Here is a 54501-nt window from a genome sequence, read left to right on the forward strand (position 1 = left end):
GCGGCGTCTTCTACGGCAACCTCCTGCCCCCGAACGGCACCGCCTACCTCAACGGCGCCGCCGCCAAGACAGAGTTCGCCGTCGTCCGCGCAGGCCTCAACTACAAGTTCGGCTCATACTGAGATCGAACGCCGGAGCCGGCTCTGCCGGCTCCGCGCACGGGAAGGGCCCGGCCGCATGGCCGGGCCCTTTCGCGTTTCGGGGCCGCGGGCCGGCCGGGCGGGTGCGACAGGGAGAGCCGGAACCGCGCGTCCCGCCCGCGATTGAGACCGCGGCGCCCCGCAGGCACCCGGGCGGGGCCTTCCACGCAGGGACCGGGCGCAGGAGCGATCAGCCATGCGAAGCCGTTTCCTTCTCCTGTCGCTGGCCGCCCTCGGCCTGGCGGGCGCGCCGGCCGCCGCGCAGGACGCCAGCGTCATCGGCAAGGACACGATCCTGCCGGGCACGGGGCCGGGCACCTCGACGGACGGCAACGGGGTGGGGCGGCTGATGGAGGCGGCGAGCGCCGAGGACGCCGCCAAGCGTCAGGGGCTCAAGCCCGTCACCTTCCTGACCACGAAGATGATCGGCGTGACGGTGCGCAACGCCGCGGGCGACAGCGTCGGCAAGATCGAGGATCTGCTGATCACCGACGGCGGGACACTCAAGGCCGTCGTGATCGACGTCGGCGGCTTCCTCGGCCTCGGCAGCAAGCTGATCGCGGTCGAGCCGGGCGCCCTGGTGCTGCGGCCCGGCGGCGACCGGTTCTCGGCGGTCCTCAACATGGGCAAGGACACGGTGGCGGCCGCCCAGCCCTTCGACCCGGCCAAGGTGATCGCGCCGCCCCGATGAGCCGCGACCGAGGCCCGTCCTCGCGAGCGGCCCCATCGACCGGCGCGGCCGCGCCGGTCGACAGGGTCAGATGTCGAGGTCGGCGCCCTCGGCGAAGGCCGCGCGCTCGCTGATGAAGGCGAAGCGCGCCTCGGGCTTGTTGCCCATCAGGCGCTCGACCGTGTCGCCGGTCGATTCCCGGGCCTCGTCCAGGACCGCGACGCGCAGGAGCGTGCGCTTCTTCGGGTCCATGGTGGTCTCCTTGAGCTGGGCCGGCATCATCTCGCCGAGGCCCTTGAACCGCCCGATCTCGACCTTGCCGCCCTTGAACACCGTCTTGACGATGCGCTCGCGATCCGCGTCGTCCCGGGCATACGCGACCTTCGAGCCCTGCTGCAGACGGTAGAGCGGCGGGATCGCGAGGTAGAGGTGGCCGCGGTCGATCAGCCTCGGCATCTGGCGGTAGAAGAACGTGATCAGCAGCGAGGCGATGTGGGCGCCGTCGACGTCGGCGTCCGTCATGATGATCACCTTCTCGTAGCGCAGGTCCGTCTCGCGGAACGCCGAGCCGGTGCCGCAGCCGAGCGCCAGGGTGAGATCCGAGATCAGCTGGTTGGCGCCGAGCTTGTCCCGGGACGCCGAGGCGACGTTGAGGATCTTGCCGCGCAGCGGCAGGATCGCCTGAGTCGCCCGGTCCCGGGCCTGCTTGGCCGAACCGCCCGCGGAATCGCCCTCGACGATGAAGATCTCGGAACCCGCGGTCCCGGCCGCCGAGCAGTCGGCGAGCTTGCCGGGCAGGCGCAGCTTGCGGGTCGCGCTCTTGCGGGCGACCTCCTTCTCTTGCCGGCGGCGCAGGCGCTCCTCGGCCCGGTCGATCACCCAGTCGAGCAGCTTGTTGGCCTGGGCCGGGGAGGCGGCCAGCCAGTGGTCGAAGGCGTCGCGCACCGCCGTCTCGACGATGCGCTGCGCCTCCACGGTGGCGAGCTTGTCCTTGGTCTGGCCCTGGAACTCGGGCTCGCGGATGAACACCGAGAGCATCGACGCGCAGGTCGCCATGACGTCGTCGGTGGTCACCGCGTTCATGCGCTTGGCTTGGTTCACCCGCTCGGCGTGCTCGCGCAGGCCCCGAAGCAGGGCGACGCGCAGGCCGGCCTCGTGGGTGCCGCCCTCGGGGGTCGGGATCGTGTTGCAGTAGGAGTGCGAGATCCCGTCCTCGGCGACCATCCAGGCCACCGCCCATTCGAGCGAGCCGTGCGAGCCCGGCTTGGTGATCTTGCCGGAGAACATCGCGTCGGTGACGAGTTCCTTGCCGTCGATGTCGCGGGCGAGATAGTCGCGCAGCCCGTCGGGGAAGCGGTGGACCGCCTCGGCCGGCACGCCCTCCAGCCCCTCGAGGAGGGCGGGGGCGCAGCGCCAGCGGATCTCGACGCCGCCGAACAGGTAGGCCTTCGAGCGCGCCATCTTGAACAGGCGGCGCGGGTCGAACTTCAGCGAACCGAAGATCTGGGCGTCCGGGTGGAACCGGACCCGGGTCCCGCGCCGGTTCTGCACCCGCCCGACCAGTTCCAGCGCGCCCTGCGCGTGACCGCGCGAGAACGTCTGCCGGTAGAGCGTCTGGTTGCGCGCCACCTCGACCTCCAGCAGGTCGGAGAGCGCGTTCACCACCGAGATGCCGACGCCGTGCAGGCCGCCCGAGGTCTCGTAGACCTTCGAGTCGAACTTACCGCCGGCGTGCAGCGTGGTCATGATGACCTCGAGCGCCGACTTGCCGGGGAATTTCGGGTGCGGGTCGACCGGGATGCCGCGGCCGTTGTCGGTGACGACGAGGGCGCCGGTCTCCTCCAGCTCCACCTCGATGAAGCTGGCATGGCCGGCGACCGCCTCGTCCATCGAGTTGTCGATCACCTCGGCGAACAGGTGGTGCAGCGCCCGCTCGTCGGTGCCGCCGATATACATGCCGGGCCGGCGCCGCACGGGCTCCAGCCCCTCCAGCACCTCGATGTCGGAGGCGGTGTAGCCGCCCTCCGGCTCGGCGGCCGCGAGCGTCGCCACGGAGGCCGAGGCGTCCAGGCGCCGCCGCGGCTCGGGTGGGCGGGCCGCGGCGCCCTTGCCGCCCGGCCCGAACAGGTCCCGCGCCGGGTCGCTCACGCGCGGCCTCCGCGCGCGCGGCGCGTCGGCCGGCTCGGGATCGCGCAGACGGGCCTTGGGACGGGTCTCGGGTCGTGGAGCATGCGCCTTCATCCCCGCATGATAGCGGAACAAAACAGAAACATCAAAGCCGTTCGCCCTGCGGCGAGGCGGCCGCATCATCGCATGCTGCGCCGCCGCGAGCGAGGGCCGCGGCCGTGCCGGGTCACGGTTCCGCGCGCCGGGCCGTCATCACGACGTTGCACAACGATGGGTTAAGGCTTTCTCGCGGCCCGCGCGCCCGGCTTCCACACGGGAGGACCGGAACAGAACGGGACGATCGACGTTGGTGGCGGAGATAAATCTTGACCGTGGTCAGGGAGCCGCAGTCCATGAGCGACGCCGCGATCGAGGCCCGCCGCCTCACGCTGATCCGATTCGAGCACGCGGCCGGCGCCGCCTTCGGCTGCGATGACGACGCGGCCGTCGTGCCGGCCGGGCGGGCGCTGGTCAATGCCACGACGATCACCTTGGCGACCTTCGCGACTGCGGTCGCGGCGACGATCACCTACCTGGTCTGATCCCGATCGCTGACCGCGCTCCGCGGTGAGAGAGTGGCGACGCCGCCTCACCCGCCCCTTCGCGAGCGGCGCGAAGCAACCCGTTAGGCGCCACGCCCGATAGCTCCGGGCTGCCGCGGATTGCCTCGCTCCGCGCGCGCGGACGGGCCGGTCCCCTAGGGGCCGCGCCCGCCGGCCCGTCAGCCCGCGCTCGACGTCTTCGCCGCCGCCTTCTTGGCCGCAGGCTTCTTCGCGGCGGTCTTCTTCGCCGCCGGCTTGTCGCCGCTCGCGGCCCGCGCCGAGCCCTTCCGGACCGCCCCGCGCTTCGCCGGCTTGCCGCCGCCCGCGGCGCGCTTGGCGTTCACCAGGGCGACCGCCTCCTCCAGCGTCAGCGCCTCGGCGCTCATCGTCTTCGGCAGCGTGGCGTTGACCTCGCCGTCGGTGACGTAGGGCCCGTACTTGCCGGCCTTGACCACGAGGTCGCGGCCGCTGGCCTCGTCCTTGCCGAGCGGCCGGCCGGGATCGGCGGCCGGGCGGCCGCGTCCGCCGCCCTGCTCCTTGGCGACGATCAGGTCGATGGCGCGGTTGGCCCCGATCTCCAGCACGTCGTCGTCCTTGCCGAGATTGGCGTAGGTCTTCCCGTGCTGCACGTAGGGCCCGAACCGGCCGAGATTGGCCAGGATCGGCTCGCCGGTCTCGGGGTGGCGGGCCACCTCGCGCGGCAGCGCCAGCAGGGCCAGCGCCTTGTTGAGATCCACGTCCGAGGGGCTCAGCCCCTTGGGCAGCGACGAGCGCTTCGGCTTCTCGGCGCCCTTCTCGGCGGAGGCCTCGCCGAGCTGCAGGAACGGACCGAAGCGGCCGTCGCGCAGCGTCACCGGCAGGCCGGTCGCGGGATCGTCGCCCAGCACCCGCACGCCCGGCTGGCCGCCCTCGGCCGAGGAGCCGTCGCCGTCGCCGTCGACGCCCGACGCCGAGAGCTGCCGGGTGTACTTGCACTCCGGGTAGTTCGAGCAGCCGATGAAGGCGCCGAACTTGCCGAGCTTCAGCGACAGCTGGCCCGAGCCGCAGGTCGGGCAGGTGCGCGGGTTCGAGCCGTCGCCCTTGTCGGGGAAGATGTGCGGCCCGAGGAGGCCGTTCAGCGCCTCCAGCACGTCGGCGACGCGCAGCTCCTTGGTCTCGCCGATCGCCGCGGAGAAGTCGCGCCAGAAGTCGCGCAGCACCGCCCGCCAGTCGATCTCGGCGTTGGAGACCCGGTCGAGCTGCTCCTCGAGGCCGGCGGTGAAATCGTACTCGACGTAGCGCCGGAAGAAGCTCTCGAGGAAGCCCGTGACGAGCCGCCCCTTGTCCTCCGGCTGCAGCCGCTTTTTCTCGATCTTGACGTATTCGCGATCCCGCAAGGTCTGGAGAACCGCGGCATAGGTCGACGGGCGGCCGATGCCGAGCTCCTCCATGCGCTTCACGAGGCTCGCCTCGGAGTAGCGCGGCGGCGGCTCGGTGAAGTGCTGGGTCGCGCTGATCCGCTCGCGGGTGAGCGGGTCACCGGCCTTCATGGGCGGCAGGCGGCGGCTCTCCTCGTCCTCCTCGTCGTCCTTGCCCTCCTGGTAGAGGGTCAGGAAGCCGTCGAACTTCACCACCTGGCCGGTGGCGCGCAGGTCGATGGTCCGCGGCCCGACCTTGGCGGTGACGTCCACGGTGGTCCGCTCAAGCTCGGCCGATTCCATCTGGCTCGCCATGGTGCGGGTCCAGATCAGCTCGTAGAGCCGGGCCTGCTCGGGCTCGAGGTGGCGCGCCACCGTCTTGGGCAGGCGGCCCATGTCGGTGGGGCGCACCGCCTCGTGGGCCTCCTGGGCGTTCTTGGCCTTGACGCTGTACTTGCGCGGCACGTCCGGCACGTAGCGGTCGCCGAACTCCTTGCCGATCACCCGGCGGGCGTCCTGGATCGCCTCCGGCGCCATGTCGACGCCGTCGGTCCGCATGTAGGTGATGATGCCGACCGTCTCGCCGCCGATGTCGACGCCCTCGTAGAGCCGCTGGGCGACCCGCATGGTCTGGGCCGGCGCCATCCCGAGCTTGCGGGACGCCTCCTGCTGGAGGGTCGAGGTCGTGAACGGCGGCTGCGGGTGGCGCTTGGCGGGCTTGGCCTCGACGCTCGCCACCTGGAAAGTCGCGAGCTCGAGGTCGCGCTTGAAGGCGGCCGCCTCGTCGCCCGTGCCGACGTCGAGGCGCTGGATGCGCTTGCCGTCGGCGCCCACGAGCCGGGCCTCGAAGGTCGCGCCGTCGGCGGTCGTCAGGGTCGCGATGAGCGTCCAGTACTCGCGCGGCTTGAACCGCTCGATCTCCATCTCGCGCTCGACGACGAGGCGGAGCGCCACGGACTGCACGCGCCCCGCCGAGCGGGCGCCCGGGAGCTTGCGCCACAGGACCGGCGAGAGGTTGAAGCCGACGAGGTAGTCGAGTGCGCGGCGCGCCAGGTAGGCGTCGACCAGCGCCTGGTCGATCTCGCGCGGCTTGCGCATCGCCTGCTCGACCGACGCCTTGGTGATGGCGTTGAAGGTCACGCGCTCGACCGGGATGCCCTTGAGCGCCTTGCGGGCGGTGAGCGCCTCCAGCACGTGCCAGGAAATCGCCTCGCCCTCGCGGTCCGGGTCGGTGGCGAGGATCAGCTTGTCGGCGCCCTTGACCGCCTTGGCGATCTCCGAGACGCGGCTCGCCCCGCGGTCGGCGAGCTCCCAGACCATGTGGAAATCCTGCTCGGGATCCACCGAGCCGTCCTTGGGCGGCAGGTCGCGGATGTGCCCGAAGGAGGCGATGACTTCATAGTCGCGGCCGAGATACTTATTGATCGTCTTGGCTTTGGCCGGCGACTCGACGACGACGACTTTCATTCAGACCTCTGCCCTGACGGGGCCTGGGCGCGACGGACGAATTCTGTTCGAGATTCGCGTGGGACGTATGCCCGCCGTCGGGCCGGGGCCGCGCGCCGGGCACAAGTGGGTCACGGGCGGCGGGTTGTCAAATGGCGCCGGCGCGGCAAGCCTTGCTCGAGGGAGCCGGCGTAAGCCGCACACGAGGCTTATCTGAGTCGTGTGCGATGGCGATCACATACGATCCCGCGAAGCGTGATCGAACCCTGGCGGAACGGGGACTCGATTTCGAGGACGCGGCTCTCGGGTTCGCTGGCCCAGTGGTCACCTTCGAGGGTGTCCGCCAGCATTACGGCGAATGCCGCATCGTCACCGCGGGCTTCCTGGCTGGCCGCATGACGATCATAATCTGGACGCCGCGCGGGCAGGACCGTCACGTTTTCTCGATGAGGAAGGCCAATGTCAGAGAGCAGAAGCGCTACGCACCGCTCATCCGCTGACGCCGCGATCAAGAGCGACTTGGCGAAGGTGGACGCGCACACGATCACGCCGGAAGAGTACGACGAGGTTCCCGAGCTGACGGACGCGATGCTCGCCCGCGCCGATTTTTATGTCGGCGACCGCTTCTTGCCGCGTGGTCCGACCGGCCGGTCCGACGAGGTGGTCGCGATCCATCTCCTGCCGGAGATCGTCTCCTATTTCCGCGCCCAGGGTCCGGGTTGGCAGGCCCGCATCAACACCGTGTTGATGGAGGCGATCGAGCGCGAGCGCGCGACGCAATCTCGCTGAGCGCTCAGATCCCCGCATACCACTCGTAGCCGCGATCCTCCCAGTAGCCGCCGCTGCCCTGGCCGATGCCTCTGAGCGACTCCACCATCTCCACCCGCATCACGTACTTGGCCTGCTTGTAGCCGAGCTGGCGCTCGACCCGCAGGCGCAGGGGCGCGCCGTTCGAGACCGGCAGCGGCTTGCCGTTGAGATCGTAGGCCAGCATCGTCTGCGGGTTGACGGCGTCGTAGAGGTCGATGCTCTCGTAGTAGCGGATCGGGATCCCCGCCGGCTCCGGCTCCGGGGCGGGGCTGCCCTGGCCCCAATCGTCCTTGGGGGCGTCGGTGGCGGTCGCCGGGCCGCCCCAATCGTCGGCGGCGGCGAGCTGGATATAGGCCTCGCGCACCGCGCCCGGATGGCTCGGGCGCCACAGGGACGCCCCCTGGGCGCGGCCCTTGCCCCCGCCCTTGGGGCCGGCCTCGAACTCCAGCGTGTCGGCGCAGTGGAACACCGCGTAGCGCGCCTGCGGCTTCAGCCCGGCCTTCTTCAGCAGCTCGGCGAGCGGCACGCCGCTCCACTGCCCGATGCAGCTCCAGCCCTCGACGCAATCGTGGCGGGTGATCTGGGTGCGCGCCGGCAGGGCGCGCAGGTCCGCGAGACTGAGCGACAGGGGCGTCTGCACGAGTCCGTCCACGGAGAGCCTGAAGTCCGAGAAATTCTGCGCCGCCAGCGCCCGGTAGGCGCGGTCCGGCGGGTCGATCGTGCCGTTCGGCTTAAACCAGGGCGAGATCATCGAGGCCGGGAATTCCCGGGCCAGGGTCGCGGGCGACATCAGCAGGCGCTGGACGTACTGGTTCGCATCCTCGCCGACCTGGAGGGTGCGCTGCCCCGTCCCGGTCCCGGCGAACCGGTCGCAGCCGCCCAGCAGCGCGGTGCCCATCAGGCCGGCACCCGCGGTGAGGAGCTTGCGGCGGTGGAGGATCATCGGGCCGGCTCCTTCTCGGGACGGCCGAGGCTGAACCAGCCGGTGATCATGCCGCGCATGTTGTTGACGAGCCCGGACACGATGACGAGCAGCACGTGGACCACCACGAACAGCACGATCAGGCCGGCGGCGATGAAGTGGACGCTGCGCGCCGATTGCCGGCCGCCGAACAGCTCGGTCAGCCACGGCCAGGCGGCATCCATCCCGGGCGACATGGCGAGGCCGGCCAGCACCATGGCGGGCAGCAGGCCGAGGATCAGGACGAGGTAGGTCAGCTTCTGGATGACGTTGTAGCGCTTGGCCTCGGTGCCCTCGGGGAAGCGCAGGAGCAGGTGCTCCTTCACGGAGCCGCCGAAGTCGCGGATCTGGTCGCCGTCGGGGATCAGGCGGCGGCGGAGCTGGCCCGAGAACAGCCCGTAGAGCAGGTAGACCGCGCCGTTGATCACCAGGAGCCACGCGAACAGGAAGTGCCAGCGCCGCCCCGTGGCGAGGTCCTGGTTGGCCGGCAGCGTCGCCCAGGCCGGGAAGGCGCGCTCCACCTCGGTACCCCCCTCCTTCGACAGGCCGAGCACCCCGGTGGTGTCGAGGGTGCGGGCGCCGACCGTCACCACGCCGCGATTCGCACCGTCGCTTCCCTGCTCGCTGGTGATGGCGAGCGCCGGGTTGTCGAAGGTCGAGACCGCGCCCCAGTAGAGGGCCGGATGGGCGTTGAAGATCTGCAGGCCGCTCATCAGCAGCACCAGCAGCACCGCGGCGTTAATCCAGTGCGCCAGCCGGATGACCAGCGGGTGGCGGTAGAACCAGCGGCGCCCCTGACGGTCGACGGTCTCGGGGGCTTCGAGGGCAGGGGAGGCGGCCAAGCGTCTGGATCCCGGGCGTGCGGCGCGGGGCCGGGAAGCGTCCGCTTTCCGACCGTTCGGCCGAATACGTGGGGCAGGGCCCCTCGGTTACCATCCGCCGGGAAAAAGGCCGCAGCCCCTGACGGAGCGACGATCATGACTGGACCGGGATGAACGCCGAACAGCCTTGCCCCCCGGGCCCGCCGCACCTACACCCGGGCCTCATCATGACGACGTCCGCGCCCCCGGCCTTCCCGCACCGGCACCTCCTCGGCATCGAGGGCCTGACCCGGCCCGACATCGAGGTTCTGCTCGACGCCGCCGAATCCGCCGTCGACATCTCGCGGCAGGTGGAGAAGAAGCGCACGACCCTGCGGGGCCGCACGCAGATCAACCTGTTCTTCGAGCCCTCGACGCGGACGCAGTCGTCCTTCGAGCTCGCCGGCAAGCGGCTCGGCGCCGACGTGATGAACATGTCGGTGGCCTCGTCCTCGGTGAAGAAGGGCGAGACCCTGATCGACACCGCCGCGACGCTCAACGCCATGCGGCCCGACATCATCGTGGTCCGCCACGAATCGGCCGGCGCCGTCCACCTCCTCGCCCGCAAGGTCGACTGCGCGGTGGTCAATGCCGGCGACGGCGCCCACGAGCACCCGACCCAGGCGCTGCTCGACGCGCTCACGATCCGCCGCAACAAGGGCCGGATCGAGGGCCTGCAGGTGGCGATCTGCGGCGACGTCCTGCACTCGCGGGTGGCGCGCTCCAACATCATCCTGCTGCAGGCGATGGGCGCGCGGGTCCGCCTGATCGCGCCCTCGACGCTGCTGCCCGCCGGCATCGAGCGCTTCGGTGTCGAGACCTTCACGGACATGCGCAAGGGCCTCGTCGGCTGCGACATCATCATGATGCTGCGCCTCCAGCGCGAGCGCATGAACGGCTCGTTCGTCCCCTCCGTGAAGGAGTATTTCCGCTATTTCGGCCTCGACGGCGAGAAGCTGGCGCTCGCCAAGCCCGACGCCCTGGTGATGCATCCGGGCCCGATGAACCGGGGCGTCGAGATCTCCTCCGAGATCGCCGACGGCGCGCAGTCGCTGATCCGCGAGCAGGTCGAGATGGGCGTGGCCGTGCGCATGGCCGTGCTCGAGGCGCTGGCGCGGCACCTGCCGAACGGGTGAGACCCGGACAAAGCCGGGCGGCCTTCACCCGCCCGGCTTGCTCGCGGGGCGGCCGTAGCGCAGTTTCCTGCCGAAATCCGGCCCTGTTCTGTATAAGGGGCCGTCGTAACATGCAGATCGCTTCATGACCGCCTACACGCTCGCCGACCTCGCCGCCCTCGTGGCGAGCCGCGCCGGGACCGATCCCGCGACCTCCTACACCGCCAAGCTCCTGTCCGAGGGTCCCGCCAAGGCGGCCAAGAAGCTCGGCGAGGAGGCGGTGGAGGCGGCGATCGCGGCCGTTCAGGGCGACAGGACCGGCCTGCGCAACGAGGCCGCGGACGTGCTCTACCACCTCGTGGTGCTGCTCCGGGCCGGCGGCGTGGATCTCGCCGACGTGATGGCCGAGCTGGAGCGCCGCACCGCCCAGAGCGGCATCGCCGAGAAGGCCGCGAGGCGCCACGCGTGAACGCGGCCGCGCTGCCGGGCTCGGTCGAGGCGATCCTCGACGCGTCGGCCGGGCTCTCGCCCTATCGCCGCTTCAGCCGCGAGGAATGGGCGCAGCTGCGCGCCGACACGCCGCTCACCCTCAACCAGGAGGATCTCGAGCGGCTGCAATCGATCAACGACCCGATCTCGGTCGAGGAGGTGGTGGCGATCTACCTGCCCCTGTCGCGCCTGCTCGCCCTCTACGTCGCGGCGACGCAGGGCCTGTTCAAGGCGACGCAGCGCTTCCTCATGGCCGAGCGCGAGACCAAGGCGCCGTACATCATCGGGCTGGCCGGATCGGTGGCGGTGGGCAAGTCGACCACCGCCCGCATCCTGACCGCCCTGCTGGCGCGCTGGCCCAACACCCCGAAGGTCGACCTCGTCACCACTGACGGCTTCCTGCTGCCGAACGCCGAACTCGCCGCCAACGGCCTGATGGAGCGGAAGGGATTCCCGGAGAGCTACGACACCGCCGCGCTGCTGCGCTTCCTCCACGACGTGAAGGCCGGCCACAAGCGCGTGACCGCGCCGCTCTACTCGCACCTCGTCTACGACCGGGTGCCCGGGGAGGAGCGGGTGGTGGAGAGCCCCGACATCCTGATCGTCGAGGGCCTCAACGTCCTCCAGCCCGCCCGCCTGCCCCGGGACGGGACCGCGATCCCGTTCGTGTCCGACTTCTTCGACTTCTCGATCTATCTCGACGGCCACGAGGACGACCTGCACCGCTGGTACGTCACGCGCTTCATGAAGCTGCGCCAGACGGCGTTCCGCGATCCGCGCTCGTACTTCCGGAAATACGCCGAGATCGCCGAGAGCGAGGCGCTCGACATCGCCGACCGGCTCTGGACCACGATCAACCTGCCGAACCTGCGCGAGAACATCCTGCCGACGCGCCAGCGGGCGAGCCTGATCCTGACCAAGGGGGCGAGCCACCGGATCGAGAGCGTGGCATTGCGGCGGCTGTAGAGCGCTGCGAGACGATCGCGTGACCGCTCGCCCGAAGACCGGACCCGCGTCATCACGGGCGAGGCGAAGTGACCCAGGGCAGCGCGACGTTCGGAGGCATGTCGCCGACCCTGGTCGCTTCGCTGCCTTCGCGAGGACGTGAACGACCGAGCCCGGGCGCCTCACGCGAACGGGAACTCCGCCTCCGCCACGTACGGCCCGCCCCCGGTCGAGTCCCGCGCCGAGAACAGCGTCACCCGGTCCGCAGTGTAGGTCAGCGGCGCGAAGACCGGCGCCTGCGAGAGATACATCGCGGCCGCCTCCGGGGTCGCGTCGCGCCGAAGCCGGGCCAGCGTGACGTGCGGCGTGAACTTCCGACGCTCCGGCTCCACCCCGGCCCGGCGAACCAGCAGCTCCTGCTCGGCCTGCAGATCCATCAGCGCCGGATCGGCCACCACCGAGGCGTAGAGCGCCCGGGGCCTGTCGCCGCCGAAGACCCCGAGGCCGTCGAGCGTCACCGTCAGGGCCGGGCGCGCCCGCATCTCGGCGAGCGCCTCCACGACGTCGTCGGCCGTCGCCGCCGCGACGTCGCCGAGGAAGCGCAGAGTCACGTGGAAGTCGCCGGGCTCGATCCAGCGGGCGCCGGGCAGCCCGCCCTGGAACGCCTTCAACGCCTCGGCGACCGCCGGCGGCACGGCGAGCCCGGTGAACAGGCGCGGCACTACCGCGACGCCCCCTGCCGGAGGCCTCCCAGGAAAGTCTCCACCGTCGGCAGCATGCGCGCCGCGATGGTCTCCACGCCCTGCCGGTTCGGGTGGATCATGTCGTCGAGGTGCTGCGCCCGGTCGCCGATGATCCCGTCGAGGAAGAACGGGTAGAGGGTCAGGCCGTAGCGCTTGGCCAGCGCCGGGTAGATCGCGTCGAACCGGGCCTTGTAGTCGGGCCCGAGATTGGGCGCGGCCTCCATGCCGGCGAGCAGGACCGGGATGCCCCGCGCCTTCAGCCGCTCGATGATCGCCGAGAGCGCGCCCTCGGTGACCTTCGGGTCGGTGCCGCGCAGCATGTCGTTGGCGCCGAGCTCGAGGATCACGCCGGCGGTCCCGTCCGGGACCGACCAGTCGACGCGGTCGAGCCCGCCCGTGGCGGTGTCGCCGGAGACGCCGGCATTGGCGACCGTCACGTCCGCGCCCCTGGCCTTGAGCAGGCGCTCCAGCACGGTGGGGAAAGCGGCGTCGGCGGGGAGGCGGTAGCCGGCGGTCAGGCTGTCGCCGAGGGCCACGAGCTTGACCGGCCCGCCCGGGGCCGCCCGCGATGCTGTCATGAAAGGGACCACCAGGAGCGCTAGCGCTGCGGCATACAGGGCCGTGCGCCGGAACACGCCGCGCCCGTCATGGCGCGGCCCCAATGCGGAACCCATATCGCGGTGCACCCGCGGCCGGTACAGCCAGGATCGACCCCACGTGAGGACCTCGCGCGCCATGCTCGTCATCGCCCACAGATCGGCCGCCCCGTGAGCCAAGGCAAGGTGTCGCGCGCGCCCGCGATCGCGCTGTCGAACATCGACCTCAGCCTCGGGCGCGGCGCCGCCCGGGTCCACGTCCTGCGCGGGATCTCGCTCACCGTCGACCGGGGCGAGGCGGTGGGGCTCGTCGGGCCGTCCGGCTCAGGCAAGTCGACGCTGCTGATGGTCATGGCCGGGCTGGAGCGGCCCGATTCCGGCGGCGTCGTGATCGAGGACACCGACCTCGTCCGCCTCGACGAGGACGCGCTCGCCCGGTTCCGCGGCCGGCGGATCGGCATCGTGTTCCAGGCCTTCCACCTCGTGCCGACCATGACGGCGCTGGAGAACGTGGCGCTGCCGCTCGAACTCGCCGACCGGCCCGGCGCCCTGGAGCGGGCCCGCGCCGAGCTGGAGGCGGTCGGCCTCGGGCACCGGCTGCACCATTACCCGGCGCAGCTCTCGGGCGGCGAGCAGCAGCGCGTCGCCATCGCCCGGGCCGTGGCGCCCGACCCGGCGATCCTGGTCGCCGACGAGCCCACCGGCAACCTCGACGAGGCCACCGGCCGCCAGATCGTCGACCTGCTGTTCCGGCTGAAGCGCGACCGCGGCGCGACGCTGGTGCTCGTCACCCACGACAACGGCCTCGCCCGCCTGTGCGACCGCACCGTGCGCCTGCGCTCGGGGCGGATCGAGGAGGCGGTGAGCGCCTGATGCACGGCACGATCACCCGCCCCGGCCCCGCGCCCCGCCGGATCCCGCTGACCCTGCGCCTCGCGCTCCGCGAGTTGCGGGCCGGGCTCGACGGCTTCGCGGTGTTCCTCGCCTGCATCGCGCTGGGGGTCATGGCCATCGCGGGCGTGGCGTCGATCTCGCGCTCGCTCTCGGACGGGCTCGGCCGGGAAGGCCGCCGGATCCTCGGGGGCGACCTCGCCTACAACCTCATCAACCGCGAGGCGACCGACGCGGAGCGGCAGGCGCTGGCGCGGGAAGGCCGACTCGACGTGGTCGCCTCCCTGCGCGCCATGGCGGTGGCGGGCAGCGGCGACGCGGCCCTGGTCGAGCTGAAGGCCGTCGATCCCGCCACCTACCCGGCCGCGGGCGACCTCGCCACCGACCCGCCGGGCCGCCTCGCCGACCTGCTGGCGGCGCGCGACGGGGTGCCGGGGGCGCTCGCCGACCCGGCCCTGCTCACCCGCCTCGACGTCAAGGTCGGCGATCGTCTCACCCTGGCCGGGCACCCGATCGCGATCCGCGGCACCATCGTGTCGGAGCCCGACAAGATCGCGGGCGGCATCGGCTTCGGGCCGCGGCTGATGGTCTCCGAGCCGACGCTGCGCGCCACCGGCCTCGTCCAGCCCGGCAGCCTCAACCGCTGGAGCTACCGCCTGATCCTGCCGCCCGGCACGCCGGACGCCGACCTCGACGCCGCGCAGGCCCGGATCCGCGCCGCGACCCCGGAGGCCGGCTGGGAGATCCGCTCGCGGACCAACGCCGACCCGCGCTTCGCCAAGAGCATCGAGCGCTTCACGCAGTTCCTGACCCTGGTGGGGCTCACCGCGCTGATCGTCGGCGGCGTCGGGGTCGGCAACGCCGTCCACGCCTTCGTCGAGCGCAAGCGCCCCTCGATCGCGACCCTCAAGAGCGTCGGCGCGCCGGGCTCGCAGGTGGTCGCCCTGTACCTGACGCAGGTGATGCTGATCGCCGGCCTCGGCACCCTCATCGGTCTCGCGGTCGGCGCGAGCCTGCCCTTCCTCCTCGATGCCCTCTTCTCCGCCGACCTGCCGCTGCCGCTGAACCCGACGCTCGCCCCGGGCGAGCTGGCGCTCGCCGCCGCCTACGGGCTGATCACCGCCTTAGCCTTCGCGATCACGCCGCTCGGCCGCGCCCACGACGTGCCGGTCTCGGGACTGTTCCGCGACACGGTCGACCCGGCCCGCGTCCGCCCGCGCTGGCGCTACCGGATCTGGCTCGCCGTCAGCCTCGCGGCCCTGGTCGGCCTGTCGGTGGCCACGGCCTTCGACCGGCGCGTGGCGCTGATCTTCATCGCCGCCGCGGCCATCGCGTTCGGCCTGCTGCATCTGGTGGCGCTCGGCCTGATGGCGCTCGCCCGCCGGCTTCCGCACCCGAGCCGGCCCGCGCCCCGGATGGCGCTCGCCAACCTGCACCGCCCGGGCGCGCTGACGCCCGCCATCGTCCTGTCGCTGGGGCTCGGCGTGACGCTCCTCGTGACGCTCAGCCTGATCGACGCCAATGTCCGCCGCACGATCAGCGCGACCCTGCCGGCCCGGGCGCCCAATCTCTTCTTCCTGGACATCCCCTCCCGGGACGCCGCCCAGTTCCGGGACTTCCTGGCCCGATCCGCACCGAACGGCAAGGTCGAGGACGTGCCGATGATGCGCGGCCGGATCGTCGCCCTGAACGGCGTGCCGGCGAGCAAGATCCGCCCCCCGGAGGACGCCGCCTGGGTGCTCGACGGCGACCGGGGCATCACCTACGCCGACACGGTGCCGGACGGCTCCAGCCTCACCGAGGGCGCGTGGTGGAGCGCCGAGCAGGGCGCCAAGCCGCTGGTCTCCTTCGAGGCCGACCTCGCCCGCCAACTCGGCTTGAAGCTCGGCGACACCGTGACGGTGAACGTCCTCGGCCGCGACCTCACCGCGACGATCTTCAACCTGCGCCGGGTGGAGTGGCGCAACCTCGGCATCAACTTCGTGATGGTGTTCTCGCCGGGCACCTTCCGGGGCGCCCCGCATTCCGACCTCGCCACCCTGACGCTGCCCGGCGGCACCGACGCGGCCGCCGAGAACCGCATCCTGCGCGACGTCGCCAAGACCTTCCCCTCGGTGAGCGCCGTCCGGGTGAAGGACGCGCTGGACGCGATCGGCGACCTCGTCGGCCGGCTGGTCCTGGCGATCCGCGGGGCGAGCGCCGTGGCGGTTCTGGCGAGCCTCTTCGTGCTGGCGGGCGCCATCGCGGCCGGGCACCGGGCGCGGCTCTACGACGCCGTCGTGCTCAAGGTGCTGGGGGCGAGCCGGGCACGGCTGCTCGCCGCCTACGCCCTCGAATACGCCGCGCTCGGCCTCGCCACGGCCGTGTTCGGCCTCCTGGCCGGGACGCTCGCCGGCTGGGTGATCGTCGCCAAGGTCATGCACCTCGACTTCCGCCTCGACCTGTCGGGGGCGCTGGTCGCGGCCGTGGCCGCGGTGGCGCTGGCGATCCTCCTCGGGCTCGCAGGCACTTGGCGGATCCTGGGACAGAAGCCAGCGCCGTACCTTCGTCAGATCTGAGTCGCGCCGGCGCGGGATCGTCGGGCCGCAGGGCCTGGATCGCGATCCGGGCCGGGGAGAGCGTCGATCGCGCGGTGACCGAGCCCCGGGCCGCGGCGCTGGCACGTTCCGGGGGAGGGGGCCCGGATGGCCACGGGCCTCGGGAACGGCTTCGCCGCACCGGGCGGGAGACGCGCGATCGGGCGATCGAGACCGCCGCGATCGGCGAACGCCGTGTCGTCCCCGACCTCGGGACGCCGGCTGCCGGCCGGCGCGGCGACCGGCAGCCGCTCGAGCGGGCCCGGGCCGGGCATAGGCGCCGCCGGTCCGAAGGAGAGGCGCCTCCGGGCGACGGTACACGCGCTCACGGATCGTCGCGGTCGGCGCGCTCCGCGCTCCGCGCGCGCGCCTGCGCCGATTCGGGGCCGACCATCGCGAGCACGGCCTCACCGAAGCGCCTCCGCGCGTCCGAATCGAGTCGGCGCAGGTGAATCCCGACCAGCGCCAGCAGCCGCTCCGTCTCCCGCTCGCTCATCCGCCGGTCGCCACATCCGCGGCTATCGGGACCGTAGAACGCCTCGATCGGCAAATCGAGGGACTGCGCAATCCTGTTGAGCGCGCGCGCGGCCGAGGATTCCACCTCCCGGTCGGCAATCATGCGCAGGAATTCGAGCCCGTTCTCATCCATGTCGGTCCCTCGAACCACTCGCGACAGAGGATAATTTCCCAACCCTGACAAGGGGTGCCCCGGTGAACGGGTATTCGCAAGTGAACTCTTTGTCATCGCGCTTGAAGATTGGTACGGAGCTAGACATTCAGACTTCGAGCGGTCGGGGGGACCACCCAGCATGCGCATCAACGTCATCGATGGCTACGGGGAGAATACCGACCGTCTCCGCGCGGCTCTCGAAGCCTCGTGCGTTGTGGGGGCGTGGGAGTGGGACCATGTCCGCGGCGTGGTCGTCTACGACGCGGGCGCGGCCCGGCTGCTGACCGGCGATCCCGACCTCGCCGACCGTCCGATCAACGGGCCGATGGCCCTGGCCGCGGTGCATCCCGAGGACATGACGTGGCTGATGGACCACATGCTCCGGGCCGTCCGGTCGAGCGGGCTGGTCCTGGCCGAGTACCGCGTGTTCAAGGCGGACGGCTCCGTGCGCTGGCTCCTGAGTCGCGGGCGGACCCATCGGAACGAGGACGGCCAGCCGGAGCGCTCCCACGGGATCCTGATGGACATCACCGAGATCCGCGACGGCGGCGACCGCTACGTGGTCGGCAAGCCCGCGGCGGACGGCGACCCGCTGGAGCGGGCGGCCGAACTCGCCGTCGCGCTCAAGAAGACGCTCACCGACGACATGCCCGCGGAGGTGCGGGCCGCCGCGGAGCTGATGCTGCTGGGTCTCGGCCGCGCCCTCGCACGCCGCATGACGCACTGAGCCACCGCTCCGGACGGCCCGGATCCCGCGCGCCGGAGACCGGATCTCGCGGGCCGCGGAGAGGTCGCGCAGGCTCGAACTCACCGCCGCGGTGGTCCCCTCCGGAAAAATCGGGGCGCGCGCGGGCGCGCGTGGCATAAGGAAGCCGTTAAGACTTCGCGCAGGCGCATCGAAACGCCTGGATGGCGGCAACCGTCAGTCGAACAACCCGACGACGGGGCGGAATTCATTTTAATCCCGGCCCAGATGGACAAAAATACATCCGCCGGACACGGAAAAGCGGCTCCGGAACCGTGGCCGGGGACTTGTGTCTCGGCGGCGCGCGCAACATATTCCTGACCGAGGCGCCAGCCTGGCGCCAGAGGTCCTGCGTGGGCCTCGCCCGAACACCACGCTGAGAGAGCCTCCGCAAGGAAACTCCCATGGCATTCGAGAACAGCCCCTTCCGGTACGGCGCCCAGCAGCCGACCGGCTACGCCGGCACCCAGGTCGAGGTCGACCAGGGCCTGCGCACCTTCATGCTCGGCGTCTACAACAACATGGTCGTCGGGCTCGGCATCTCGGGACTCGTCGCGCTCGGCCTGAACATGGCCTCCGTGGCGGCCTACCAGGGCACCCGCCCGATCCTGACCCCGTTCGGTCAGACGCTCTACCTCAGCCCGCTGAAGTGGGTCCTGATGCTCGCCCCGCTGGCGTTCATCTTCGTCTTCTCCATGCGGATGGACCGGATGTCGGCCTCCTCCGCGCGGACGATGTTCTGGGCCTTCGCGGCGGTGATGGGCGCCTCGATGTCCTCGCTCCTCCTGGTGTTCACCGGGGGCAGCGTGGTGCAGGTGTTCTTCATCACGGCGGCGGCCTTCGGCTCGCTCAGCCTCTGGGGCTACACCACCCGGCGCAGCCTCTCCGGCATGGGCTCGTTCCTGATGATGGGCCTGATCGGCATCATCCTCGCGTCGCTGGTGAACATCTTCTTCGCCTCGTCGGCCCTCCAGTTCGCCATCTCGGTGCTGGGCGTGCTGATCTTCGCGGGGCTGACCGCCTACGACACCCAGAAGCTCAAGGAGATGTATCTCTACGGCGGCTTCGACGGTGAGATGGCGGCCAAGATGTCGGTGAACGGCGCCCTGACGCTCTATCTCGACTTCATCAACATGTTCCAGTTCCTGCTGAGCCTGATCGGCGACCGCCGCTGAGCCAGCCCGAACGGCGAGACGAGGAGACCCCGGCGGGCGACCGCCGGGGTCTCTTTTTGTCTGGCCGCCGCGCGGGGATGCGCTAGGCTCGGGCCATGCCCGCGCTCTCAGGTCTCTCCGCCTTCCCGATCACCCCGAGCGACGCCGACGGCCGCGTCGATGCCGACGCGCTGCGCCGGCTGCTGGCGCCGCTGGCGGCCGCCGGGGTCGACTCGATCGGCCTGCTCGGCAGCACCGGGACCTACGCGTATCTCACCCGGGAGGAGCGGCGCCGGGCGGTGGCGATCGCCGCCGAGGCCCTGGGCGGGCGGGTGCCGCTCCTCGTCGGGATCGGCGCCCTGCGCACCGACGAGGCCGTCCGCCTCGCGCAGGACGCGCGGGCGGCCGGCGCGGATGCCGGGCTCCTCGCCCCGGTCTCCTACACGCCGCTCACCGAGGCCGAGGTCGAGGCGCATTTCGCCGCCGTGGCGGAGGCGGGCGGCCTGCCCCTCGTCCTGTACGACAACCCCGCGACCACGCATTTCCGCTTCACGCCGGCGCTGATCGGCCGGATCGCCCGCCTGCCCGGCGTCGTCGCCGCCAAGTGCGCGGCGCCGGAGCCTCCGCAGGCCGCGTCCGGCGTCGCGGCCCTGCGGGCGGCCGTGCCGGCGGGCTTCCCCGTCGGCTACAGCGGCGACTGGAACGCGACCGAGGCGCTGATCGCGGGCGGCGCGGCGTGGTTCAGCGTGGCGGGCGGGCTGTTCCCCCGCACCTGCCTGGCGATCGTCCGGGCCGTCGCGGCGGGCGAGACGGAGCGGGCGCGCGCCCTCGACGCCGAGCTGGAGCCCCTCTGGACGCTGTTCCGGACGCATTCCAGCCTGCGGGTGGTCTACGCCCTGGCCGATCTGATGGGCCTGTGCCGCGCCGAGCCGCCGCGGCCGATCCGGCCCCTGGCGCCGGAGGTGGTGGCCGAGATCGCCGCGACGTTCCGGCGCCTGTCCCTGTCCTGAAAGCCCGCGCCGCGCCGGTCGCTCCGGGCCCGCGCAGCGGCGCCCGGGGCCGCCTGAGGGCGCGGTCACACCGCCTTGGGCGCCGGCTCCAGCACGGCGATGACCCGGGCGAGCTCGGTGCCGCGCTTCAGGATCTGGCCGCTCGCGGCGACGACCGCGTAGGCCCCCTGGCGGCGGGCGAGCTTGGGGTCCTTCTCGATCCGGTAGAGCGGCATCTCGGAGGAGCGCCGGTAGATCGAGAACACCGCCTTGTCGCGGCGGAAATCGAGGGCGTAGTCGCGCCACTCGCCCGCGGCGACCTGCCGGCCGTAGAGGTTGAAGATCGTGCGGAGCTCGTCCCGGTTGAAGGCGATCTGCGGAGGGGCCGCGCGGCTGGGGAAGGGGATGACATGGCCCGCCGCCTCGTCGGGTCTCGACCCGGCGCTCGTCCTCTCGGTCATCACGGCTCCCGCGCATCGATGCTTTGCCGGATGATGGGCCTCGCCGCCGCCCCCCGCAAGGGTCGCGGCCGGGGCGGCGACCGCCGTGTCCCGCGAGACACGCCCAAGCGACAAAAGACACGGTTTGGCCCGATTCACGCCTTTTGCAGGCCGCGTTGCCCCGCGACAACAGGCATCGAACCTCGCCGGGTTCTGCCCGGTCGGCGACCGACACCCAGCTCCCCAGCCATCGGTCGCCGCACGGGATCCCGGGATCCGGCACTCCGAGGTTTCGAGACCCAAGACTTCAGGCCGCCCCTCGGGCGGCCTTTTTTCTGTTTCCCGTCGGGCCGGGTTCGCGGCTATGCCAGCCGCACCATGGGCCCGCCCGCCTTCGACGCCGCCTTCCTGCACGACCTCGACGCGCTGTTCGCGTGGCGCCGCGACGTGCGCCGCTTCCGGACGGATCCGGTCGACGAGGCCGCCCTGCGCGCCTGCCTCGCCGCGGCCCACCGGGCGCCCTCGGTCGGCAACAGCCGGCCCTGGCGCTTCGTGCGCGTCGCGGATCCGGGCCGGCGCCGCGCGGTCGCGGAGAACTTCGCCGGCTGCAACGACGCCGCGGCCGAGGGCTACGCGGCGGACCGGGCCGCGCAGTATCGCGGGCTGAAGCTCGCCGGCCTGCGGGAGGCGCCGGTGCACCTGGCCGCCTTCTGCGACGCGGCCACCGAGTCCGGCCTCGGCCTCGGCCGGGCCAGCATGCCGGAGACCCTGGCCTACTCGGTGGTGGGGGCGGTGCAGTGCTTCTGGCTCGCCGCCCGGGCCCGCGGCCTCGGCGTCGGCTGGGTCTCGATCCTGGAGCCGGACGCGGTCACGGCGATCCTGGCCGTGCCGGCGACGTGGCGGCTCGTGGCCTATCTCTGCGTCGGGTACCCGGTGGAGGAGCATCTCGACCCGGAGCTGGAGCGCCACGGGTGGCAGGCGGAGGACCGGCGCGGGAGCGCGCTCTACGAGCGCTGAGAGGCGCGGAGACGCGCGCTGCGACGCGCTCCCGGGCGGTCCGAACGGCGGTCCGAGCGGCGGTCCGAGCGGCGGTCCGAGCGGCCGCCCGATCCCGCGGCAGCGGTCCAGACGCCCTGGATCGTGGTTGCTCTTTTACCGTGCCCCGCGGATCCGCAGAATGACACCGCGTCAACCATAGCTTTTCTCGGAACGGTAAGCTCGGCCGGGGATTACTTGCCCGCGTCTAGTCTAGCTTTGCGAGGATCGCGGTGATGTCGGGTCGGGTGGCGGCTCTATTCGGTTTGGCCGGCGCGATGCTGGCCGGTTGTTTCCAGACGGCGCAGGCGCGCGAGATCGTGCCCTTCGCGAACGGGGTCGCGCCGGGCTCGGTGGTGATCAGCGTGTCGCAGCGCAAGCTCTACCTGGTGAACGGGGACGGCACGGCGATCCGCTATCCCGTGGCGGTGGGCCGTCCGGGCAAGCAATGGTTCGGCATCAAGCCGATCGACGGCAAGTACGTCGCGCCCGCCTGGTCGCCCCCCGCGGAGGTGAAGCGCGACAACCCGCGCCTGCCGAACCTCATCGCGGGCGGCTCGCCGCACAATCCCATGGGGGCGGCGGCGATGACGCTCGCGGGCGGCGAGTACGCGATCCACGGCACCAACCGGCCGAGCTCGGTGGGCACCTACGCGTCTTATGGCTGCATCCGGATGTACAACCAGGACGTGGTCGACCTCTACGCGCGGGTCGATGTCGGCACGCAGGTCTACATGACCCACTGAGGCAGGGCGGCCTCACGCGGCCGGCGGGGCCGTCGCCTCGACGGCCGTGAAGGTCTCCAGGATGCGGTAGGTGTGCGCGGCGCCGGCCGGCACGCAGTAGGAATCGCCCGGCGCGAGCGCCACGGTCTCGCCCTCCAGCACGAGCTCGGCCCGCCCGTTGACGACGTAGCCGACCGTCTCGTGCGCCGAGGTGGTCATCGGCTTGTCGGCGTTGGGCTCCTCGGCCCGCCACATCCGCATGCCGAGACGCTCGCCGCGGGCGAGGGTGATCTCGCCGTGCGGGCCCGCGCTCGCGCTCCGGGCCGATACCGTCTTCGCCATCTTCGCCTCCCTCGGGTGAACCTGCCCAACGGGGCCCGGCGCCCGACGTTCCGCGCCCGACAGCGCGACACGTTCGGCAAGGCCCGCGCGGGCGGGCCGCTTGACGGCCCGCGCCGCGCCCCGACAGGATGACGCACCGGTCCGAGAGGCGCCCGACAGAGGCGCGGCCCGGTGCGGCGCCCGCGACCCCGCCCGGGTCCGGCGCGTCGGCGAACGACCCCGATCGGGAGGGACGCGCCATGCAGATCAAGGCGGCGATCGACAGGATTCCCGGCGGCCTGATGCTGATGCCGCTCCTGCTCGGCGCCCTGTGCAAGACCTTCGCGCCGGGCGCCCCGGCCTATTTCAAGGGCTTCACGCAGGGGATCATGACCGGGGTGATCCCGATCCTGGCGGTCTGGTTCTTCTGCATGGGCGCCTCGGTCAGCCTGAGGGCGACCGGCACCGTGCTGCGCAAGTCCGGCACGCTGGTCGCGACCAAGCTCGTGGCCGCCTGGGCGATCGTGCTGGTGGCCTCGCTGTTCATCCCGCCCGAGGGGATCCAGACCGGCTTCTTCGCCGGCCTGTCGATCCTGGCGATCGTCTGCGCCATGGATATGACCAATGGCGGCCTCTACGCCTCGCTGATGCAGACCTACGGCAGCCGCGAGGAGGCCGGCGCCTTCATCCTGACCTCGATCGAGTCCGGCCCGCTGATGAGCATGATCATCCTCGGGGCCTCCGGGGCAGCGCATTTCGAGCCGCAGATCTTCGTGGGCGCGGTGCTGCCCTTCCTGGTCGGCTTCGCCCTCGGCAACCTCGACCCGAAGCTCCGGGCCCTGTTCGCCCCGGGCGGCCAGCTGATGATCCCGTTCTTCGCCTTCGCGCTGGGGAACACGGTCGACCTCAACAACCTGCTCTCGCCGCTCGCGGGGCTCGGCATCGTGCTGGCGCTGGCGGTGATCGTCCTCACCGGAATCCCGCTGATCCTGGCCGACCGGGCGATCGGGGGCGGGACCGGCACGGCGGGGCTGGCGGCCTCCTCGACGGCCGGGGCCGCCGCCGCCAACCCGCTGGCGATCGCCGCCGTCGCCCCGCAATTCGCCCCGTCGGCGCAGACCGCCACCGTGCTGGTGACGATCTGCATCATCGTCACCTCGATCCTCGTGCCGATCCTGACCGGGCTCTGGTACCGGCGGTTCGGGGCGGGCGTCGCGGAGGCCCGGGCCGAGGCCGGCACGCCGCTGGCGGTCCCGGCCGAGTAGGCGCCCCGCGACGGGTTCGTCAGAAGTCGACCGCGAGGCCCTTCACCTCCCAGTCGTCGTAGCGGACCGGCTCCAGGCCGCCGCGCCCCTGGCGCTCGGGCCTGGCGCCGATCTCGGCGGCTCGGGCGTCGATCGCGGCACGGCGCTCGGCGGCCTCGGCGAGCGCGCGCTGGGCCGCGGGGCTGAGGGCGCGGGGCGGCGCGGCGCCGTCTCCGGTCGCCGCGGGCGGGTCCTGCCGGTGGAGGTCTTGTGCGGTCGGCTCTTGCATCGCGCTCGCTCGGGTGTGAGGGCGTGGGTCCGGAAACGTCGGATCTGGAGCAGAAGTGGCATCGCGGGACACAGGCCGCAACACGCGGAACGCAGCGGCACCGGGCGGGACCGGTCCGGACATCGCGGGACTGGGCGCGCGCCGCGCGGCGATGCAGGCGGTCGCCGCCCTGATCGGCCAGGAGCGTCCCCCCGCCCTCGACGACGCCCTCGCCCAGGCGATCCGCGCCGAGGCGCTGGCGCCGGCCGATGCCGGGCTGGCGCGGGCCATCGCGGTGGCGACCTTCCGCCGCTACGGGCTGATCCGCGCCGCCCTGGCCGCCCGGCTCGAGCGCGGGCTCCCCGCGGCCAAGCCGCAGCTCACGGCCCTGCTGGCGACCGCGACCGCCCAGCTCCTCGACCTCGCGGTCCCCGACCACGCCGCCGTCGACCTCGCCGTGCGGCTCGCCAAGGCGGATACCCGCACGGCCCACCTCGCCGGGCTCGTCAACGCGGTGCTGCGCCGGATCGCCCGCGAGCGCGACGCGATCCTGGCCGCGGACGCCGACGCCCTGGCGGTCAACACGCCGGACTGGCTCGCCCGCCGCTGGATCGCGGCCTACGGTCCGGAGCGGGCGGCCGCGATCGCCCGCGCCCATCTCGCGGGGGCCGCCATCGACCTGACGCCGCGGGGCGAGGCCGCCGACTGGGCCGCGCGGCTCGGGGCCGTGACCCTGCCGACCGGCTCCCTGCGCCTGCCGGAGAACGGCCCGGCCATCCCCGAGCTGCCGGGCTTCCAGGAGGGGGCGTGGTGGGTCCAGGACGCCGCCGCGGCGCTGCCGGCCCGCCTCCTGGCGCCGCGGGACGGCACCCGCGTCCTCGACCTCTGCGCGGCGCCCGGCGGCAAGACCCTGCAGCTCGCCGCTGCCGGTGCCCGGGTCACCGCCGTCGACCGGTCCGCGCCGCGGCTGGAGCGCCTGCGCGAGAACGTCGCGCGCCTCGGCTTCGCCGTCGACGTCGTGGTCGCCGACGCCCTCGCCCTGGAGCCGCAGGACCACGACGCCGTGCTGCTCGACGCGCCGTGCTCGGCCACCGGGACGATCCGCCGCCATCCGGACGTGGCCTGGACGAAGGCCGAGGCCGATATCGGGCGGCTCGCCGCGCTCCAGGCCAAGCTCCTCGACCACGCGGCCGGGCTGGTGCGGCCGGGCGGCCTGCTCGTCTACTGCACCTGCTCGCTGGAGCCGGAGGAGGGCGAGGCGCAGGTGGCGGCCTTCCTGGCCCGCGATCCCCGCTACGCGCGGGTGCCGGTCCGGTCCGAGGAGGTCGGCGGCGCCGCGGCGCTGATCGACGAGCGGGGCGACCTGCGCACGCTGCCGTGCCACCTGACGGAGCTGGAGGGCGCCCGCGGCGGCCTCGACGGCTTCTTCGCGAGCCGGCTGCGGCGGGCGGACTGACCGGACGCGGCTGCCCTCTCCCGTGCGGGAGGGGGGCAAAGCAGCCGCGGCACGGCGCGCCGGTCGATGAAGCGGGGGCGCGCGCGAATCGACGCCGGAGCCGCACCCAGCGCGGGCGGACGCGGCGGCCCGCGGCGAGCCGCGACCCCTGGCAAAGTTGACGGCGGCCCGGCGGACTGCCATCCGCCGGTCCGAACGCCCGCCCGCCCGTGGTTCCCGCCCGCGACCTCCTCGAGTCCATAGAACCCATGACCGACCTGATCGAGACGATCCGCCGGACGCTCGTGCCGATCCACAAGGAGGGCTATCCCTTCATCCTGATCGGCATCGTGCTGACGGTGCTGGCGGGCTACTTCTCCCAGTTCTTCGGCTGGATCTTCCTGATCCTGACCCTGTGGGTCTGCTACTTCTTCCGCGATCCGGAGCGCGTCACCCCGGTGGCCGACGGGCTCGTGATCTCGCCCGCCGACGGCCGCGTGAACCTCATCGCCACCGTGCTGCCGCCGCCCGAGCTCGACCTGCCGCAGGTGCCGACCCTGCGGGTCTCGGTGTTCATGAACGTGTTCGACTGCCACGTGAACCGCGTGCCGGTGGCCGGCCGGATCGGCCAGATCCACTACACGCCGGGCCTGTTCCTCAACGCCGAGCTCGACAAGGCCAGCGACGACAACGAGCGCAACGGCATGGTCATCGAGACGACCCATGCGGGCCAGCCGAAGCGGGTCGGCGTGGTGCAGATCGCCGGTCTCGTGGCCCGGCGCATCGTCGGCTTCGTCGCGGCGGGCGACGTGCTCGGCGTCGGCGAGCGGTTCGGCCTGATCCGCTTCGGCTCGCGGGTGGACGTCTACCTGCCGGCCGGCGCGACCGTTCTGGTCGGCCTCGGCCAGAAGGCGGTGGCCGGCGAGACGGTGCTGGCCGATCTCGGCGGCGGCCCGGAGCGGCTGTTCAAGCGGATCTGAGGCGGCCATGGACGATCTCTTCCCGCCCTTCGCGCCCGACCCGAACGAGCCGCGGCCGCGCCGGTTCAAGCCGGTGCCGTTCCGGATGATCGCCCCCAACATGATCACCCTGATGGCGCTCTGCCTCGGGCTGACGGCGATCCGGCTCGCCTTCGAGGGCAAGTTCGAGCCCGCCGTCATCGCCGTGGTGGTGGCCGGCGTGCTCGACGGCATCGACGGGCGGGTGGCGCGGCTGCTCAAGGGCACGTCGCGCTTCGGCGCCGAGCTCGACTCGCTCGCCGACTTCGTGAATTTCGGCTGCGCCCCGGCCCTGATCCTCTACGGATTCGTGCTGTTCCACCTGAAGTCGGTGGGCTGGATCGTGGCGCTGATCTTCGCCATCGCCATGGCGCTGCGCCTCGCCCGCTTCAACGCGATGCTGGACGACCCGAACCGGCCGGAATGGAAGAAGGACTTCTTCGTCGGCATGCCGGCCCCCGCGGGGGCGCTCACCGCGATGCTCCCGCTCTACCTGCATTTCCTGGGCTTCGGCATCGAGACCTGGGCGGCACCGGCGGTCCTGATCTACGTGCTGTGCATCGCCCTGCTGGTGGTCTCCACGGTCCCGACCTACTCGGGCAAGACCATGGGCAAGCGGGTGCCGCGCAGCCTCGTCCTGCCGATCTTCCTGTTCGGCGTCGCGGCCTTCGGCATCCTGATCAGCTACCCGTTCGAGGCGCTGGTGGCCGTGAGCGGCGGCTACCTGCTGACCATCCCGGTGGTCGCCGCCCAGTACCGCCGCCGGCTCAAGGCCGAGCTCGCCGCCCCGCCCGGGGAGCGGTCCGCGGCCGGGCTGGACGCCCCGTCCGAAGGCGCCGCGGATATACGATCCGCGGCCGTGAAGCCCGACTAGGCGCTGGCCATCGCGGATTTCTCCCCTACCTTGGCGGCGTTCTGCGAGGGGGATTCGGCGATGCTCGAGGAATTCAAGAAATTCGCGCTGCGCGGGAACGTCGTCGACCTCGCGGTCGGCGTGATCATCGGCGCGGCCTTCGGGGCCATCGTCAACTCGGCGGTCCAGGACATCTTCATGCCGGTGATCGGCGCGATCACCGGCGGGCTCGATTTCTCGAACTACTACATCCCGCTCTCGTCGAAGGTGCAGGCCGGCCTGCCCTACGTGGACGCGAAGAAGCAGGGCGCCGTCATCGGCTACGGCCAGTTCCTCACCCTGACGCTGAACTTCGTCATCGTCGCCTTCGTGCTGTTCCTCGTCATCCGGGCGATGAACCGTCTCCAGCACGCGGAGGCCAAGAAGCCCGACGAGGTGCCGGCCGACGTGAAGCTGCTCACCGAGATCCGCGACCTCCTGGCGACGAGGCCGCGCGTCTGACGGTTCAACCGGCGCGCGTGTCGTCGTCCCGCGGCTTCACCCCGAAGGCGTCGAGGATCTGGTCGAGGGCCTGACCGACGGCGCCGGTGCCCTCCTCGTGGGTCTTCAGGCGGGTCTCGAGCCGGCGGATCTGGGGCTCGAACGCGTCCGGCACCGGGTCGTCGCCGAGGAAGCGCGGCTTGTCGGGCCCGACCGGCAGGACGCTCCGCAGCTGTTGGCCGAGATGGTCGCGCACCGGCTCGGGCAGCGTGGATTTCGGATCGGCGGAATCGTCGGTCATGATCGCCTCACGGGTCGAACCGTCTCTCAACGGCCGGACGGATGAAGCGTTGCGCCGGCGGCCGCGGCTAAGGGGGTGGCCCCCGGAGCGGTCTCCGGGGGCACAGGGGCCGGCACGCGGCCGGCCCCGGCATCGAGTCCGTCGCTCAGTCGATGACCTCGACGATGCGGTGACCGCGGTCGACCAGCACCGGGCGGTCGTTCACCACGGTGTAGCGGTAACCCGGCTGCACGCGGTACTCGCTCGGCACGTCGTAGTAGGTCACGCCCGAGGCCGGCAGGGTGGTGCCGACCGCGACGCGGCCGTCGTAGTCGTACGAGCGGACGTTGCGCTCGCGGACGTAGCTGCGGAAGCGCGGGGCCATGTCGACGCCGAGGATGCCGCCCACCGTGCCGGTGGCCGCGCCGACCGCGCCGCCGACGATGCCGCCGATCGGGCCGGCCGCGGCGTTCCCCGCGGCCGCGCCGCGCTCGGCGCCCGGGATGGTGCCCTGGGCCTGAGCGGCCAGCGGCAGCGAGAGGGCGAGGGCCGAGGCGGCGATCAAGGTCTTGAAGGTCATGCGTTGCGTCTCCGTTCCGTGCTGTTTCGCCGCGCGGTCGCGGCGAAGCTCGGGCCGGTAACGCCCGATCCCCGGAATCGGATGCATCTTTTTTGTGGACTTTCGGCCGGGAGCCGGCCGGTCGCCTACGCGTCCTTCGGCATCGCCGACTGGATGAACCGGTCGGAGCCGAGATCCTCCTCGTCGTAACCTAGGAGTTCCGCGAGGCGGCCGCGGGCGCGGCTGACGCGGCTCTTCACGGTGCCGACCTTGCAGCCCATGATGGTCGCGGCCTCCTCGTAGGAGACCCCCTCGGCGCCGACCAGCACCAGCGCCTCGCGCTGGTCCGGCGGCAGCTTGGCGAGCGCGGATTGCAGGTCCTCGACGTCGAGCCGGTCGCCCTGGTGCGGGGCGGTGGCGAGCCGGGCCGCGTAGGATCCGTCCTGATCCTCGACCTCGCGGACCCGCTTGCGGTGGTCCGAGTAGAAGATGTTGCGCAGGATCGTGAACAGCCACGCGTTCAGGTTGGTCCCCGGCTGGAACCGGGCCCGGTGCTGCCAGCCCTTGAGCAGGGTGTCCTGGACGAGGTCGTCCGAGCGGGCCGGGTTCGAGGTCAGCGACAGCGCGAAGGCGCGGAGCGACGGCACGGCGGCGAGCAGGCCGTTGCGGAATTCCGGCTCGATCGCCTCGCCCCGGGCGCGCAGCGCCGCCTCGAGCTTCTCGATCAGCTCGGCGAAGCGGGACGGCAGAGTCTCCTCGCCGATCCGCTCGTAGACCGTGCGCAGGTGCTCCCCGAGATGCGTGCGGATGCCGGGCGCCAGGTTCGGGCGGCCATCCCGAGTCCCGTCCTCCTGGGACAGGACGGTGTCGGTGTCGTCGCGGGTCATGCGTGTCGCGCTCGTCAACTCATCGTGGCTCGACCTGTGGTCCGGAGCGGGTCGAGGCGGAGCGCTTGCCGGCTCGACCCGGTGCGGAAGTCCGGCCGATGCGCTCCTGTTACCGGAGTTCTAGCGCATCGGGGTCGGGCATGCACCCTCAGGCAAAACACACTTAAGCTAAGTTCGCCGGTCTCAACAGCCGGATCGCCCCGTCGCGCAGGGTCAGGACGTCGCCGCGGGCGAGGTCGGTCCAGCACTCGTCCCGGGTCAGCGCCTGGGTGGCGATGACCGTCACCACGTCGTGCTCGGTCGTCTCCTGGGCGAAATCCACCTGCCAGTCCTCGTCGATCAGGGTGGCCTTCCCGAAGGGCGCGCGGCGGGTCAGGTAGCAGAGGCGCTTGCCGCAATGGGCGTAGAGGGTGCGGCTATCGGTGAGCAGCATGTTGAACACGCCGAGCGCGTGCAACTCGCCCGCGAGGTCGGCCACCGCCCGGTCGAGGGTCTCGGGGCGGGGCAGGGCGCGGAACCGGGCCTGGAGCCGGCCGAGCATCCAGCAGAAGGCGTGCTCGCTGTCGGTGGAGCCGATGGGCATGAAGCCGCCGAGCGGCAGCCGCTTCACGCCCTTGAGCTGGCCGTTATGCGCGAAGGTCCAGCGGCGGCCCCACAATTCGCGGGAGAACGGGTGGGTGTTCTCCAGGCTGACCCGGCCGCGGTTGGCCTTGCGGACATGGGCGACGACGATCCGGCTCTTGATCGGCATGTCGCGCAGGAGCCGGGCAAGCTGCGAGCGGGCGCTCGGCTCCGGCTCGTGGAAGCTCCGGCAGGTGCGGCCGTCGTAGAAGCTGATGCCCCAGCCGTCGGCGTGCGGCCCCGTCTCGCCGCCGCGCCGGGCGAGACCCGCGAACGAGAAGCGGATGTCGGTCGGCACGTTGGCGCTCATGCCGAGCAGTTCGCACATCGTGTTTCAGCCGGGCCATGCGGGGAAGCGGCCCCGTTTAGGAGCGTTCGGCCGCCCCGACAACGGCTTTCGCTCGGCTCAGCGGGCGAGATAGTCGGTCAGCGTCATGCCGACCATGATGGCGACCCAGAAGAAGCCGAGCCCCGAGAACAGCCGGATCAGCGGCGGCTCGTGGATCACCTCCATGGAAACGAGGAGGATCAGCGCCACCATCACGGCGACGACGGCGAGTTCGACGATCCAGACCTGCGCGAAGGGGAGGGTGGCGCCGAGCGTCACGTTGACGGCGAGAAGCGCCAGCAGCGCCAGGAAGGTGAGCACCGGCGTGCGCAGGCGCTTGCGGAGCAGGGCGCGGTCGTCGGCGCTCAGGGTCGCGAGGGGCTTCCGCATCCTACCGGTTCACCACGTAGAGAATCGGGAAGGCGAGGATCCAGACCAGATCGATGAAGTGCCAGTAGAGGCCGTAGACCTCGATCCAGTTCTGGTGCCGCGACAGGAACCCGGCCTTGGCCGCCATCCAGGTCATGCCGAGCAGGAGCGCGATCCCGGTGAACAGGTGCAGGGCGTGGAGGAGCGTCGCGACGTAGTAGAGGTTCACGAACAGCCGCGCCGCCGGCGTCTCGGCCAGCGCGAAGGGCCGGTTGCTGAGGAACGGCATCATGTGCTCGGCCCAGTCGGCATAGTACTCGTAGCCCTTGAGCACGAGGAACAGGCCGCCGAGCGCCGCCGTCGCCAGCATCGCCCGGACCATGGCGCGCTGCCAGCCCATCCGCGAGAACTCGATCGCCATCGACATGGTCAGCGAGGAGCAGATCAGCACCACGGTGTTGGTGGCGCCGATCCAGAACTTGAGGTGCTTGGCCGCCGCGACCGTCGCCTCGGGGTGCTGGATCCGGGTGATCAGCGCCACTAGGAACAGGGCCGAGAACAGCAGAAGCTCGGTGATCAGCCACGCCCAGATGCCGAGCGTCGCCGCCTCGCGCTGCTGCGCGACGCTCTCGAAATGCTCGGCGCGGGCGACCCCGACGCCGTCGGCCAGCGGTGCGCTCATCCGTGCTGGTCCCGGGATTCCTGGGCCTGGATCGGGTAGTCGTACGGGATGCGCGGCACCTCCGGCGGGGACAGGAAGTTGTGCGTCGGCGGCGGGGACGACGTCTCCCACTCGAGCCCCTTCGCGTTCCACGGGTTGGCGGGCGCCTTGCGGCCGAACCACAGGGAATAGACGAGGTACAGCATCGGGAAGAGGTAGCCCGCCGCCAGGATCGTGGCGCCCGCCGAGGACAGGACATTGAGGAGCTGGAACTCGGCCGGGTAGGTCGCGTAGCGCCGCGGCATCCCCAGATAGCCCAGGATGAACTGCGGGAAGAACGTCACGTTGAAGCCGAGGAAGATCAGCAGCGCCGAGACCCGGCCCCAGGGCTCGCTGTACATTCGGCCGGTGAACTTGGGCCACCAGAAGTGCAGGCCGCCCAGGAACGCCAGCACCGTGCCGCCGACCATGATGTAGTGGAAGTGGGCGACCACGAAGTAGGTCGCGTGGATATGCTGGTTGATGGCGAGCGTCGCGAGGTAGAGGCCGGTCAGCCCGCCGAGCACGAACAGTCCGATGTAGCCCATCGCGTAGAGCATCGGGGTGTCGAGCCGTAAGCTGCCCTTATGGATCGTGGCGGTCCAGTTGTAGACCTTGACGGCCGAGGGCACCGCCACCGCGAAGGACAGGGCGGAGAACACCAGCGAGGCGAGGTCGCTCTGGCCGTTGACGAACATGTGGTGGCCCCAGACGAAGAAGGTCACCGAGGCCAGCCCGATCGACGCGTAGGCGACGAAGCGGTAGCCGAACAGCTTCTTCTGCGCGAAGGCCGGGACGATCTCGGAGATCACCCCCATGCCGGGCAGGACCATGATGTACACGGCCGGGTGCGAGTAGAACCAGAACAGGTGCTGGAACAGCACCGGGTCGCCGCCATAGGCCGGGTCGAACACGCCGATATGGAAGGCGCGCTCCGCGATCAGCAGGATCAGCGCCGTGGTGATCACGGGCGTCGCCAGCAGGAAGATCAGGCTGGTGGCGTAGTGGGCCCAGACGAAGATCGGCAGCTTGAACCACGTCATGCCGGGCGCCCGCATGGTGTGGATCGTGACCACGAAGTTGAGCCCGGTCAGGATCGACGAGAAGCCCACGATCGTCACGCCGATCAGCGCCGGCAGGACCCAGGTGTTCGAGAACGCGGTCGAGAGCGGGGCGTAGAAGGTCCAGCCGGTATCGACCCCGCCGAGCACCACCGAGACCAGGGTGAACAGGGCGCCGGCCATGAACACGTACCAGCTCGTCAGGTTGAGCTTCGGGAAGGCGAGGTCCTTGGCCCCGATCATCAGCGGGATCAGGAAGTTGCCGAAGGTCGCGGGGATCGACGGGATCAGGAAGAACCAGACCATCACCACCCCGTGGATGGTGAAGGCCTTGTTGTAGGTGTCGTTGGTCATGATCGCGCCGTTCGGCACGACCAGCGCGAGGCGCACCACGCCGGCCGCAAGGGCCCCGATCACGAAGAAGCCGGTGATCGACGCGAGGTAGAGGATCGCGATGCGCTTGTGGTCGGTAGTGAGGAACCACGAGCGCAGGGTCGATTCCGCGTGCAGGTAGTCGGATTTGCGCCCGATCGTGGATTCTGGGGCGTGGGGTTCCCGCCGGGCGGTGCCGCCGATGCTGCCCGATGCGCTCATCGTGTCGCTCCCGGCAGCGTCGCGTCCGCGGCCTTGCCGGAGGCCGGGCCCGCGTAGGATTTCAGGAAATCGATCAGCGTGGCGAGCTCGTCCGCCGGGATCCGGCCCGCGAAGCTCGGCATCACCTGCTTGCCCCCGCCGGCGAGCCGGTCGCCGTTCGGGTTCAGGATCTTCTCGCGCAGCCACCCGTCGTCGGCCGTGACGGTGCGCCCGTCCGCCAGCTTGACGTGGCTGCCGTAGAGGCCCGCGAGGCTCGGCGCCTTCACGGACGAACCGGGCTCGTGGCATCCGACGCAGCCATAGGCCTCGTAGAGGGCGCGGCCCGCCGCGACCCTGCCCTGCTGGGCGCCCGCGTGGGTCAGCCAGTCCTGGTAGTCACCGGGGTTCATGAAGGTCACCTCGCCGCCCATCACGGAATGGTCGGTGCCGCAATATTCCGAGCAGTAGAGATGGTAGGTGCCGGTCTTGTCGGCCTTGAACCAGAGGTCGGTGTAGCGGTCGGGCAGGGCGGCGACCTGCATCCGCACGGCCGGCAGGTAGAGGGCGTGGATCACGTCCTGGCTGATGATGTGCAGGCGGATCGGCTGGCCGATCGGCAGGTGCAGGTTGTTGATCTCGGACTGACCCGTCGGGTGCTGGAACTTCCACATCCATTGCCGGCCGATCGCCTCGATCACCATGGCGTCGGGGGGCGGGTTCTTCGACTGGATGAACAGCCGCGCGCCCCAGACGAAGAAGATCAGCGTCAGCAGGAACGGGATCAGCATCCAGCTGATCTCGATGAGGTTCGAGCGGATGCCCGAGGGGCTGCGGTCCGCCTCGGAGCCCTCGCGGTAGCGCAGGGCGAAGTAGGTGATCGCCACGAACACCGGCACGGTCAGCAGCAGCGTCAGCACCGTGAAGGCCAGGATGAGCAGGTCGGTCTCGCTCGCGGTGGCGGAGACCGCGGCGGGCCAGAGCTGGAGCGAGTCGTGGCTCGGCGTCATGGCGCAGCGGGCTCCGCCGGTTCGAGGGAGCGGCCGACGGTCAGGTCCATGGCGCGCCCGATCGGGATGCGGGCGCGGGTGCGGGCCGCGTCCCGGTAGCCGTAGCCGGAGAGATGCGCCGCCGTCGCGGCCCGCTCGCGGTCGAGATCGGCGTAGGGGTCGGCCTGCAGGTTCGGCGGCGGCGGCGCCAGCCGCGTCGTCTGCTGCGGCGTCAGGGCGGGGAGCGACCGGCGCTGGCTCGCCACGAAGGTGCTCATCAGCCAGACCATCGTGCCGACGACCGCCAGCGCCGTGAACGCGAGACCCGCCATCACCATCACGGTGTTGCGGACGTTGACGTCGCGCGTCTCGTGCCCGGGATCGTTCGGATCGCGCTGGGTATTGGCCGCCGGGCGCGACGGCCGGCCGTTGAGGAGGCCGGTGCCGCGCAGGGTCAGACCCGCGAGGATCGCCGGGATCAGGCCGGAGGGTCCGTTCGCGCTCATGCCGGCCTCCCGGCACGGCGGGCGGCCGAGGCCGCGCGGTCGGCGCGCGGACGCATCAGCGGGCGCAGCGCGGCCGCGAGGCAGGCCACGGCGCCGGCGGCCAGCGCGTCGCTCGGCCGGAGGACGAAGCGGTCGCGCACCGCCGGGGTGATCAGCCAGAACATCTCCAGGGCGTGGACGGCGAGCGCCGCGCCGGCCAGGATCCGGGTGGTCGGGCGCCCGGGACGCAGGGTCGCGAGCCCGGCCAGCACGACGACCGCGCCGGCCACGATCGCCAGCGCCCGCCCGACCCAGCCGCCGCGGGCGAAATACCACGCCACCTCGGGCGGCAGGTTGGCCGACCAGACGATCAGGAACTGCACGAAGTGCAGGTAGGCCCAGAGGCCGAGGAGGACCACGAGCGGCACCAGCCGGCCCCGGCCGGGGGCGGTGCGGCCGCGACCCACGGGCTCCGGCTCCTCCCAGGCCAGCAGGATCGCCGCCGCGAAGGCGAGGCCGCTCCAGGCCGTCATTACCAGGAGCCCCAGGAGGGTGGAATCGAGCCGCGGATCCAGGGACGCGACGACGTCGGTCACGAACAGCGTGCCGACGATCGCGTGCAACCCCACCGCCGGCACGGTCCGCCCCTCGCCGGGCGCGTCGAAGGGCTCGGCGAAGCGCAGCGCCAGCCAGGTCCAGGCCGCGAGGTAGGCGATCACCCGGATCGCGAAGAACGGCCCGGTGAACCACAGGGCTGCCATCGGCGTGCGCGCCGGGGCGCTCACCCAGGGATAGAGCAGGGGCGCGGCGGCCAGGAGCGGCAGCGCCAGCACGGCCGCGACCGGCATCAGCGCCATCAGCCTGCGCAGACCCGCCAGCATCTCCACGCCGCCGCGCTCGCGGACCCGCTTGCCGAAGCGCTCGGCCACGATGACCACCGGCAGGGCGCCGACCGGCAGGGCCAGGAGGACGAGCCACGCCGCGAGATACGAGGCCGCCGCCCCGCGCCAGCCGCCCGCGATCAGGCAGAGGGCCAGGAGGACGAGGCCGGCGAGGCCGAGCAGGGCGGGGCGCCTCACGGCGTCGCCTCCAGCCGCGCGCGATCGGCCGCGGGCAGGCTCGCCACCGGGACGTCCTGGCTCAGCTGGAGGGCGCGGACATAGGCGACGATCGCCCAGCGGTCGGCGGAGGGGATCATCTGGGCCATGCCGAACATCGCCTTCCGGCCGTTCGAGATCGCGTCGTAGAGGTCGGCCGCGGAGGCCGCGCGCGCGGGCCCGGCGGTGAGATCGCCGGCGGGCGGGAAGCCCCGGGCCACGATCATCCCGGCGCCGCGGCCGTCCTGCCCGTGGCAGGGGGTGCAGAACACCCCGTAGCGCTCGCGGCCCTGGTCGAGCAGCGCCCGGCTGATCGTCTGCGGCTGCGGCGCCGCGCGGGCCGGATCGCGCCGCGGCACGGTGCCGGCCACCGGCTGGCGCATGGTGATCTCGCGGGGGAAGAACGGGTTCTTGTCCCAGGTCTTGGCCCGGGCCTGATCGGCCATGTCGGCCTCGCCGCAGGCCGCCAGGGGCGCGAGGGCCAGGCAGGCGAGGATGGCGCGCGGCCCGGTGCGCGGGGCGGCGCGCCTCATCGCGGGATCCGCCGGATCTCGAGGGGGCGCCCGGCCTCGGCCGGCAGGGTCGCGAGCCGCCGCTCGATCCGCGCCGCGTCGAACCGGTCGCCCCGCGCCTCCGCGGAGAGGAAGAACCGGTCCTCCGAGGCCCGCAGGAAGCCCGGGATGTTGAAGGCCGGGTGGTTCAGGCGGGGCAGGCGGTTGAGGACGAGGAGCGCGAGGTGGATCGCCACGCAGCCCGCCATCATCGCGAAGGAGACGCTCGGGACCACGTATGAGGGCCAGGATAGGCGCGGGCGTCCGCCGATCAGGAACACGTAGTCGTAGGCCGTGGCGTAGATGCACATCGCGAAGAAGCCGAAGCCGCCGAGCAGGGCACCGGCCAGGGCGTAGGGCAGGATCGAGCGTCCCTCCAGGCCCAGGGGCCGCAGGGTGCGGGGCATCGGCACCGGGCCGTGCCCGTCGAGATGAACATGGTCCGGGCCGATCCCGGAGACCGCCTGGAGGGCGGCGGCGAGATCGCCCTGGCTCGCGAAGATCGCCGAGACGCCCCACAGGGGCGCGGTGACCGGGCTCTCCTCCGGGCGGCCCGTGGCCCGGGACGCGGCCGCGCGGGCGGCCTCCTGCGCGGCCGGCGACACCGTCAGGGCCAGACGGCGGCTCTCGACGATCGAGACGGCCGGCAGATAGCGCAGGAACAGGAGCAGCAGGGTCAGGAACAGCCCGATCGAGCCCGCGAAGGTGGCGATGCCCCAGATGTCGGTCGTGTAGGGCAGCCTCGAGGACGGCAGGAAGTCCTGGGTCAGGGTGACGACCAGGACCATGACGTGGTCGGCGTAGGCGCCGATCGCCACGAGGAGACCGACCGCCGCGATGGTGAGCGGCGCCGTGCGGGCCCGGGCCGACCACAGGATCTGCGCGGGCAGGACGAGGCACAGGATCGCCGTCCAGGACACGAGGGCGTGTTCGCCGGTCATGCGCCGGACCAGGACGCCGCGCGCCTCGGCATCGCCGTTGAGGAACGTGTCGAAATACTCGGCCGCGTAGCAGTAGGCGCTGGCGCAGCCGAGGCAGAGCAGCAGCCGCCCCAGCACGTCGAGATGGCGGTCGGTCACCAGGGCGTCGAGGCCGTAGACGAGGCGGATCAGCATCACGATCACCGCCGTGACGCCGACGCCCGAATAGACCGCGTTGACCAGGAAGCTCACCGGCAGGAGCGTGCTGTGCCAGCCGGGCATGAGCGAGCCCGCCAGCATCACCGAGGCCCCGGTCTGGACCGAGACCACCAGCAGCACGCCGAGGAGCGCGACCGTCCGGTAGGCCTGGACCCAGATCTGCCAGTGGGCCGCCGAGCCGCGCCAGCCCGAGGCGAGGATGCCGTAGACCTGCGCGCGCAGGCGGGCGAGCTTGCGGGTCGGCGCCTTCCCGTCGAACTGGCGGAGGGCCTCGACGTGGGCCCGGTCGCGCAGCGTCGCGAGGTCCGGCAGCAGGCCGATGAACCAGAGGCTCACGCAGATCACCAGGAAGGACACGATGTCGATCGCGTCCCAGAGGAGCGGCGAGCGGAACTGCGGCCAGAGATTGTAGGTGTTGGGGTAGGGCAGGTTCCAGAAGAAGAACCACGGCCGCCCGAGATGGATGATCGGGTAGAGCCCGGCGGCCGCTGTGGCCAGCAGCGCCAGGGTCTCGGCGACGCGGTTCACCGCCCCGCGCCACTCCGCGCCGAGGAGGAGCAGGATCGCCGAGACCAGCAGGCTGCCGGAGGCGACGCCGATCCACCAGTCGTAGCTCGCGATGTCCAGTGCCCAGACGACGGCGTTGTTGTTCGCCCAGATGCCGGGGCCGGCGTAGAGCAGGTAGCCGAGGGTGAGCAGGAACAGGCCGAGGAGCGCGGCCGCGCCCGCGAAGGCGATCCACCAGCGCCGGTTGCCCGGATGGGTCAGCGGGATCGCCGTGACCGCGCCGCCGATCCCCTGGAGGGTCTCGTCGGGCCGCATCAGGGGCCCGGGCTGCGTGCCGCCGGAGAGGGCGCCGACCATGCTCAGCCCTCCCTGCCGTTCGGATCCGCGGCGGGCGCGAGTCCGGCGAGGTAGGTGGTGCGCGGGCGCGTGTTCAGGTGCCCGAGGAGCGCGTATTCCCGCGTGTCCCGGCGGGCGGCCGAGACCTGGCTCCCCGGGTCTGCGACGTTGCCGAAAGTGATCGCCCGGGTCGGACAGGCGCCCTGGCAGGCGGTCTCCACCGCGCCGTCGGGGATCGGCGCGTGGGCGTCCTTGGCGGATGTGATCCGCGCCGCCGTGATCCGCTGGATGCAGTAGGTGCACTTCTCCATCACGCCGCGGGACCGGACCGTGACCTCGGGATTGCGCTGCTGCTGCTCCACCGGGGTCATGCCGCCGGTATAGTCGCGGTAGTTGAAGCGCCGCACCTTGTAGGGGCAGTAGCTCTGGCAGGTCCGCGTGCCGACGCAGCGGTTGTAGACCTGAAGATTCAGGCCCTCGCTGTCGTGGAGCGTCGCCTCGACGGGGCAGCCAAGCTCGCAGGGCGCCTGCTCGCAATGCATGCAGGGGACCGGCTGGAAATGCGTGGTCGGCGCGTCGAGGTCGCCCGCGTAGTAGCGGTCGATCCGCAGCCAGCCCATCCATCGGCCGAGCGCGACCTCCTCGCGCCCGACGACGGGGATGTTGTTCTCCGCCTGGCAGGCGGTGACGCAGGCGTTGCAGCCGATGCAGGCGTCGAGGTCGATGGCCATGCCCCACTGCGCGGCGACCCAGCGGTCCTGGCTCTCCGGGGGTGGGTAGAACGAGGCCGGCGTCGGCGCGCCCTTCGGGTCGCCCGCGGGCGCGGCGCCCAGGGCCTGCACGCGCACGAGGTCCTGCCCCTCCATCGTGCCGAGATGCTGGGTGGTCACCGGCTCGTGCGCCCGGCCGGTCTTCGTCAGCCGGGCGCCGGCGAGCCGCCAGGTCGAACCGGCCGGGCGCAGGGGCGCGGCATCGTAGCCGAGGCCGCGGGCGAGGTGGTCGGGCATGTCGCGGCCGTAGCCCAGGGTGAGGGTGACGGTGTCGTCGGCCTGGCCGGGCAGGATCCAGGCGGGCCCCTCGACCGCGCGGCCGGCGGACTCGACCCGCAGGATGTCGCCCGTCGCGATACCCTCGCGCTCGGCGAGGCGCGGGCCGACCGCGACCACGTTCTCCCAGACCACCTTGGTCAGGGGCTTCGGGAGTTCCTGCAGCCACGCGAGGTCGGCGTGGGTGCCGTCCCAGATCGTCGGATCGGGCCGGAACAGCACCTCGACCCCGCCGGCCGGCGCGGGCGACGGAGCGGTCGCCGGGACGGCGGCCGCCTGCGTCAGCGCGACGGTCTCGGCCGGGCGCGCGCTGCCCCCCCAGAAGCCGATCCGCAGGGCCTCGGTGAAGCGGGCCTCGAAGGCCGCGTCGTCCTCGCCCGCGTTCCGCGCCTGCGCCTTGAGGAGGCCGAGGGCGTCCTGGCCGCCGTCACCGCCCTCGCCGCCGGCCAGGAAGGCCAGCATCTCCGGCAGGGTCCGACCGTTGTACAGGGGGGCAACCGTCGGCTGGATCAGCCCCACCGTCCCGTCGAGGGACCGGACGTCGCCCCAGGATTCCAGCGGGTGCGCGGCGGGCAGGTGCCAGTCGGCGTGCGCGCCGGTCTCGTCGTAGTAGAGGCCCGCGTGGATCTTGAGCGGCACGCGCGCCATCCGGGCGGCGAAGTCGAGGGCGCCCGGCGCCTCGTAGACCGGGTTGGCGCCGAGCACGACGAGCACCTCGACGGCGCCCTGATCCATCGCCTCCGCGAGTTCCGCCAGGCTTCCGGCGCCGGTCTCCTCCGCGGGCACCGTGTGGATCAGGGTCGCGCCGGTGTTGCCGAGGGCGCCGTTGAGGCGGTGGACGAGCGCGTGCAGCTCGGGGCTCGCGGTCAGGCCGGCTGTGACGATGCCGCTCCCCCGGGCGCCGGCGAGCGCCGCCCCGGCGCTCCGCGTCCAGCGCGCGACGGGATCGTCGCCGGCTTGGGCCCCGCCGCCGGCGGCCAGCGCGAGCAGGTCGCGGGCGAGGTCCTCCATCCGTCCGGCCGGGACCACGAGGCCGCGATCCGCCTTGGCGCTGGTCAGCGTCGGCGTCGGCGTTGCCGCGTGGAGGGTGAGGAGGCGCCCCTCCGCGTAGGCCGCGCGCCGCGCCTCGCTCCAGCGCCGCGAAAGGCCGACCTGGCCGGGCCCGAGGTCCAGAAAATCGCCGTCGAGCGCCACGATGGTGCGGGCGCGGCCGAAATCGGGGATCGTCTCCAGCGGCCGGCCGTAGGCTCGGCGGGCACCCTCGTAGATCCCGCCGCGCCCGGCCCCGGCGCCGGTGTACCAGCGCAACGCCGGGTAGGCGGCCCGCAGCCGCGCGATCTGGGCCGCCACGCCGGGCGACGTCACGGGGCCGGTGAGCAGGGCCAGACCCTCGCCCCGCCTCTCGCGCCAGCCCGGCATCCGCGCCTGGAGATCCGCCCGGAACGCCGGCCAGGAGCTCGGCCGGCCGAGATGCTGCACCGCCTGCGAGCGGAACGGGTCGTAGAGTCCGAGCACCGAGGCCTGGGCCAGCACGTCGGTGCCGCCGCGGCTCCAGGGATGCTCGGGGTTGCCCTCGATCTTCAGAGGGCGGCCATTGCGGGTGGTGACCAGGATGCCGTTGCCAAAGCCGTCGAACACCGCCGAGGAGGCGTACGACAGGTCCGTGCCCGGCACGATCCGCTCGGGCTGGTTGACGTAGGGAACCTCGTAGTCGCGGCCGCTGCCCCCGCCGCAGGCGGTGAGGCCGCCCAGCGCGAAGGAGGCGGCCATCAGCTTCAGGAAGCCGCGCCGCTCCGGGGCGGCGGCGAGCCGGGACGCCGACGGGAACTCGGCCGCCAGGTAGGCGCGGAACTCGGGGCTGTCGGCCACGGCGTCGAGGCTGCGCCAGAAGCGCGGCCCGTCGCCGCCGGCGAGCTTCGCGCGCAGGGCCGCGATGTCGGGGGCGCCGGTCATCGGTGACAGATCCCGCATTCGGTCAGCCGCTCCCCGCCGCGAATATGGTACTGCGCCACGAGCTTCGGGCCCAGAATCGCCTGGTCGGCCAGCGGCTTCCAGGTCATGTTCCAGACCTGATCCGGCGTGCGGACGTACTTCTCCGGGGCCCGGTGGCAATCGAGGCAGAACTGCATCTCGAAGGCGTTGGCCCGGTAGGTCATCTGCATCGACGTGACGTCGCCGTGGCAGGTCGAGCAGCCGATCCCCTTCGTCACGTGGACGGAGTGGTTGTAGTAGACGTATTGCGGCAGCTTGTTCAGCCGCTTCCATTCCAGCGGCGTGTCCTGCGCGTAGCTGTCGCGCACCGGCTTGAGCATCTCGGAGCCGGTCCAGATCTGCGAGTGGCAGGTCATGCAGGTGTGCGTCGGCGGGATGCCGGCGGTGGCCTCCCGGTCGACCGTGGTGTGGCAGTAGCGGCACTGGATGCCGAGCTCGCCGGAATGGTGCTTGTGGCTGAACGGGAGCGGCTGGGCCGGCGCGATCCCGACGCCCGTGACGTAGTTCGAGCGCACGATCCCGGCCGCCAGGACCGGGACACCCACCAGGCAGGCCACGCCGGTCATCAGCGCGAGGCGGTAGAGCGCGTCGGCGCCGGGGGTGAACAGCTGCGCCATCAGGCGGTCCCGGGCCTCGAGCCGGCCGGGCCGGGCCCTACGGTCTGCTCAGCCCCTCGCCGCACGCCTCACCCCATCCTCTGATCCCGACCGAGATCGGCTGCGCCGGCATGGCCGCGCGATGCGGCCCGAGCGGACGCGGCGACCGGACCGCGCGGCAATGTCCAGGGTCGACCCGCGCGCACAAGATCCAACCTAGAGCGCTTCCAGACCAGGGCTAGAACTTGGATCAGTTCGGCCGACATGTCGCACGGGCCCGGCTCGCGTCGGCCGCCCTTCCCGCCGCGGCCGCGAAGGCCTATGCCGCGAGCGGCGGCGGACCCCGCCCGACCCTGCCCGGAGACGCATGGAATCCGATCCCCTCCTCCTGACGTGGCGCGCCGCGCGGCCTCAGCACACCCTCGCGGCGGCCCTCGCGGTCGGGATCGGCGCGCCGCTCTGCGCGCTGGCGCTCCTGTGCCTGCGCGACCTGATCGCGGTCCTGCCGCGCGACGAGGCGCCGGCGCTCCCGTTCCTGCGCGTGGCGGTAGAACTCCCGGGCCGGGAACTGGTGCTCGTCCCCGGCATCCCGATGCGTCCCGCCGAACTCGAACTCACGGCCTTCCTGTGCATCGCGGTCTGCGCCCTGGCGCTGGCGGGGGTCGGCTGGTTCGTGGCGCGCCTGTGCTTCAAGGCGCAGAACAGGGCCGGGGACGCCGTCCGCGAGGGCGTGCTGCAGGCGATCCTCGACGCGCCCGCGGGCGCCCGGGACGAGGCGCGCGGCCTCACCCGGATCATCGGCGAGGTGCTGGCCCGGGCCGACCGCCTGCTCGCGGCCGGCATCGTCCTGCCGGCGATGACCCTCGCGGCCCTGATCCTGGCCCTCGGCTTCGCGGCGCTCGCCGCACCCCGGCTGGTCCCCGCGGCGGTGATCGGCCTCGCGGCGATCGGCCTCGCCTACGGGCTGGTGCTCGAGCGCGCGCGCGACCGGCACGAGCTGCGCCTGCGCTCGAGCGCGCGCGCGGAGGAGAGCCTGAACGACCTCGTCCGGCGGCTGCCCGCCGTGCGCAACCACGGCGCGGCCGCCATCGAGCGCCAGCGGATCGCCGTCCGCGTCGCCGCGATGCGCACGAATGTCGGACGGGCCGAGGCGCGGCTGGCCTATGCCCGGGCGCCCGCCCTGGCCCTGGCGGTGATCCTCCCGGCCATCGCCGCCGGCACCGCGCTCTGGCGCTCCGGGCCGGGCCAGCCGCCCGCGGCCCCGGTGGATCCGGCCGCCCTCGTGGCGGCCGTGGGTGCCTTCGGCCTCGCCGGCTGGCTCGCGGCGATCTGCGCGCGGCTCTGGATGGTCCGCAGGTCGGTGCGCCCGCGCCTGCGCGACCTCGCCCGCACCATCGCGGCCCTCGAGGGTCGGCGGGCGCGGGCCGCCCGCACCGGGGCCGCCGCCCTGCCGCTGCCCCGGTGCGGGATCCTGGCCACCGAGGGCGTCGGCGCCTTCGACCCGGCGACGGGCGAGCGCCTGACGGGCGTCGACATGGCCGTGTCGATGCCCGGCCACGTCGCGATCACGGGTAGCCGCGGCAGCGGCGCCCGCGCGCTGGCGGCGGTCTTGGCCGGCCAGGTCGAACCGACGGCCGGGGCCGTCACCTACGCGGGCGCGGACCTGCGCGACTTCGACGCCGCCGAGCGTGCCCGGCGGATCGCCTTCACGTCCGGCGAGGCGATCCTGATGGAGGGCTCCCTCCGGCAGAACCTCCTCTACGGCACCGATCCGGCGACCGCGCCCGACGACATCGCGCTGATCGGCATCTGCCGGCTCACCGGCCTCGACGGCTTCGTGTACGCCCGCGGGCTGACCGGGCGGCTCGATCCGGCCGCACAGCCGCGGCTCGCCGCCGCGATCGTCGCCGCGCGCCGCACCATGCGGGTGGCGCTGGCCGCCAAGGGCGCCGAGCGCCTCGTCGAGCCCTTCGATCCCGACCGCTACAACAACCAGGCGAGCATCGGCGAGAACATCCTGTTCGGCGAGCCGGTGGGCGGCACCTTCGCGCCCCTGCGCTTCGCCCGTCACCCCTACCTGCGGGCGGTCCTGGAGGCCGAGGGGCTGGTCCGCCCGCTCACCGAGATCGGCCTGTCGGTGGCCCGCAGCACGGTCGAGATCTTCGCCGACCTGCCCAACGACCACCCCCTGTTCGACGCCTACTCGCTGTTCCAGGCGGCCGAGCGGGGCTATTTCGAGGATCTCGTGGTGCGCCTGCCCCACGCGGCGAGCCTGCGCCGGGGGCCTGCCGGCCAGCGCGACCGCACGCGGCTGATCGGCCTCGCGCTGCGCTACAACGAGTCCCGCCACCGCTTCGGCCTGATCGACGGCCTGTTCGAGGAGCGCCTCGTGCAGGCGCGCCGGTCCTTCGCCCGGATGCTGCCGCCCCACCTCGCCGGCGCGGTGGTGTTCCACGACCCCTCGCGGGTCAATCCGGCCGCGAGCCTGGAGGAGAACCTCCTGTTCGGGCGGATCAGCCTCGGCGAGGCCAATGCCGAGCCGCGGGTGCGCGAGCTGGTGCGCCGGGTCCTGGCCGACGAGGGCCTGGAGGCCTCGGTCTACGGCCTCGGCCTCGACAGCAAGGTCGAGATCCAGCCCAGCACCGGGGCGCTCGCGGACGGCGCGATCAATGCCCGCGAACGGGTGGCGATCGAGCTGAGCCGGTGCCTCGCCCGCGATCCCGACATCCTCGTGGTGGCGGTCGCGATGGACGAGCGCAAGGCCGAGGGCGCGCGCGAGCGGCTCGCCCAGCTGCGGCAGGCGCGGGCCGGGCGCGGCCTCATCGTCTGCCTGCCCGAGACGGGCCTCGCGGACAGCGCCGCGCCGTTCGACGCGGTGATCGCCGTGGAGAACAGCGCCGTCGTCGCGCCCGTGCCGGCGGATGCCGAGCGGGAGCCGGCGCCGGCGGCCTGAAGGGCCCGTCGGCGGACCGGACGCGCAGCCTCACGGCCGCCGCAATAATCCGTCAGGTCGCGGGGCCGCGCCCGTCCGGCAGCCATCCCGGCCGATCCAGCGCGGACGGTTCATGCCCCTGTCGACCTCGATCCCCCTCGCCGCCGGCCTCGTTCTGCTCGCCCTCGCGGGCCCCGCCGCCGCGCAGGCGGGCAAGGCCGAGGCGCCGATCCCGGCCGCGACCCTCGCGCTGATGGCGCAGAAGGGCGTGACGGCCGCCGCGCCGGTCCTGTTCCGGGCCTACAAGAAGGAATCGGAGATCGAGGTCTGGAAGAAGGGCGCCGCGGGCTACGTCTACATCAAGACCTTCCCGATCTGCCGCTGGTCCGGCCAGCTCGGGCCGAAGCGCAGGAGCGGCGACCGGCAGACCCCGGAGGGGTTCTACACGGTGCCCCGGCGCCAGATGAACCCGAACTCGCACTACTACCTGTCCTTCGACGTCGGCTATCCCAACGCCTACGACCGGGCCCACGGCGGCACAGGCTCCGCCGTGATGGTGCACGGGATCTGCTCGTCCATGGGCTGCTTCGCCATGACCAACGGCACGGTCGGCGAGATCTACGCTATCGCCCGGGACGCGCTGAACGGCGGGCAGGCGGCGTTCCAGTTCCAGTCCTACCCGTTCCGGATGACGGCCGAGAACATGGCCCGCCACAGGACCGACCCCAACATCGCCTTCTGGCGGGAGCTCAAGGCCGGCTCAGACCGGTTCGAGGTCACCCGGGAGGAGCTTCAGGTCTCGGTGGTCGCGGGCCGCTACACCTTCGCGCCCGCCCGGGATCCCGCCGTCGAGGCGGCCGTCACCACCCGCCGGGCGGTCGAGGATGCGCGGATGACCGCACTCGCCGAGGCGGGCGAACCCGCCGTGCGCACCACCTATTCCGACGGCGGGCAGAACGCCTTCTGGGCGGCCTACACGGCCCGGGGCGGCGCAGTGGGGGACATCAGCCGGCCGGAAGCCCTCGCCTTCGCCGGCCAGGAGGTGGTCGTCGTTCCGGGCCACCGCGCCCATCGCCCGGTGCCCGACACGGTCTGGGCCAGCTGGGCCGCGCCCGAATCGGGCCTGTCGCCGCGGCAGATGGCGGGATTCGTGCCGGTCTACGAGCGGTCTCCCGACCCGTTCGGGGCGCTGGTCGCGCCGCTCCCGACGCGATACAGCGACGCACTCCCGTCGTGGCTCGCCGCGGGACTCGCCGGATCGGCGGCCGGCCGCCCGATCCTGGCCGGGCCGTCGGCCAGTCTCGTGGCCGTCGCGGAGCCTCTCTGAGCATGCGTAGGCCCGTCCCAACAGCCCGTGCGTGTGCGCGGACGCACATCACGGCCGCGTGCGGCACACCAATTCATGATACGGCAGGGGATGAGCGGTACACCTGCTCCGTCGGCCTGCCGTATTCAGAGCTACCTTCCCGGAACGGCGACGGGGTTTCGATCATAAGTGATCGGGACCGACTGTCCGCGGATTCGTGATCGCCATGTCGAACAGTTCCGAGCCGACCATCCTGGCGGCCGACCAGGACCTCGCACTCCGCTTCTGGGGCGTCCGCGGCTCGACGCCCGTCAGCGGTCCGCAATACGCCGAGTTCGGCGGCAGCACGCCCTGCATCGAGGTGCGATGCGGCCAGCGCATGTTCATCGTCGACGCGGGCTCCGGCATCTACAACCTCGGTCAGGGTCACCGGACCGATCTGCCCCAGGAAGTCGACCTGCTGTTCAGCCACCTGCATCTCGACCACACCGCGGGTCTGCCCTTCTTCAAGCCGGCGGTCCTCGATCCCGACCGGGTGATCAACACCTACTGCGGCAACCTCGGCGGCGAATCGGCCGGCCCGACGCTCGACCGGCTGTTCGCGCCGCCGCTCTTCCCGGTTACGCTCGACAAGCTGTGCTGCACCTTTAACCATCACGGCTTCGAGGCGGGTCAGACCCTGGCCTTCCCGGACGGCACGCGGGTCGCCACGATCCTGCTGAACCACCCGCAGGGCTCGGTCGGCTACCGGTTCGAGCACGGCGGCCGACGCCTGTGCCTGATCAGCGACATCGAGCACAGCGACCCGTGGCCGGATCCCGAGCTCGCCGCCTTCGTGGCCGACGCCGACCTGATGATCTACGACGGCATGTTCACCGACGGAGAGTACCCGACCTGCCGGGGCTGGGGGCACTCGACCTGGCAGAAGGGCGTGGAGCTCGCGCGGAACGCGGGCGTCAAGGCGCTCGGGATCATCCACCTGCATCCGGCCCATTCCGACACGGCGCTGCGCGACATGGAGGCCGACCTCCAGGCCGAGATGCCGACGGCGTTCATCGCGCGCGAACGGCAGAGCCTGATCGTCGGCGCCCCGCGGGCTGTGAGCGGCCGGCAGAGCGGACGTCCGGCCGTGGCGCGGGAGATGCGCCGCCGGATCAAGGTCGCCTGAGGTGCGGGCTCAGGCGGAGTGCCGCCTGCGGGTCCGGCCGTACCGCGCCCAGGTGAACAGCACGAACAGCGCGACGCCGATGATCAGGATGCTCCAGCCGTAGTTGCTGACGAGCTGCGCGTCGATCGGGTGGCCGACATACCCGAGCGCCACCAACAGACCGAACACCGCGATCGCCGCGGAAACGAGCATCCCTACAATCATCGAAATCCCCGGCGCGTCCCACCCGCGCGATTCGGCACGGCCGTGTGGTGGGGAAGAATGCACGGCGGCCGCTCCCGTTCCAGCGTTGTGACCGGCCCCCGCCGGACGGCACTCGGGCCGTCGGACGCGATCATCCGCGCCCCGCTGTTCACCGGAATGGCCCGGCGGCGCATTCGGCGGCTCCCATCGCGCCGAAGTTAGGCTAAGTAGGCCGCCTGACGGCGCCCCGGGGCGCGCGAGGAGCTCGAGACCACGGCGATGAGCGGCCAAGACAACACGACGGCGTCCGCGACGGCGCACACCAGCCCGCAGACGCGTTCCGCCCCCGTCGCCGCGCCGGGCCCCGTGCGCCCGCAGGACCAGCTCGTGACGATCTACGGCGGCTCCGGCTTCCTGGGCCGGCACGTGGTCCGGGCGCTGGCCAAGCGCGGCTACCGGATCCGCGTCGCGGTGCGGCGGCCGGACCTCGCGCTGTTCCTGCAGCCGCTCGGGAAGGTCAACCAGATCGTCGCCGTCCAGGCGAACCTGCGCTATCCGGACTCGGTGGCCCGGGCCGCCGAGCGGTCGGACGTGCTGATCAACCTCGTCGGCATCCTGCAGGAGACCGGCTCCCAGAGCTTCGCGCGGCTGCAGGTCGACGGGGCCGAGGCGATCGCCCGCGCCGCGGCCCGCCAGGGCGCCCGGATGATCCAGGTCTCGGCGATCGGCGCCGATCCGACCTCGCCGTCGCTGTACGCGCGCACCAAGGCGGAGGGCGAGGCGCGGGTCTTCGCCGCCTGCCCGGACGCGGTGGTATTCCGGCCCTCGCTGATCTTCGGGCCTGGCGACAGCTTCTTCAACCGCTTCGCCGGCCTCGCCCGGGCGCTCCCGGTCCTGCCGCTGGCCGGCGGCCAGTCGCGCTTCCAGCCAGCCTTCGTGGGCGACGTCGCCGAGGCGATCGCCCGCGCGGTCGACGGCACCCTGGCGCCCGGCAAGGTCTACGAGCTCGGCGGCCCGGAGGTGGGCACGCTGGAGCACTTCGTGCGCTACATGCTGAAGACGATCCGGCGGAAGCGGGTGGTCGTGGACCTGCCCGTGCCGGCGGCCAAGCTCCAGGCCCGCATGCTGGAGATCGCCGACACCCTGACCTTCGGCCTTCTCCCGGATTCGCTGAAGCTGACCCGCGATCAGGTCACCCTGCTCCAGAACGACAACGTCGTCTCGGAGGCCGCCAAGGCCGAGGGCCGCACCTTCGAGGGGATCGGGATCACGCCGACCGCCGCCGAGGCGGTGGTGCCGGGCTATCTCTGGACCTTCCGCAAGGCGGGTCAGTTCGCCACCGACCGGGACGCGGAGTACCTGTCCGAAGTGCCCGACACGCTGGCGTCGGAGCCCCTGGCAGCCGGCTCGCAGCACCGGCCGAAGACCGCCTCCGGTCCGGCGATCGGCGCCGATGCCGGCAGCTCGCCGGGGGCCGGGCAGGGCGGCATGGGCGTGCGCTGGGGAACCCGGAACCCGGGCTAGGTGACGGCCCGCGCCCGGGTCGCGCCGTGAGCGCGCGCTCGCCCCACGGATCCGGCGGCCCGGCCGCGCGGCGCATCCTCGTCACCGGGGCGGCCGGCTTCGTGGGCGGCCACGTCCTGCCGCTCTTGGCGGGGGCGACGGCGGACTCGTCGGTGCGGGCGGCCGATCGCGTGGCCGGGATCGGGCGGGGGCGGTCGCCGCGCCTGCCGGAGGGCGTCACCTACGCGGCGATCGACCTCCTCGACGAGGCCGCGCTCGGCGGCTTCGTGGCGCGGTTCCGGCCGACCGCGATCCTCCACCTGGCGGGTCTCGCCTCGGTGGCGGATTCCGCGAGCGGCCCGGGCCAGACGTGGCGGGTCAACGTCAACGGCCTCATGAACCTCGTGGCCGCGGTCGAGGCGGTGCCGGGCTGCACCTTCTTCTTCGTCAGCTCCGGCGAGGTCTACGGCAGCGCCTTCCTGGCCGGCCACGCCCTCAGCGAGGCGGTCGAGCCCCTGCCGCGCAACACCTACGCGCGCTCGAAATGGGTCGGCGAGCAGCTGCTCCGCGACCTGCTGCCCCGCATCGGCGTGAAGCTCGTCGTGCTCCGGCCGTTCAACCATATCGGCCCCGGCCAGGACGAGCGCTTCGTCGTGGCCTCCTTCGCGGGCCAGATCGCCCGGATCGAGGCCGGCCTCGTGCCGCCCTGCCTGGAGGTCGGCAACCTCTCCTCCTACCGCGACTTCCTCGACGTCGCCGACGTGGCGAACGCCTACGCCGACCTGATCGGCCGGGCGGACTCCCTGGCGGACGGGAGCGTGTTCAACATCAGCTCGGGCCAGCCGCGGACGATCGCCAGCGTTCTCGAGGACCTGCGCGCCCGGGCCCGGATGCCGTTCGAGATCCGCGTCGCCCCGGAGCGGGTGCGGCCGACCGAGATCCCCCTGGCCGCGGGCGATGCCGGCCGCCTCCACGCCGCCACCGGGTGGCGGCCGCAGGTCTCGTGGGACGCGGCCCTGACCCGGGTTCTGGACGACGCGCGGGCGCGCCTGGCGGGCACGGCCGCGACCGGCTGACGCGCCGCCGGGTCTCGCGCCCGAGCGGGGCTCACCGTTCGGCGACGGCGATCAGGGCGGTGGAGGGGATCGGCAGGACGGGGCGTCCGGCCGCCATGCGCCGCGCCTCCGCGATCACCGCGGCCCGATCGTCCGCGCTCAGGTCGACCCAGTCCGGCGACAGGCCGAACACCGTGTCGGGGTCGTCGAGCAGGGCGCCGTCGAGCCCGTAGTCGAAGGTCACCCGGTCGATCCGCGGGGCTCCGTACCCGGCCGCGACCATCTCCCGGGTGAACCCGGCCGGATCGCCGAGCGCCCGCACCCCTTCGGGCATCGCCCGGCTCTTGCGCTCGGGGAACAGCCGGCGGCGGATCTCGCCGAGCAGCAGGAACGTCGCCGCGCCCTGGTCCTGCCACGTCGCGACGACGCCCCGTCCCCCGGGCCGCGTCACGCGCGCCATCTCGGCGAGCCCCTTCCGCCAGTCGGGGAACATGATCACCCCGAAGATCGAGAACACCGCGTCGAAGCCGGCGTCGGGCAGGGCGAGGGCCTGACCGTCCATGACCCGCGCGGCGACGTTGGGCAGGCCCGCCCCGGCGATGTGCGCGACCATGCCGGGCGCGAAGTCGACCGCGAGGACCTGCGCCCCCGTCCGCGCCGCGGCCAGCGCGAGGGCACCGGTGCCGGCCGCGACGTCGAGGACGCGGCTGCGCCCGGTCAGCGGCACCCGCGCGAGCGCCGCCGCGGCGAAGCGCGCCGTGAACGGGTGGGCGGTCGTCGCGTAGTGCTCGGCGACCTTGTCCCACCGATCGGGGTTCTCGAACTCGCGCACCGCTTCGACTCCGGTCAATCACGTAACTTGATAAGTATCGTGATGCGGCGCGGTTGCCAAGCCCGAGCCCGGTGTGATGGATCGACGGGTGCGCACCGACAGCCGCCTCTCCCGAACGCTCCATGTGCTGCTTCACATGGCCCGCCACGACGGACCGATGACGTCCGAGGCGATCGGGCGGATGCTCGGGACGAACCCCGTGGTCGTCCGCCGGACGATGGCCGGGCTCAGGAACGCGGGCTACGTGACATCGGAGAAGGGCCACGGCGGCGGATGGACCATCGCGGCGGACCTGAACGCGGTCTCGCTGCTCGACGTCCACCGCGCGGTCGGCGGTCCCCGCATCTTCGCGATCGGCAGCGATCGCGCGAACCCGGCCTGCGCCGTCGAGCAGGTCGTCAACGCGGCGGTCGAGGACACGCTGCGCGAGGCCGAGGCCCTCCTGATCGCGCGGCTCGGTTCCGTCAGCCTCGCCGAACTCGCGCGAGGCTTCGACGCCCGGTGCCGGCCCGAGGGCCCGTCGGACGCCTCGACCTGCGCCTGACGTCGGGCGGTTGCCGCGCCGGCGCTCAGGCGCCATCCTCGGCATCGACGCGGACCCGCTACGGGATGATCGGCCATGGGCCTTCTGGACGGATTGCTCGGACACGGCTCGGCGGTCGACGCGGCCTCCCTGGAGCGCCGGCTCGACGGCATCCTGATCGAGGGCGAGACGGCGCGGCTCGCCTTCAGGATCATCCGCGACGTGTTCGTGTTCACCGAGCGCCGCGTCATCCTGATCGACGTCCAGGGCGTGACCGGCAGCAAGGTCGAGTTCCTGTCGGTGCCCTACCGCGCGATCGTGCGCTTCTCGGTCGAGACCGCCGGCACGTTCGACCTCGACGCCGAGCTGAAGATCTGGGTGTCGGGCGCGGCGGAGCCGATCCAGCGGACCTTGAAGAAGGGCGCGGATGTCCGGGGCATCCAGCGGGCCCTCGCCGAGGGCGTGCTGCGCTAGCCCGCGGCACGCGAGGGCCGGCGACGGCCGCCTAGCGGACCACGCCCTTGGCCCGCAGCGCGTCGCGCGCGTCCTGCGGATACTCCAGCTGCTCGGCCAGGATCTCGGCGCTCGAATCTCCGAGGCCCGGCGGCATGCGCCGCACCGGCAGCCGGCGCCCGTCGAGCCGGTAGGGCGGCGCGATGACGTGGGCGTTCTCGGGCGCCGCGACCACCAGCCCGGCCTCCTGGGCCCGGTCGCAGGTGAGCGCCTCGCGCAGGCCCATCACCTCGCCACAGGGGATGCCCGCGGCCCGCAGCCGGGCGATCAGCGGCGCGCGCTCCCACGTGGCGAGCTCGGCCTCCAGCACGGGGATGAAGGCGGCGCGGTTGCGCGACCGGTCGAGGTTGGTGGCGAAGCGCGGGTCGGCGACCCAGTCCGGGCGCTCCAGCACCTGCTCGCAGAAGCGGCGGTACTGCCCGTTGTTGCCGACCGTGATCACCACCGGGCCGTCGCCCGCCTCGAACACCCCGTAGGGCACGATCGACGGGTGGGCGTTGCCGTAGCGGGGCGGATCGATCCCCCGGGCGAGCGCCTCCAGGCCGTAGTAGGAGGTCAGCGCCACGCCGCAATCGAACAGGGCGAGATCGACGGTCCGGCCGCGCCCGGTCCGTTCCCGCTGGTACAGGGCGGCCAGCACGGCCTGGGCGGCGAACTGGCCGGTGAACAGGTCGACCGCCGCGACCCCGAACTTGAGGGGCGGCCCTCCGGCCTCGCCGTTGAGCGCCATCACGCCGGACTCGCCCTGGACCACGAGGTCGTAGCCGGGCCGGCCGGCCTCCGAGCCGTCGGAGCTGTAGCCGGCGATCGAGCAGTAGATCAGGCCGGGATTCTCCGCCGCCAGCGCCGCGTAGCCGAGGCCGAGCTTGTCGGCCCCGCCGGTCTTGAAGTTCTGGACCAGCACGTCGCTGTCGCGGGCCAGTGCCTTCACGATCGCCAGCCCCTCCGGCGTGGCGAGGTCGACGCCGATCGAGCGCTTGTTGCGGTTCACGCTGTCGAAATACGAGGTGTTGCCGGGGCTCGTCGGCACGCCCCAGTCGCGGGTGTCGTCGCCGCGCTCCGGGTGCTCGACCTTGATCACGTCCGCGCCGAGATCGCCCAGCACCTGCGCGCACCAGGGCCCGGCCAGGACCCGGGACAGATCGAGGACGCGGATTCCGGCGAGCGGCAGGTCGGCAACGGCATCCATCGCGAAAGGTCCTCACGCTCCCATGACGCCGTCGAGACTGCGCACGGCGTCGATCAGTTTCGGACGCGCCACCTCCAGGAGGAAGCGCGCGTCGGTGATGACGGTGGGGGCACCGCAATTGACCGCCATGGGCGGCAGGCCGCCGCCGGGATGGAACCCCACCGCGATGGCGCAGACCGTCTCCTGCCACTCGCCGAACGAGGTGCAGCAGCCGAGTTCCCGGTGCTCCTCCACCGCCCGGTCGAGGCCCGCGCGCAGCGCCGGCCAGGCCACGGGATCCAGCGCCTTCAGGTCCTCGTAGAGGCCCGCGCGCTCGCGGTCCGGACAGACCGCCACGTAGGCGCGGCCCATGGCGCTGCGGGCGAGCGAGATGCGCGAGCCGGTGTCGAGGTTGAGCGAGATCGCCGCCGGGCCGCGCTGGCAATCGACGTAGCGCATGCTGAGGCGGTCGCGCACCCCGAGGCCCACCGAGGCGTTGGCCGCCTCCGCGACCGCGCGCAGGACCGGCCGGGCGATCGCGCGGATGTCGAGACCGCCCAGGGCGGCCGAGCTCAGCGCGATGGTGGCGGTGCCGAGGCGGTAGCGTCCGAGCTCGGGCATGTGCTGCAGGTAGCCGAGCTTGGTCAGCGTGTAGGTCAGACGCGACACGGTGGAGCGCGGCAGGTCGCAGGCCTCCGCGATGTCGTGGTTGGCGAGGCTCGTGCGCCCCGGGCCGAAGCAGGCGAGCACCGCCAGCCCCCGGGCCAGCGCCGTGACGAAGTGCCGGTCCTCCTTCGCACCGGCCCCGCCGGCGTCGGGCTCGGCGGCGTCGGATCCGGCGCGCAGGTTCCCGTCCGCCTCCACCGACCCGCTCATCGGCGCAGGAACGCCGCGAAGGCCGCCTGCGCCGCCGGACCGCGGCGGAGGGCGTGGAACACGTCCGCCTCGGCGTCGAGGGCGCGGGCGACGCTGTCGTCGTGGCCGCGCCGCAGCGCCTGCTTGGTGGCGGCGATCGAGACTTGGGGCAGGGCGGCGAGCGCGCGCGCCTTGGCCAGCGCGGTCTCCAGGGCCGTCCCGGCCGGGACGGCGGCGTTGATCAGGCCGGCCGCGGCGGCGTCCGCGGCCGTGAAGGGCTCGCCGAGCATCAGCAGCTCGGCGGCGCGCTTCGATCCCGCCACCAGGGGCAGCAGGTAGCTCGACCCGCCCTCCGGGCTGAGGCCCAGGGCCGTGAAGGGCAGGCGGAACCGCGCCCCGTCCCCCGCGTAGGCGAGGTCGCAGTGGAGCAGCAGCGTCGTGCCGATGCCGACCGCGTGGCCCTCAACGGCGGCCACGACCGGGAGCGGGCAGGCGCGCAGGGCCTTGAGGAAGGTGAGGCCGGGACTGTCGCCGCCGGTCTCGACGTCCTGGAAATCCTTGAGATCGTTCCCGGCGGTGAAGCAGCCGCCCGCGCCGGTGAGGACCAGGGCGCGCACCTCCGCGTCCCGGGGCGCCGTCTCCAGCG

General features: G+C 72.4%; 55 protein-coding genes and 1 pseudogene (1 of these 56 only partly in view). 27 read left to right on the top strand and 29 right to left on the bottom strand.

Going from position 1 to position 54501, the window contains the following annotated elements:
• Both ACLBXO_RS14395 and ACLBXO_RS14400 read left to right on the top strand, forming a co-directional pair.
• Positions 1-122: pseudogene (locus ACLBXO_RS14395) on the top strand (porin family protein); the annotation flags it as partial.
• Positions 123-336: 214 nt separating this feature from the next.
• Positions 337-831, top strand: coding sequence for a PRC-barrel domain-containing protein (locus tag ACLBXO_RS14400; RefSeq protein WP_331313969.1), 495 nt, complete (start codon positions 337-339; stop codon positions 829-831).
• 66 nt (positions 832-897) lie between these two features.
• Here ACLBXO_RS14400 and parE read toward each other — a convergent pair whose 3' ends face one another.
• Positions 898-2958, bottom strand: a complete 2061-nt coding sequence (parE, locus tag ACLBXO_RS14405; RefSeq protein ID WP_447685761.1) for a DNA topoisomerase IV subunit B — start codon at positions 2956-2958, stop codon at positions 898-900.
• A 371-nt stretch (positions 2959-3329) separates the two neighbouring features.
• Here parE and ACLBXO_RS14410 point away from each other — a divergent pair, with 371 nt between their 5' ends.
• Positions 3330-3518, top strand: coding sequence for a hypothetical protein (locus ACLBXO_RS14410; RefSeq protein WP_331303216.1), 189 nt, complete (start codon positions 3330-3332; stop codon positions 3516-3518).
• A gap of 179 nt (positions 3519-3697) precedes the next feature.
• Here ACLBXO_RS14410 and topA read toward each other — a convergent pair whose 3' ends face one another.
• Positions 3698-6382, bottom strand: a complete 2685-nt coding sequence (gene topA, locus ACLBXO_RS14415; RefSeq protein ID WP_331313974.1) for a type I DNA topoisomerase — start codon at positions 6380-6382, stop codon at positions 3698-3700.
• A gap of 206 nt (positions 6383-6588) precedes the next feature.
• Here topA and ACLBXO_RS14420 point away from each other — a divergent pair, with 206 nt between their 5' ends.
• Together ACLBXO_RS14420 and ACLBXO_RS14425 are read left to right on the top strand one after the other, a co-directional pair.
• Positions 6589-6861 carry a BrnT family toxin gene (locus tag ACLBXO_RS14420; RefSeq protein WP_447685762.1) on the top strand — a complete coding sequence of 91 codons (273 nt, stop codon included), beginning with the start codon at positions 6589-6591 and terminating at the stop codon, positions 6859-6861.
• A 28-nt stretch (positions 6862-6889) separates the two neighbouring features.
• On the top strand, positions 6890-7150 hold the full coding sequence (locus tag ACLBXO_RS14425) for a BrnA antitoxin family protein (protein ID WP_331314405.1): 261 nt from the start codon (positions 6890-6892) through the stop codon (positions 7148-7150).
• Between the two features lie 4 nt (positions 7151-7154).
• On the opposite strand, the gene ACLBXO_RS14430 is transcribed toward ACLBXO_RS14425, so the two are convergent.
• Both ACLBXO_RS14430 and ACLBXO_RS14435 read right to left on the bottom strand, forming a co-directional pair.
• The gene (locus ACLBXO_RS14430) at positions 7155-8114 is read right to left on the bottom strand and encodes a molybdopterin-dependent oxidoreductase (RefSeq protein ID WP_331313977.1); all 960 of its coding nucleotides are present in this window, start codon (positions 8112-8114) and stop codon (positions 7155-7157) included.
• Entirely contained in the window at positions 8111-8974 is an 864-nt protein-coding gene (locus ACLBXO_RS14435) for a cytochrome b/b6 domain-containing protein (RefSeq protein WP_331313978.1), read from the bottom strand. The genes ACLBXO_RS14430 and ACLBXO_RS14435 overlap by 4 nt, the downstream gene beginning before the upstream one ends.
• A gap of 206 nt (positions 8975-9180) precedes the next feature.
• Between ACLBXO_RS14435 and ACLBXO_RS14440 the strand changes: the two genes are divergently transcribed.
• The 3 genes from ACLBXO_RS14440 to coaA all read left to right on the top strand — a co-directional run bounded on the left by ACLBXO_RS14440 (position 9181) and on the right by coaA (position 11562).
• Positions 9181-10128, top strand: coding sequence for an aspartate carbamoyltransferase catalytic subunit (locus ACLBXO_RS14440; protein ID WP_447685763.1), 948 nt, complete (start codon positions 9181-9183; stop codon positions 10126-10128).
• Positions 10129-10252: 124 nt separating this feature from the next.
• On the top strand, positions 10253-10576 hold the full coding sequence (locus ACLBXO_RS14445) for a phosphoribosyl-ATP diphosphatase (protein ID WP_447685764.1): 324 nt from the start codon (positions 10253-10255) through the stop codon (positions 10574-10576).
• Positions 10573-11562, top strand: a complete 990-nt coding sequence (gene coaA / locus ACLBXO_RS14450; protein WP_331313982.1) for a type I pantothenate kinase — start codon at positions 10573-10575, stop codon at positions 11560-11562. Before ACLBXO_RS14445 ends, coaA begins: the two co-directional genes overlap by 4 nt.
• Positions 11563-11723: 161 nt before the next feature.
• Here coaA and thpR read toward each other — a convergent pair whose 3' ends face one another.
• Positions 11724-12263: an RNA 2',3'-cyclic phosphodiesterase gene (gene thpR, locus ACLBXO_RS14455; protein WP_447685765.1), complete on the bottom strand. Its 540-nt coding sequence runs from the start codon at positions 12261-12263 to the stop codon at positions 11724-11726.
• Positions 12263-12862, bottom strand: coding sequence for an arylesterase (locus tag ACLBXO_RS14460; protein WP_331313984.1), 600 nt, complete (start codon positions 12860-12862; stop codon positions 12263-12265). The genes thpR and ACLBXO_RS14460 overlap by 1 nt, the downstream gene beginning before the upstream one ends.
• A 189-nt stretch (positions 12863-13051) precedes the next feature.
• Between ACLBXO_RS14460 and ACLBXO_RS14465 the strand changes: the two genes are divergently transcribed.
• Both ACLBXO_RS14465 and ACLBXO_RS14470 read left to right on the top strand, forming a co-directional pair.
• Positions 13052-13753 (top strand): ABC transporter ATP-binding protein, encoded by a 702-nt coding sequence (locus ACLBXO_RS14465; RefSeq protein ID WP_331313986.1) that lies wholly within the window; start codon positions 13052-13054, stop codon positions 13751-13753.
• Entirely contained in the window at positions 13753-16329 is a 2577-nt protein-coding gene (locus ACLBXO_RS14470) for an ABC transporter permease (RefSeq protein ID WP_447685766.1), read from the top strand. The genes ACLBXO_RS14465 and ACLBXO_RS14470 overlap by 1 nt, the downstream gene beginning before the upstream one ends.
• A 343-nt stretch (positions 16330-16672) precedes the next feature.
• On the opposite strand, the gene ACLBXO_RS14475 is transcribed toward ACLBXO_RS14470, so the two are convergent.
• A complete protein-coding gene (locus tag ACLBXO_RS14475) occupies positions 16673-16996 on the bottom strand; it encodes a hypothetical protein (RefSeq protein ID WP_447685767.1) in 324 nt (107 codons plus the stop codon).
• 160 nt (positions 16997-17156) lie between these two features.
• Here ACLBXO_RS14475 and ACLBXO_RS14480 point away from each other — a divergent pair, with 160 nt between their 5' ends.
• The 3 genes from ACLBXO_RS14480 (at position 17157) to ACLBXO_RS14490 (ending at position 19926) form a co-directional block, all read left to right on the top strand.
• On the top strand, positions 17157-17744 hold the full coding sequence (locus ACLBXO_RS14480; RefSeq protein ID WP_331313989.1) for a PAS domain-containing protein: 588 nt from the start codon (positions 17157-17159) through the stop codon (positions 17742-17744).
• 422 nt (positions 17745-18166) lie between these two features.
• Positions 18167-18937 carry a Bax inhibitor-1/YccA family protein gene (locus tag ACLBXO_RS14485; RefSeq protein WP_091786357.1) on the top strand — a complete coding sequence of 257 codons (771 nt, stop codon included), beginning with the start codon at positions 18167-18169 and terminating at the stop codon, positions 18935-18937.
• A 95-nt stretch (positions 18938-19032) separates the two neighbouring features.
• Positions 19033-19926 (top strand): dihydrodipicolinate synthase family protein, encoded by an 894-nt coding sequence (locus tag ACLBXO_RS14490; protein WP_447685768.1) that lies wholly within the window; start codon positions 19033-19035, stop codon positions 19924-19926.
• A gap of 65 nt (positions 19927-19991) precedes the next feature.
• Here the strand turns inward: ACLBXO_RS14490 and ACLBXO_RS14495 are convergent, their stop codons facing one another.
• The gene (locus ACLBXO_RS14495) at positions 19992-20366 is read right to left on the bottom strand and encodes a DUF2794 domain-containing protein (protein WP_331313990.1); all 375 of its coding nucleotides are present in this window, start codon (positions 20364-20366) and stop codon (positions 19992-19994) included.
• Positions 20367-20723: 357 nt separating this feature from the next.
• Between ACLBXO_RS14495 and bluB the strand changes: the two genes are divergently transcribed.
• Complete coding sequence (gene bluB, locus ACLBXO_RS14500; RefSeq protein WP_447685769.1) at positions 20724-21362, top strand: 5,6-dimethylbenzimidazole synthase; 639 nt, start codon at positions 20724-20726, stop codon at positions 21360-21362.
• Between the two features lie 254 nt (positions 21363-21616).
• Positions 21617-22126, top strand: a complete 510-nt coding sequence (locus ACLBXO_RS14505) for a L,D-transpeptidase (protein ID WP_419539327.1) — start codon at positions 21617-21619, stop codon at positions 22124-22126.
• Between the two features lie 12 nt (positions 22127-22138).
• Here the strand turns inward: ACLBXO_RS14505 and ACLBXO_RS14510 are convergent, their stop codons facing one another.
• Complete coding sequence (locus tag ACLBXO_RS14510; protein ID WP_447685770.1) at positions 22139-22447, bottom strand: cupin domain-containing protein; 309 nt, start codon at positions 22445-22447, stop codon at positions 22139-22141.
• 239 nt (positions 22448-22686) lie between these two features.
• Between ACLBXO_RS14510 and ACLBXO_RS14515 the strand changes: the two genes are divergently transcribed.
• A complete protein-coding gene (locus ACLBXO_RS14515) occupies positions 22687-23691 on the top strand; it encodes a 2-keto-3-deoxygluconate permease (protein WP_331313996.1) in 1005 nt (334 codons plus the stop codon).
• A 19-nt stretch (positions 23692-23710) separates the two neighbouring features.
• On the opposite strand, the gene ACLBXO_RS14520 is transcribed toward ACLBXO_RS14515, so the two are convergent.
• Positions 23711-23959 carry a DUF1674 domain-containing protein gene (locus ACLBXO_RS14520; protein ID WP_447685771.1) on the bottom strand — a complete coding sequence of 83 codons (249 nt, stop codon included), beginning with the start codon at positions 23957-23959 and terminating at the stop codon, positions 23711-23713.
• 55 nt (positions 23960-24014) lie between these two features.
• Here ACLBXO_RS14520 and ACLBXO_RS14525 point away from each other — a divergent pair, with 55 nt between their 5' ends.
• From ACLBXO_RS14525 to mscL, 4 genes are all read left to right on the top strand, one after another.
• Entirely contained in the window at positions 24015-25394 is a 1380-nt protein-coding gene (locus ACLBXO_RS14525; RefSeq protein ID WP_447685772.1) for an RsmB/NOP family class I SAM-dependent RNA methyltransferase, read from the top strand.
• 248 nt (positions 25395-25642) lie between these two features.
• The gene (locus ACLBXO_RS14530; RefSeq protein WP_331313999.1) at positions 25643-26353 is read left to right on the top strand and encodes a phosphatidylserine decarboxylase; all 711 of its coding nucleotides are present in this window, start codon (positions 25643-25645) and stop codon (positions 26351-26353) included.
• 7 nt (positions 26354-26360) lie between these two features.
• Positions 26361-27245 carry a CDP-alcohol phosphatidyltransferase family protein gene (locus ACLBXO_RS14535; RefSeq protein WP_447685773.1) on the top strand — a complete coding sequence of 295 codons (885 nt, stop codon included), beginning with the start codon at positions 26361-26363 and terminating at the stop codon, positions 27243-27245.
• Positions 27246-27305: 60 nt separating this feature from the next.
• Positions 27306-27725, top strand: a complete 420-nt coding sequence (gene mscL / locus ACLBXO_RS14540; RefSeq protein ID WP_331314002.1) for a large conductance mechanosensitive channel protein MscL — start codon at positions 27306-27308, stop codon at positions 27723-27725.
• 4 nt (positions 27726-27729) lie between these two features.
• Here the strand turns inward: mscL and ACLBXO_RS14545 are convergent, their stop codons facing one another.
• From ACLBXO_RS14545 to ACLBXO_RS14610, 14 genes are all read right to left on the bottom strand, one after another.
• Positions 27730-28005, bottom strand: a complete 276-nt coding sequence (locus tag ACLBXO_RS14545; protein WP_331314003.1) for a hypothetical protein — start codon at positions 28003-28005, stop codon at positions 27730-27732.
• A gap of 145 nt (positions 28006-28150) precedes the next feature.
• Entirely contained in the window at positions 28151-28564 is a 414-nt protein-coding gene (locus ACLBXO_RS14550; protein WP_447685774.1) for a DUF1236 domain-containing protein, read from the bottom strand.
• A 125-nt stretch (positions 28565-28689) separates the two neighbouring features.
• Positions 28690-29430: a NepR family anti-sigma factor gene (locus ACLBXO_RS14555; RefSeq protein WP_331291163.1), complete on the bottom strand. Its 741-nt coding sequence runs from the start codon at positions 29428-29430 to the stop codon at positions 28690-28692.
• Between the two features lie 163 nt (positions 29431-29593).
• Positions 29594-30379 carry a class II glutamine amidotransferase gene (locus tag ACLBXO_RS14560; protein WP_331314007.1) on the bottom strand — a complete coding sequence of 262 codons (786 nt, stop codon included), beginning with the start codon at positions 30377-30379 and terminating at the stop codon, positions 29594-29596.
• Positions 30380-30457: 78 nt separating this feature from the next.
• Positions 30458-30769, bottom strand: coding sequence for an oxidase (locus ACLBXO_RS14565; protein ID WP_331314009.1), 312 nt, complete (start codon positions 30767-30769; stop codon positions 30458-30460).
• 1 nt (position 30770) lies between these two features.
• Positions 30771-31430, bottom strand: coding sequence for a cytochrome c oxidase subunit 3 (locus ACLBXO_RS14570; RefSeq protein WP_331314011.1), 660 nt, complete (start codon positions 31428-31430; stop codon positions 30771-30773).
• Positions 31427-33103: a cytochrome c oxidase subunit I gene (locus ACLBXO_RS14575; protein WP_331314013.1), complete on the bottom strand. Its 1677-nt coding sequence runs from the start codon at positions 33101-33103 to the stop codon at positions 31427-31429. The genes ACLBXO_RS14570 and ACLBXO_RS14575 overlap by 4 nt, the downstream gene beginning before the upstream one ends.
• Positions 33100-34089, bottom strand: coding sequence for a cytochrome c oxidase subunit II (gene coxB, locus ACLBXO_RS14580; RefSeq protein WP_447685775.1), 990 nt, complete (start codon positions 34087-34089; stop codon positions 33100-33102). Before coxB ends, ACLBXO_RS14575 begins: the two co-directional genes overlap by 4 nt.
• Positions 34086-34574: a hypothetical protein gene (locus ACLBXO_RS14585; protein ID WP_447685776.1), complete on the bottom strand. Its 489-nt coding sequence runs from the start codon at positions 34572-34574 to the stop codon at positions 34086-34088. Before ACLBXO_RS14585 ends, coxB begins: the two co-directional genes overlap by 4 nt.
• Complete coding sequence (locus tag ACLBXO_RS14590; protein ID WP_447685777.1) at positions 34571-35632, bottom strand: hypothetical protein; 1062 nt, start codon at positions 35630-35632, stop codon at positions 34571-34573. Before ACLBXO_RS14590 ends, ACLBXO_RS14585 begins: the two co-directional genes overlap by 4 nt.
• Positions 35629-36183, bottom strand: coding sequence for a c-type cytochrome (locus ACLBXO_RS14595; RefSeq protein ID WP_447685778.1), 555 nt, complete (start codon positions 36181-36183; stop codon positions 35629-35631). Before ACLBXO_RS14595 ends, ACLBXO_RS14590 begins: the two co-directional genes overlap by 4 nt.
• On the bottom strand, positions 36180-38204 hold the full coding sequence (locus ACLBXO_RS14600; RefSeq protein WP_447685779.1) for a quinol:electron acceptor oxidoreductase subunit ActD: 2025 nt from the start codon (positions 38202-38204) through the stop codon (positions 36180-36182). The genes ACLBXO_RS14595 and ACLBXO_RS14600 overlap by 4 nt, the downstream gene beginning before the upstream one ends.
• A 2-nt stretch (positions 38205-38206) precedes the next feature.
• Positions 38207-41182, bottom strand: a complete 2976-nt coding sequence (locus ACLBXO_RS14605; RefSeq protein WP_447685780.1) for a TAT-variant-translocated molybdopterin oxidoreductase — start codon at positions 41180-41182, stop codon at positions 38207-38209.
• Positions 41179-41838 carry a cytochrome c3 family protein gene (locus ACLBXO_RS14610; RefSeq protein WP_447685781.1) on the bottom strand — a complete coding sequence of 220 codons (660 nt, stop codon included), beginning with the start codon at positions 41836-41838 and terminating at the stop codon, positions 41179-41181. Before ACLBXO_RS14610 ends, ACLBXO_RS14605 begins: the two co-directional genes overlap by 4 nt.
• Before the next feature lie 346 nt (positions 41839-42184).
• Between ACLBXO_RS14610 and ACLBXO_RS14615 the strand changes: the two genes are divergently transcribed.
• The 3 genes from ACLBXO_RS14615 to ACLBXO_RS14625 all read left to right on the top strand — a co-directional run bounded on the left by ACLBXO_RS14615 (position 42185) and on the right by ACLBXO_RS14625 (position 47223).
• The gene (locus tag ACLBXO_RS14615; protein WP_447685782.1) at positions 42185-44770 is read left to right on the top strand and encodes an ABC transporter ATP-binding protein; all 2586 of its coding nucleotides are present in this window, start codon (positions 42185-42187) and stop codon (positions 44768-44770) included.
• A 112-nt stretch (positions 44771-44882) separates the two neighbouring features.
• The gene (locus tag ACLBXO_RS14620) at positions 44883-46076 is read left to right on the top strand and encodes a L,D-transpeptidase family protein (protein WP_447685783.1); all 1194 of its coding nucleotides are present in this window, start codon (positions 44883-44885) and stop codon (positions 46074-46076) included.
• A 205-nt stretch (positions 46077-46281) separates the two neighbouring features.
• Positions 46282-47223 (top strand): MBL fold metallo-hydrolase, encoded by a 942-nt coding sequence (locus tag ACLBXO_RS14625; protein WP_447685784.1) that lies wholly within the window; start codon positions 46282-46284, stop codon positions 47221-47223.
• Between the two features lie 9 nt (positions 47224-47232).
• Here the strand turns inward: ACLBXO_RS14625 and ACLBXO_RS14630 are convergent, their stop codons facing one another.
• A complete protein-coding gene (locus tag ACLBXO_RS14630; RefSeq protein WP_331314030.1) occupies positions 47233-47415 on the bottom strand; it encodes a hypothetical protein in 183 nt (60 codons plus the stop codon).
• Between the two features lie 270 nt (positions 47416-47685).
• Here ACLBXO_RS14630 and ACLBXO_RS14635 point away from each other — a divergent pair, with 270 nt between their 5' ends.
• On the top strand, positions 47686-48930 hold the full coding sequence (locus tag ACLBXO_RS14635; protein WP_447685785.1) for a complex I NDUFA9 subunit family protein: 1245 nt from the start codon (positions 47686-47688) through the stop codon (positions 48928-48930).
• 26 nt (positions 48931-48956) lie between these two features.
• Entirely contained in the window at positions 48957-49985 is a 1029-nt protein-coding gene (locus ACLBXO_RS14640; RefSeq protein WP_447685786.1) for an NAD-dependent epimerase/dehydratase family protein, read from the top strand.
• Between the two features lie 31 nt (positions 49986-50016).
• Here ACLBXO_RS14640 and ACLBXO_RS14645 read toward each other — a convergent pair whose 3' ends face one another.
• The gene (locus tag ACLBXO_RS14645) at positions 50017-50796 is read right to left on the bottom strand and encodes a class I SAM-dependent methyltransferase (protein WP_447685787.1); all 780 of its coding nucleotides are present in this window, start codon (positions 50794-50796) and stop codon (positions 50017-50019) included.
• 88 nt (positions 50797-50884) lie between these two features.
• Here ACLBXO_RS14645 and ACLBXO_RS14650 point away from each other — a divergent pair, with 88 nt between their 5' ends.
• Both ACLBXO_RS14650 and ACLBXO_RS14655 read left to right on the top strand, forming a co-directional pair.
• Complete coding sequence (locus ACLBXO_RS14650) at positions 50885-51340, top strand: Rrf2 family transcriptional regulator (protein ID WP_331313475.1); 456 nt, start codon at positions 50885-50887, stop codon at positions 51338-51340.
• Between the two features lie 75 nt (positions 51341-51415).
• Positions 51416-51793, top strand: coding sequence for a PH domain-containing protein (locus tag ACLBXO_RS14655; RefSeq protein WP_331313476.1), 378 nt, complete (start codon positions 51416-51418; stop codon positions 51791-51793).
• 31 nt (positions 51794-51824) lie between these two features.
• Here the strand turns inward: ACLBXO_RS14655 and ACLBXO_RS14660 are convergent, their stop codons facing one another.
• The 3 genes in view from ACLBXO_RS14660 to ACLBXO_RS14670 are tightly spaced (at most 12 nt apart) and all read right to left on the bottom strand, a layout consistent with a single transcriptional unit that may run on beyond the window.
• Entirely contained in the window at positions 51825-53021 is a 1197-nt protein-coding gene (locus ACLBXO_RS14660) for a CaiB/BaiF CoA transferase family protein (RefSeq protein ID WP_331313477.1), read from the bottom strand.
• A gap of 12 nt (positions 53022-53033) precedes the next feature.
• On the bottom strand, positions 53034-53876 hold the full coding sequence (locus ACLBXO_RS14665) for an IclR family transcriptional regulator (RefSeq protein ID WP_331313478.1): 843 nt from the start codon (positions 53874-53876) through the stop codon (positions 53034-53036).
• Positions 53873-54501, bottom strand: the 3' portion of a protein-coding gene (locus ACLBXO_RS14670; RefSeq protein ID WP_447685788.1) for an enoyl-CoA hydratase-related protein. It continues 109 nt past the right edge of the window; the window shows 629 of its 738 coding nt (coding positions 110-738); the start codon falls outside the window, past its right edge; its stop codon occupies positions 53873-53875. Before ACLBXO_RS14670 ends, ACLBXO_RS14665 begins: the two co-directional genes overlap by 4 nt.

The organism is Methylobacterium sp. C33D (assembly GCF_053345825.1).

Coding starts and splice junctions, on each gene's coding strand:
- ACLBXO_RS14530 (WP_331313999.1), top strand. CDS start 25,643: ATGACCGACCTGATCGAGACGATCCGCCGGACGCTCGTGCCGATCCAC.
- ACLBXO_RS14515 (WP_331313996.1), top strand. CDS start 22,687: ATGCAGATCAAGGCGGCGATCGACAGGATTCCCGGCGGCCTGATGCTG.
- ACLBXO_RS14460 (WP_331313984.1), bottom strand. CDS start 12,862: ATGACAGCATCGCGGGCGGCCCCGGGCGGGCCGGTCAAGCTCGTGGCC.
- ACLBXO_RS14470 (WP_447685766.1), top strand. CDS start 13,753: ATGCACGGCACGATCACCCGCCCCGGCCCCGCGCCCCGCCGGATCCCG.
- mscL (WP_331314002.1), top strand. CDS start 27,306: ATGCTCGAGGAATTCAAGAAATTCGCGCTGCGCGGGAACGTCGTCGAC.
- ACLBXO_RS14635 (WP_447685785.1), top strand. CDS start 47,686: ATGAGCGGCCAAGACAACACGACGGCGTCCGCGACGGCGCACACCAGC.
- ACLBXO_RS14555 (WP_331291163.1), bottom strand. CDS start 29,430: ATGACCCGCGACGACACCGACACCGTCCTGTCCCAGGAGGACGGGACT.
- ACLBXO_RS14410 (WP_331303216.1), top strand. CDS start 3,330: ATGAGCGACGCCGCGATCGAGGCCCGCCGCCTCACGCTGATCCGATTC.
- ACLBXO_RS14440 (WP_447685763.1), top strand. CDS start 9,181: ATGACGACGTCCGCGCCCCCGGCCTTCCCGCACCGGCACCTCCTCGGC.
- ACLBXO_RS14660 (WP_331313477.1), bottom strand. CDS start 53,021: ATGGATGCCGTTGCCGACCTGCCGCTCGCCGGAATCCGCGTCCTCGAT.
- ACLBXO_RS14420 (WP_447685762.1), top strand. CDS start 6,589: ATGGCGATCACATACGATCCCGCGAAGCGTGATCGAACCCTGGCGGAA.
- ACLBXO_RS14485 (WP_091786357.1), top strand. CDS start 18,167: ATGGCATTCGAGAACAGCCCCTTCCGGTACGGCGCCCAGCAGCCGACC.
- ACLBXO_RS14620 (WP_447685783.1), top strand. CDS start 44,883: ATGCCCCTGTCGACCTCGATCCCCCTCGCCGCCGGCCTCGTTCTGCTC.
- coxB (WP_447685775.1), bottom strand. CDS start 34,089: ATGACGCCGAGCCACGACTCGCTCCAGCTCTGGCCCGCCGCGGTCTCC.
- ACLBXO_RS14625 (WP_447685784.1), top strand. CDS start 46,282: ATGTCGAACAGTTCCGAGCCGACCATCCTGGCGGCCGACCAGGACCTC.
- ACLBXO_RS14550 (WP_447685774.1), bottom strand. CDS start 28,564: ATGACCTTCAAGACCTTGATCGCCGCCTCGGCCCTCGCCCTCTCGCTG.
- ACLBXO_RS14400 (WP_331313969.1), top strand. CDS start 337: ATGCGAAGCCGTTTCCTTCTCCTGTCGCTGGCCGCCCTCGGCCTGGCG.
- ACLBXO_RS14475 (WP_447685767.1), bottom strand. CDS start 16,996: ATGGATGAGAACGGGCTCGAATTCCTGCGCATGATTGCCGACCGGGAG.
- topA (WP_331313974.1), bottom strand. CDS start 6,382: ATGAAAGTCGTCGTCGTCGAGTCGCCGGCCAAAGCCAAGACGATCAAT.
- ACLBXO_RS14430 (WP_331313977.1), bottom strand. CDS start 8,114: ATGATCCTCCACCGCCGCAAGCTCCTCACCGCGGGTGCCGGCCTGATG.
- ACLBXO_RS14630 (WP_331314030.1), bottom strand. CDS start 47,415: ATGCTCGTTTCCGCGGCGATCGCGGTGTTCGGTCTGTTGGTGGCGCTC.
- ACLBXO_RS14605 (WP_447685780.1), bottom strand. CDS start 41,182: ATGACCGGCGCCCCCGACATCGCGGCCCTGCGCGCGAAGCTCGCCGGC.
- ACLBXO_RS14495 (WP_331313990.1), bottom strand. CDS start 20,366: ATGACCGAGAGGACGAGCGCCGGGTCGAGACCCGACGAGGCGGCGGGC.
- ACLBXO_RS14510 (WP_447685770.1), bottom strand. CDS start 22,447: ATGGCGAAGACGGTATCGGCCCGGAGCGCGAGCGCGGGCCCGCACGGC.
- ACLBXO_RS14535 (WP_447685773.1), top strand. CDS start 26,361: ATGGACGATCTCTTCCCGCCCTTCGCGCCCGACCCGAACGAGCCGCGG.
- bluB (WP_447685769.1), top strand. CDS start 20,724: ATGGGCCCGCCCGCCTTCGACGCCGCCTTCCTGCACGACCTCGACGCG.
- ACLBXO_RS14480 (WP_331313989.1), top strand. CDS start 17,157: ATGCGCATCAACGTCATCGATGGCTACGGGGAGAATACCGACCGTCTC.
- ACLBXO_RS14445 (WP_447685764.1), top strand. CDS start 10,253: ATGACCGCCTACACGCTCGCCGACCTCGCCGCCCTCGTGGCGAGCCGC.
- ACLBXO_RS14585 (WP_447685776.1), bottom strand. CDS start 34,574: ATGAGCGCGAACGGACCCTCCGGCCTGATCCCGGCGATCCTCGCGGGT.
- ACLBXO_RS14600 (WP_447685779.1), bottom strand. CDS start 38,204: ATGGTCGGCGCCCTCTCCGGCGGCACGCAGCCCGGGCCCCTGATGCGG.
- ACLBXO_RS14560 (WP_331314007.1), bottom strand. CDS start 30,379: ATGTGCGAACTGCTCGGCATGAGCGCCAACGTGCCGACCGACATCCGC.
- ACLBXO_RS14595 (WP_447685778.1), bottom strand. CDS start 36,183: ATGAGGCGCGCCGCCCCGCGCACCGGGCCGCGCGCCATCCTCGCCTGC.
- ACLBXO_RS14520 (WP_447685771.1), bottom strand. CDS start 23,959: ATGCAAGAGCCGACCGCACAAGACCTCCACCGGCAGGACCCGCCCGCG.
- ACLBXO_RS14490 (WP_447685768.1), top strand. CDS start 19,033: ATGCCCGCGCTCTCAGGTCTCTCCGCCTTCCCGATCACCCCGAGCGAC.
- ACLBXO_RS14505 (WP_419539327.1), top strand. CDS start 21,617: ATGTCGGGTCGGGTGGCGGCTCTATTCGGTTTGGCCGGCGCGATGCTG.
- ACLBXO_RS14575 (WP_331314013.1), bottom strand. CDS start 33,103: ATGAGCGCATCGGGCAGCATCGGCGGCACCGCCCGGCGGGAACCCCAC.
- ACLBXO_RS14565 (WP_331314009.1), bottom strand. CDS start 30,769: ATGCGGAAGCCCCTCGCGACCCTGAGCGCCGACGACCGCGCCCTGCTC.
- ACLBXO_RS14655 (WP_331313476.1), top strand. CDS start 51,416: ATGGGCCTTCTGGACGGATTGCTCGGACACGGCTCGGCGGTCGACGCG.
- ACLBXO_RS14545 (WP_331314003.1), bottom strand. CDS start 28,005: ATGACCGACGATTCCGCCGATCCGAAATCCACGCTGCCCGAGCCGGTG.
- ACLBXO_RS14570 (WP_331314011.1), bottom strand. CDS start 31,430: ATGAGCGCACCGCTGGCCGACGGCGTCGGGGTCGCCCGCGCCGAGCAT.
- ACLBXO_RS14665 (WP_331313478.1), bottom strand. CDS start 53,876: ATGAGCGGGTCGGTGGAGGCGGACGGGAACCTGCGCGCCGGATCCGAC.
- ACLBXO_RS14615 (WP_447685782.1), top strand. CDS start 42,185: ATGGAATCCGATCCCCTCCTCCTGACGTGGCGCGCCGCGCGGCCTCAG.
- ACLBXO_RS14610 (WP_447685781.1), bottom strand. CDS start 41,838: ATGGCGCAGCTGTTCACCCCCGGCGCCGACGCGCTCTACCGCCTCGCG.